57 protein-coding genes and 1 pseudogene (2 of these 58 only partly in view) are annotated in these 55,060 nt (G+C 72.5%); 36 read left to right on the top strand and 22 right to left on the bottom strand.

What is annotated here, in order from left to right:
- From mshB to DT019_RS23810, 7 genes are all read left to right on the top strand, one after another.
- Window positions 1-363 carry the 3' portion of an N-acetyl-1-D-myo-inositol-2-amino-2-deoxy-alpha-D-glucopyranoside deacetylase gene (gene mshB, locus DT019_RS23845; RefSeq protein WP_114038928.1) on the top strand. 528 nt of this gene lie to the left of the window's left edge, so the window shows 363 of its 891 coding nt (coding positions 529-891); its start codon lies beyond the left edge, outside the window; the stop codon is at window positions 361-363.
- Between the two features lie 10 nt (window positions 364-373).
- Window positions 374-763: a DUF6113 family protein gene (locus DT019_RS23840; protein WP_114038927.1), complete on the top strand. Its 390-nt coding sequence runs from the start codon at window positions 374-376 to the stop codon at window positions 761-763.
- Window positions 764-931: 168 nt separating this feature from the next.
- A complete protein-coding gene (locus tag DT019_RS23830) occupies window positions 932-2,995 on the top strand; it encodes a hypothetical protein (protein WP_189389871.1) in 2,064 nt (687 codons plus the stop codon).
- A 141-nt stretch (window positions 2,996-3,136) separates the two neighbouring features.
- Window positions 3,137-4,072, top strand: a complete 936-nt coding sequence (locus DT019_RS23825; protein WP_114038924.1) for an ABC transporter ATP-binding protein — start codon at window positions 3,137-3,139, stop codon at window positions 4,070-4,072.
- A complete protein-coding gene (locus tag DT019_RS23820) occupies window positions 4,069-4,809 on the top strand; it encodes an ABC transporter permease (protein WP_114038923.1) in 741 nt (246 codons plus the stop codon). The genes DT019_RS23825 and DT019_RS23820 overlap by 4 nt, the downstream gene beginning before the upstream one ends.
- 5 nt (window positions 4,810-4,814) lie before the next feature.
- On the top strand, window positions 4,815-6,011 hold the full coding sequence (locus DT019_RS23815) for a sensor histidine kinase (protein ID WP_411292724.1): 1,197 nt from the start codon (window positions 4,815-4,817) through the stop codon (window positions 6,009-6,011).
- A gap of 63 nt (window positions 6,012-6,074) precedes the next feature.
- Window positions 6,075-6,713 (top strand): response regulator transcription factor, encoded by a 639-nt coding sequence (locus DT019_RS23810; protein ID WP_114038922.1) that lies wholly within the window; start codon window positions 6,075-6,077, stop codon window positions 6,711-6,713.
- A 64-nt stretch (window positions 6,714-6,777) separates the two neighbouring features.
- Here the strand turns inward: DT019_RS23810 and DT019_RS23805 are convergent, their stop codons facing one another.
- The 4 genes from DT019_RS23805 to DT019_RS23790 form a co-directional block, all read right to left on the bottom strand.
- Window positions 6,778-7,269, bottom strand: a complete 492-nt coding sequence (locus tag DT019_RS23805) for a DUF11 domain-containing protein (RefSeq protein ID WP_114038921.1) — start codon at window positions 7,267-7,269, stop codon at window positions 6,778-6,780.
- Window positions 7,270-7,422: 153 nt separating this feature from the next.
- A complete protein-coding gene (locus tag DT019_RS23800; RefSeq protein ID WP_114038920.1) occupies window positions 7,423-8,073 on the bottom strand; it encodes a C39 family peptidase in 651 nt (216 codons plus the stop codon).
- Between the two features lie 33 nt (window positions 8,074-8,106).
- Window positions 8,107-8,937 carry a transglutaminase-like domain-containing protein gene (locus DT019_RS23795; RefSeq protein WP_114038919.1) on the bottom strand — a complete coding sequence of 277 codons (831 nt, stop codon included), beginning with the start codon at window positions 8,935-8,937 and terminating at the stop codon, window positions 8,107-8,109.
- Window positions 8,938-8,954: 17 nt separating this feature from the next.
- Complete coding sequence (locus DT019_RS23790) at window positions 8,955-9,950, bottom strand: GNAT family N-acetyltransferase (RefSeq protein ID WP_114038918.1); 996 nt, start codon at window positions 9,948-9,950, stop codon at window positions 8,955-8,957.
- 141 nt (window positions 9,951-10,091) lie between these two features.
- On the opposite strand from DT019_RS23790, the gene fdxA reads away from it, so the two are divergent.
- Together fdxA and dapC are read left to right on the top strand one after the other, a co-directional pair.
- Window positions 10,092-10,412, top strand: coding sequence for a ferredoxin (gene fdxA / locus DT019_RS23785; RefSeq protein ID WP_018845645.1), 321 nt, complete (start codon window positions 10,092-10,094; stop codon window positions 10,410-10,412).
- A gap of 106 nt (window positions 10,413-10,518) precedes the next feature.
- Window positions 10,519-11,616 (top strand): succinyldiaminopimelate transaminase, encoded by a 1,098-nt coding sequence (dapC, locus tag DT019_RS23780; protein WP_114038917.1) that lies wholly within the window; start codon window positions 10,519-10,521, stop codon window positions 11,614-11,616.
- A gap of 90 nt (window positions 11,617-11,706) precedes the next feature.
- Here dapC and DT019_RS23775 read toward each other — a convergent pair whose 3' ends face one another.
- Together DT019_RS23775 and DT019_RS23770 are read right to left on the bottom strand one after the other, a co-directional pair.
- Entirely contained in the window at window positions 11,707-12,159 is a 453-nt protein-coding gene (locus DT019_RS23775) for an ATP-binding protein (RefSeq protein ID WP_114038916.1), read from the bottom strand.
- Between the two features lie 302 nt (window positions 12,160-12,461).
- Complete coding sequence (locus DT019_RS23770) at window positions 12,462-13,430, bottom strand: hypothetical protein (RefSeq protein WP_114038915.1); 969 nt, start codon at window positions 13,428-13,430, stop codon at window positions 12,462-12,464.
- Between the two features lie 49 nt (window positions 13,431-13,479).
- On the opposite strand from DT019_RS23770, the gene dapE reads away from it, so the two are divergent.
- Together dapE and DT019_RS23760 are read left to right on the top strand one after the other, a co-directional pair.
- Window positions 13,480-14,559, top strand: coding sequence for a succinyl-diaminopimelate desuccinylase (gene dapE, locus DT019_RS23765; protein ID WP_114038914.1), 1,080 nt, complete (start codon window positions 13,480-13,482; stop codon window positions 14,557-14,559).
- Between the two features lie 137 nt (window positions 14,560-14,696).
- Window positions 14,697-15,458: a TIGR00730 family Rossman fold protein gene (locus tag DT019_RS23760; RefSeq protein ID WP_114038913.1), complete on the top strand. Its 762-nt coding sequence runs from the start codon at window positions 14,697-14,699 to the stop codon at window positions 15,456-15,458.
- Window positions 15,459-15,462: 4 nt separating this feature from the next.
- Here the strand turns inward: DT019_RS23760 and folP are convergent, their stop codons facing one another.
- A complete protein-coding gene (gene folP / locus DT019_RS23755; RefSeq protein WP_114038912.1) occupies window positions 15,463-16,347 on the bottom strand; it encodes a dihydropteroate synthase in 885 nt (294 codons plus the stop codon).
- 112 nt (window positions 16,348-16,459) lie between these two features.
- On the opposite strand from folP, the gene DT019_RS23750 reads away from it, so the two are divergent.
- A complete protein-coding gene (locus DT019_RS23750) occupies window positions 16,460-16,879 on the top strand; it encodes a hypothetical protein (RefSeq protein ID WP_223279728.1) in 420 nt (139 codons plus the stop codon).
- Complete coding sequence (locus tag DT019_RS23745; RefSeq protein ID WP_114038911.1) at window positions 16,876-17,451, top strand: DNA-3-methyladenine glycosylase I; 576 nt, start codon at window positions 16,876-16,878, stop codon at window positions 17,449-17,451. The genes DT019_RS23750 and DT019_RS23745 overlap by 4 nt, the downstream gene beginning before the upstream one ends.
- Window positions 17,452-17,481: 30 nt before the next feature.
- On the opposite strand, the gene DT019_RS23740 is transcribed toward DT019_RS23745, so the two are convergent.
- Window positions 17,482-18,282, bottom strand: a complete 801-nt coding sequence (locus tag DT019_RS23740) for an enoyl-CoA hydratase/isomerase family protein (RefSeq protein WP_114038910.1) — start codon at window positions 18,280-18,282, stop codon at window positions 17,482-17,484.
- A gap of 319 nt (window positions 18,283-18,601) precedes the next feature.
- Here DT019_RS23740 and DT019_RS23735 point away from each other — a divergent pair, with 319 nt between their 5' ends.
- Entirely contained in the window at window positions 18,602-18,769 is a 168-nt protein-coding gene (locus DT019_RS23735; RefSeq protein ID WP_003966491.1) for a DUF3117 domain-containing protein, read from the top strand.
- A gap of 157 nt (window positions 18,770-18,926) precedes the next feature.
- Here the strand turns inward: DT019_RS23735 and DT019_RS23730 are convergent, their stop codons facing one another.
- Window positions 18,927-19,592, bottom strand: a complete 666-nt coding sequence (locus tag DT019_RS23730; RefSeq protein WP_114038909.1) for an O-methyltransferase — start codon at window positions 19,590-19,592, stop codon at window positions 18,927-18,929.
- 163 nt (window positions 19,593-19,755) lie between these two features.
- Between DT019_RS23730 and sigE the strand changes: the two genes are divergently transcribed.
- The 5 genes from sigE to DT019_RS23705 all read left to right on the top strand — a co-directional run bounded on the left by sigE (window position 19,756) and on the right by DT019_RS23705 (window position 24,963).
- A complete protein-coding gene (gene sigE / locus DT019_RS23725) occupies window positions 19,756-20,532 on the top strand; it encodes an RNA polymerase sigma factor SigE (RefSeq protein WP_189389867.1) in 777 nt (258 codons plus the stop codon).
- Complete coding sequence (locus DT019_RS23720) at window positions 20,529-21,533, top strand: anti-sigma factor family protein (protein WP_114038907.1); 1,005 nt, start codon at window positions 20,529-20,531, stop codon at window positions 21,531-21,533. Before sigE ends, DT019_RS23720 begins: the two co-directional genes overlap by 4 nt.
- Window positions 21,534-21,623: 90 nt before the next feature.
- Window positions 21,624-23,513, top strand: coding sequence for a S1C family serine protease (locus tag DT019_RS23715; RefSeq protein ID WP_114038906.1), 1,890 nt, complete (start codon window positions 21,624-21,626; stop codon window positions 23,511-23,513).
- Window positions 23,514-23,694: 181 nt separating this feature from the next.
- A complete protein-coding gene (locus DT019_RS23710) occupies window positions 23,695-24,144 on the top strand; it encodes a sec-independent translocase (protein WP_114038905.1) in 450 nt (149 codons plus the stop codon).
- A gap of 132 nt (window positions 24,145-24,276) precedes the next feature.
- Window positions 24,277-24,963, top strand: coding sequence for a hypothetical protein (locus tag DT019_RS23705; RefSeq protein WP_114038904.1), 687 nt, complete (start codon window positions 24,277-24,279; stop codon window positions 24,961-24,963).
- Between the two features lie 143 nt (window positions 24,964-25,106).
- Here DT019_RS23705 and DT019_RS23700 read toward each other — a convergent pair whose 3' ends face one another.
- Genes DT019_RS23700 through DT019_RS23690 form a run of 3 tightly spaced genes read right to left on the bottom strand, consistent with a single transcriptional unit; the run spans window position 25,107 to window position 28,124 of the window.
- Window positions 25,107-26,240, bottom strand: coding sequence for an Mrp/NBP35 family ATP-binding protein (locus DT019_RS23700; protein ID WP_114038903.1), 1,134 nt, complete (start codon window positions 26,238-26,240; stop codon window positions 25,107-25,109).
- Window positions 26,241-26,284: 44 nt separating this feature from the next.
- Entirely contained in the window at window positions 26,285-26,860 is a 576-nt protein-coding gene (locus DT019_RS23695; protein WP_114038902.1) for a DUF1003 domain-containing protein, read from the bottom strand.
- Window positions 26,847-28,124, bottom strand: coding sequence for a magnesium transporter MgtE N-terminal domain-containing protein (locus DT019_RS23690; protein ID WP_114038901.1), 1,278 nt, complete (start codon window positions 28,122-28,124; stop codon window positions 26,847-26,849). The genes DT019_RS23695 and DT019_RS23690 overlap by 14 nt, the downstream gene beginning before the upstream one ends.
- Window positions 28,125-28,315: 191 nt before the next feature.
- Here DT019_RS23690 and DT019_RS23685 point away from each other — a divergent pair, with 191 nt between their 5' ends.
- Window positions 28,316-29,071, top strand: a complete 756-nt coding sequence (locus DT019_RS23685; protein WP_388976683.1) for a hypothetical protein — start codon at window positions 28,316-28,318, stop codon at window positions 29,069-29,071.
- A 19-nt stretch (window positions 29,072-29,090) separates the two neighbouring features.
- Here DT019_RS23685 and DT019_RS23680 read toward each other — a convergent pair whose 3' ends face one another.
- Entirely contained in the window at window positions 29,091-29,600 is a 510-nt protein-coding gene (locus DT019_RS23680; protein WP_114038900.1) for a hypothetical protein, read from the bottom strand.
- Window positions 29,601-29,668: 68 nt separating this feature from the next.
- On the opposite strand from DT019_RS23680, the gene DT019_RS23675 reads away from it, so the two are divergent.
- On the top strand, window positions 29,669-30,571 hold the full coding sequence (locus tag DT019_RS23675) for a DMT family transporter (protein WP_114038899.1): 903 nt from the start codon (window positions 29,669-29,671) through the stop codon (window positions 30,569-30,571).
- A 3-nt stretch (window positions 30,572-30,574) separates the two neighbouring features.
- Here DT019_RS23675 and DT019_RS23670 read toward each other — a convergent pair whose 3' ends face one another.
- Complete coding sequence (locus tag DT019_RS23670; protein WP_114038898.1) at window positions 30,575-31,699, bottom strand: magnesium and cobalt transport protein CorA; 1,125 nt, start codon at window positions 31,697-31,699, stop codon at window positions 30,575-30,577.
- A gap of 466 nt (window positions 31,700-32,165) precedes the next feature.
- Here DT019_RS23670 and DT019_RS23665 point away from each other — a divergent pair, with 466 nt between their 5' ends.
- On the top strand, window positions 32,166-32,750 hold the full coding sequence (locus DT019_RS23665) for a suppressor of fused domain protein (protein ID WP_114038897.1): 585 nt from the start codon (window positions 32,166-32,168) through the stop codon (window positions 32,748-32,750).
- A 72-nt stretch (window positions 32,751-32,822) separates the two neighbouring features.
- Here the strand turns inward: DT019_RS23665 and DT019_RS23660 are convergent.
- A pseudogene (locus DT019_RS23660) lies at window positions 32,823-34,065 on the bottom strand (MFS transporter).
- Window positions 34,066-34,296: 231 nt separating this feature from the next.
- Between DT019_RS23660 and DT019_RS23655 the strand changes: the two are divergent.
- The 3 genes from DT019_RS23655 to DT019_RS23645 all read left to right on the top strand — a co-directional run bounded on the left by DT019_RS23655 (window position 34,297) and on the right by DT019_RS23645 (window position 36,664).
- Window positions 34,297-34,935: a DUF6758 family protein gene (locus DT019_RS23655; RefSeq protein WP_114038896.1), complete on the top strand. Its 639-nt coding sequence runs from the start codon at window positions 34,297-34,299 to the stop codon at window positions 34,933-34,935.
- A 94-nt stretch (window positions 34,936-35,029) separates the two neighbouring features.
- The gene (locus DT019_RS23650) at window positions 35,030-35,896 is read left to right on the top strand and encodes a PHP domain-containing protein (protein ID WP_114038895.1); all 867 of its coding nucleotides are present in this window, start codon (window positions 35,030-35,032) and stop codon (window positions 35,894-35,896) included.
- 162 nt (window positions 35,897-36,058) lie between these two features.
- Entirely contained in the window at window positions 36,059-36,664 is a 606-nt protein-coding gene (locus DT019_RS23645) for a MarC family protein (RefSeq protein WP_114038894.1), read from the top strand.
- A 107-nt stretch (window positions 36,665-36,771) separates the two neighbouring features.
- On the opposite strand, the gene DT019_RS39720 is transcribed toward DT019_RS23645, so the two are convergent.
- Window positions 36,772-36,924: a hypothetical protein gene (locus DT019_RS39720; RefSeq protein WP_189389865.1), complete on the bottom strand. Its 153-nt coding sequence runs from the start codon at window positions 36,922-36,924 to the stop codon at window positions 36,772-36,774.
- Window positions 36,925-37,200: 276 nt separating this feature from the next.
- Here DT019_RS39720 and DT019_RS23640 point away from each other — a divergent pair, with 276 nt between their 5' ends.
- Window positions 37,201-38,130 (top strand): NYN domain-containing protein, encoded by a 930-nt coding sequence (locus DT019_RS23640; RefSeq protein ID WP_223279727.1) that lies wholly within the window; start codon window positions 37,201-37,203, stop codon window positions 38,128-38,130.
- 320 nt (window positions 38,131-38,450) lie between these two features.
- On the opposite strand, the gene DT019_RS23635 is transcribed toward DT019_RS23640, so the two are convergent.
- Window positions 38,451-39,314 (bottom strand): alpha/beta fold hydrolase, encoded by an 864-nt coding sequence (locus DT019_RS23635; RefSeq protein ID WP_114038893.1) that lies wholly within the window; start codon window positions 39,312-39,314, stop codon window positions 38,451-38,453.
- Between the two features lie 97 nt (window positions 39,315-39,411).
- Window positions 39,412-41,817 carry a DEAD/DEAH box helicase gene (locus DT019_RS23630; protein ID WP_114038989.1) on the bottom strand — a complete coding sequence of 802 codons (2,406 nt, stop codon included), beginning with the start codon at window positions 41,815-41,817 and terminating at the stop codon, window positions 39,412-39,414.
- Between the two features lie 382 nt (window positions 41,818-42,199).
- Here DT019_RS23630 and DT019_RS23625 point away from each other — a divergent pair, with 382 nt between their 5' ends.
- Window positions 42,200-42,961 (top strand): ferritin-like fold-containing protein, encoded by a 762-nt coding sequence (locus DT019_RS23625; RefSeq protein ID WP_114038988.1) that lies wholly within the window; start codon window positions 42,200-42,202, stop codon window positions 42,959-42,961.
- Between the two features lie 21 nt (window positions 42,962-42,982).
- Here the strand turns inward: DT019_RS23625 and DT019_RS23620 are convergent, their stop codons facing one another.
- On the bottom strand, window positions 42,983-43,246 hold the full coding sequence (locus DT019_RS23620) for a hypothetical protein (protein WP_114038892.1): 264 nt from the start codon (window positions 43,244-43,246) through the stop codon (window positions 42,983-42,985).
- A gap of 271 nt (window positions 43,247-43,517) precedes the next feature.
- On the opposite strand from DT019_RS23620, the gene DT019_RS23615 reads away from it, so the two are divergent.
- Entirely contained in the window at window positions 43,518-44,678 is a 1,161-nt protein-coding gene (locus DT019_RS23615; protein ID WP_114038891.1) for an acyltransferase family protein, read from the top strand.
- Window positions 44,679-44,756: 78 nt separating this feature from the next.
- On the opposite strand, the gene DT019_RS23610 is transcribed toward DT019_RS23615, so the two are convergent.
- From DT019_RS23610 to DT019_RS23600, 3 genes are all read right to left on the bottom strand, one after another.
- Complete coding sequence (locus DT019_RS23610) at window positions 44,757-44,984, bottom strand: DUF3107 domain-containing protein (protein ID WP_114038890.1); 228 nt, start codon at window positions 44,982-44,984, stop codon at window positions 44,757-44,759.
- Between the two features lie 151 nt (window positions 44,985-45,135).
- The gene (locus tag DT019_RS23605; protein WP_114038889.1) at window positions 45,136-45,777 is read right to left on the bottom strand and encodes a TetR/AcrR family transcriptional regulator; all 642 of its coding nucleotides are present in this window, start codon (window positions 45,775-45,777) and stop codon (window positions 45,136-45,138) included.
- Between the two features lie 145 nt (window positions 45,778-45,922).
- Window positions 45,923-46,144 (bottom strand): hypothetical protein, encoded by a 222-nt coding sequence (locus DT019_RS23600; protein ID WP_114038888.1) that lies wholly within the window; start codon window positions 46,142-46,144, stop codon window positions 45,923-45,925.
- Window positions 46,145-46,279: 135 nt separating this feature from the next.
- Here DT019_RS23600 and DT019_RS23595 point away from each other — a divergent pair, with 135 nt between their 5' ends.
- From DT019_RS23595 to DT019_RS23565, 8 genes are all read left to right on the top strand, one after another.
- Window positions 46,280-47,266: an alpha/beta fold hydrolase gene (locus tag DT019_RS23595; protein WP_114038887.1), complete on the top strand. Its 987-nt coding sequence runs from the start codon at window positions 46,280-46,282 to the stop codon at window positions 47,264-47,266.
- A gap of 8 nt (window positions 47,267-47,274) precedes the next feature.
- Window positions 47,275-48,510 carry a DUF3152 domain-containing protein gene (locus tag DT019_RS23590; RefSeq protein ID WP_223279726.1) on the top strand — a complete coding sequence of 412 codons (1,236 nt, stop codon included), beginning with the start codon at window positions 47,275-47,277 and terminating at the stop codon, window positions 48,508-48,510.
- 88 nt (window positions 48,511-48,598) lie between these two features.
- Window positions 48,599-48,694: an Ms4533A family Cys-rich leader peptide gene (locus DT019_RS40915; RefSeq protein WP_317617795.1), complete on the top strand. Its 96-nt coding sequence runs from the start codon at window positions 48,599-48,601 to the stop codon at window positions 48,692-48,694.
- 166 nt (window positions 48,695-48,860) lie between these two features.
- Window positions 48,861-50,591: an ABC transporter substrate-binding protein gene (locus tag DT019_RS23585; RefSeq protein ID WP_114038886.1), complete on the top strand. Its 1,731-nt coding sequence runs from the start codon at window positions 48,861-48,863 to the stop codon at window positions 50,589-50,591.
- 2 nt (window positions 50,592-50,593) lie between these two features.
- Window positions 50,594-51,577, top strand: a complete 984-nt coding sequence (locus DT019_RS23580) for an ABC transporter permease (RefSeq protein WP_114038885.1) — start codon at window positions 50,594-50,596, stop codon at window positions 51,575-51,577.
- A gap of 5 nt (window positions 51,578-51,582) precedes the next feature.
- A complete protein-coding gene (locus tag DT019_RS23575) occupies window positions 51,583-52,572 on the top strand; it encodes an ABC transporter permease (protein ID WP_114038986.1) in 990 nt (329 codons plus the stop codon).
- A complete protein-coding gene (locus DT019_RS23570; RefSeq protein ID WP_114038884.1) occupies window positions 52,569-54,413 on the top strand; it encodes a dipeptide ABC transporter ATP-binding protein in 1,845 nt (614 codons plus the stop codon). The genes DT019_RS23575 and DT019_RS23570 overlap by 4 nt, the downstream gene beginning before the upstream one ends.
- A gap of 191 nt (window positions 54,414-54,604) precedes the next feature.
- On the top strand, window positions 54,605-55,060 hold the beginning of the coding sequence (locus DT019_RS23565; RefSeq protein WP_114038883.1) for a DUF3492 domain-containing protein. 1,278 nt of this gene lie beyond the right edge of the window; only the first 456 of its 1,734 coding nucleotides appear in the window; the start codon lies at window positions 54,605-54,607; its stop codon lies off the right edge, out of view.

The following is a 55,060-nucleotide window of genomic DNA, read 5'->3' as shown; positions in this document are numbered from 1 at the left end:
CACGCCATCGCGAAGACGTACTGGAACCGCGTGCCCCGCCCGGTCGTCGAGCGCGCCTTCGCCGAGCTGCGGGCCGCGAAGGCGGACTTCCCCGGCATCGCGGCCATCGACGACGTACCGGGCGTCGTGGACGAGCGGGACATCACGGCCGAGATCGACGGCCGTTCCTACGCGGCCGCCAAGAGCGCCGCGATGCGCGCCCACGAGACCCAGATCGCCGTCAAGGGCCCCTACTTCGCCCTCTCCAACGACCTGGGCCAGCCGATCTTCACCACCGAGTACTACCAGTTGGCGGCGGGCGTCCCGGGAGCCGCGCCCGGGCAGCGCGAGCACGACCTGTTTGAAGGTGTGGCAAGTGAGTAGTCGTACGTCCATGGATGACGCACCCGCGGGCGGGACCGCCGCCCGCATCGGGCTGTACCTGCTGCTCGTCGTGGTCGGCGCGCTCGTCGGCGTGGCCGGGGCGCTGGTGCAGGCGGCCTGGTTCCCGGGCGGCCTCGTGCTGTCCCTCGCGGGCGCGACCGGGCTCTTCTCCGTCGGTGCGCAACTGGCGGGCGGCCGGGGCGGGGTGGGGGCGCCCGCGGCCGGCTGGCTGGTCGCGGTCATCCTGCTGACCACCACGCGCCCCGAGGGCGACTTCGTGTTCGGCGCCGGAGTCGGGTCCTACGTCTTCCTGCTCGGCGGCATGGTCGCCGCTGTGATCTGCGCCACGATCGGCGGATTCGCTCCACCCGGCGGTCCGTCCGCCCGACTTGGCAAGTGACGTGCTCGGGCGCGACGACGCAGTAGTGGGGGACGGGGTGCGCCTTCTCCGGCCCGCCCCGTACGGAACGACGGCGGCCAGTATGGTGGTGCGCGCCGCCGAGCCGCCCGACCAGAGGGACCACAAGAACGAGACCGGGTGGCGGAGCCAATCGGGAGAGAACCAGCCTTGAGTCGTGAAACTGACAGTTCGTCCTCCGGCCGCCAGGGACGGGGTGCCGCCGGGTACCCCTCGGGTACCCCGCCGTACGGAACCCCGTCGTCGGCGGGCCAGGACGCTCCTGAAGCCGCCGCCGGACCGGACGAGCCGAAGACCGAGACCACGCTGACGACGCGGATCCGGATCAACATCCCCGGCTCGCGCCCCATCCCGCCGGTCGTGATGCGGACGCCGATGAGCGACACCGCCAAGGCGGCGGACGCGGAGGACGTGAGCGAGCGCACCGGTTCGGTGCCCCGGCCCGAGGCGCCCGAGGCGGAGCCCGAGGAGCCGGCCGCCGACGAGCGGCCCACCAGCGACTGGTTCGCCCCGCGCAAGTCCCCGGCGGCGCCAGCCCCTTCGGCGAGCCCGCCGGCCGGTACCCCCCGGCCCGACCTGCCGTACTTCTCCGACGGCCCGGGCGCCGGATCGCCGGGCGTTAACGGCTCCGGCCGCACGGACGCCCCGAACGGCCCGGACGGGGCCCCGGGTCCGCCCTCGGGCCCGACCACCGGCCCCGTCACCGGGAATGCCGCGCTGCCCATGCGGCCGGTCGGCCGGAGCACGGGCATGGGCCAGGGTGCCGCGCTCGGGCAGAGCGCCCGCGCCGCGGAGACCCCGGACTTCGGCGTGCCCCACGATCAACTCTCCGGCCAGGGGCCCGAGTCGGGCCGCGGCCCGGGCGAGGGGCCGAACGGCGGCTTCGGCGACGCTCCGCGTCCCGGACCGGACCCGGTCCAGGGCGGCGGCCACCCCTTCGCCCCCGGCGGACCGGGCCCGGCCCCCGTCCTGTCCGACGACACGGCGATCCTGACCCCGCAGGCCCCCGCGCCGAGCCCGCTCACCCACTCCGTGGGCAACCCGCTGGCCAACCCGGCCGTCAACCCGGCGGCCCCGGCCGGCCACGTCTCCGGCGACACCCTCACCAGCGGCATCCCGGTCGTTCCGCCGGAGCACCGGGGCGGAACGTTCCCGGGCGGCCCCGGCGGCCCCGGCGGCCCGGTCCGCACGCCGCCGGGCGCCGACCCCGACGAGACCGAGGCCCCGGCCGCGCCCCAGCGCACGAGCGCGCCCGCGAAGCCCGCCAAGAAGGGCCGCTCCAAGGTGGCCCTGCTCGGCGGCGGCCTCATCGTCCTGGTCGGCGTCGCCTACGGTGCCGGTCTCGTCCTGAACCACTCCGAGGTCCCCAAGGGCACCACCGTCCTCGGCGTCGACATCGGCGGCGGCACCAAGGAGGCGGCCGTCTCCAAGCTCGACCAGACGCTCGGCAAGCGCGCCAACCAGCCGCTGCACCTCACGGTCGACGGCAAGCAGGAGCAGCTGAAGCCCGAGATCGCGGGCCTCTCCCTGGACAGCCAGGCCACCGTGCGCGCGGCGGCGGGCAGCGACTACAACCCGGTGTCCGTCATCGGCTCGCTCTTCGGCGGCAAGCGGGTCGCCGAACCGGTGATCCCGGTCGACGAGGAGAAGCTCGGCGTCGCGCTGACCGATCTCGCCGGGGCGTCGGGCTCGGCGACCGAGGGCACCATCAAGTTCGTACCGGGCAAGGCGGTCGCCGAGCCCGGCAAGGCGGGCAAGTCGCTCGACGTGAACCGCTCGATGATCTCGGTCAAGGACGCGTACCGCACCATGGTGCAGACCGGCAAGGCGGACCCGGTGTCGCTGCCGGTGTCGGTCCGCCAGCCCACCGTCGGCCAGGCCGAGATCGACCGGGCGATGAAGGAGTTCGCGCAGCCCGCGATGTCCGGGATCGTCACGATCAAGGCGGGCGGAAAGTCGCTCCCCTTCGGCCCCTCGAAGTCGCTCCCCAAGATCCTCTCGATGAAGCCGATCGACGGGAAGCTGGTCGAGGTCTACGACAAGAAGGCGATCACCGAGCTGATCGGCAGCACCTTCAAGGGCGTCATGATCACCAAGGGCGACGGGCAGAAGCACGAGGTGTCGGCCGACGACGTGGCCCACGCCATGCAGACCGCGCTGCGCGGCAAGACCCCCGCCGAGCGCACGGTCACGATCGACCTGAACCCCAGCTGACCCGGTCGACCCGGTCCGCCACCGCCCCCGCGCCCCTCGTGGCCGGGGGCGGTGTCATGCCCCCACCCATGACATCCGTCATGCGGGAGTCACGACGCGCGCCACTGCCGGGGTGCCGGGGCCCTGGGCGAGTCTTGACCCATGACGCAGACAGCCCCTCCCGCCGAACGGACCGCACAGTCCGTGGTGAGCTTCGAGAACGTGAACAAGAGCTACGGCGACGTCCGTGCCGTGGCCGACCTGTCGCTGCGGCTCTACCCCGGCGAGACGGTCGCCCTGCTCGGCCCCAACGGCGCGGGCAAGTCCTCCACGCTCGACCTGCTGCTCGGGCTGCGCAACGCCGACTCCGGCACGGTCAGCCTCTTCGGCATGACGCCCTCGCAGGCCATCAACGCGGGCAAGGTCGGCGCGATGCTCCAGAGCGGCGGCCTGATGGAGGACGTCACCGTGCGCGAGCTCGTCGAGCTCGGCTGCGCCCTGCACCCCCAGCCGTACCCGGTGGCCGAGGTCATGGACCGCGCGGGCATCACGCAGATCGCCGACCGCAGGGTCAACAAGCTCTCCGGCGGCCAGGAGCAGCGCGTCCGCTTCGCACTCGCCACCGCGGGGGCCAACGACCTGATCGTCCTCGACGAGCCGACCACCGGCATGGACGTCACCGCCCGCCAGGCGTTCTGGGCGACCATGCGCGAGCAGGCGGCCCAGGGACGCACGGTCCTGTTCGCCACGCACTACCTGGAGGAGGCGGACGCGATCGCCGACCGGGTGCTCGTCCTGCACAAGGGCAAGCTCCTCGCCGACGGCACCGCGGCCGAGATCAAGGCCAAGGCGGGCGCCCGCCGGGTCAGCTTCGACCTGGAGGGAACGATCGACGAGGCCGCCCTGCGCGAGCTGCCGTTCCTGTCCACCATCGACATCTCGGGCCGCACCGTCCGCATCCAGTCGCACGACGCCGACGCCACGATGCACGCGGTGTACGGGCTCGGCCTCTACCCGCGCAACCTCGAAGTCGCGGGCCTCGGCCTGGAGCAGGCCTTCGTCGCCATCACCTCGGCCGAGGAGGCCAACGCAGCATGAACACCTTGATCAAGCTCGAAATCACCCGCACCCTGCGGAACAAGAAGTTCATGTTCTTCTCGGTGATCTACCCCTCGGCGCTCTATCTGCTCTTCGCGGCCTCGCAGAGCAGCACCGACAAGGTCAAGGGCACCGACCTCACCTTCCCCGCCCTGTACATGGTCTCGATGGCGTCCTTCGGCGCGATCACCGCCGTCCTCATGGGCAACAGCGAGAAGATCGCCAAGGAGCGCGAGAAGGGCTGGGTGCGCCAGCTGCGCCTGACCACCCTGCCGGGCCGCGGCTACGTCCTGGCGAAGATCGCCAGCGCGGCGGTGGTGACCCTGCCGTGCATCGTGGTGGTGTTCCTCGTCGCGGCCGTCACCAAGGGCGTGCGGTTCGAGGCCTGGCAGTGGGGGGCGCTGACCGTCGCCATCTGGGCGGGTTCGCTCTGCTTCGCCGCCCTCGGCGTCGCGATCGGCTACATCGCCAGCGGTGACGCGGTCCGCCCGATCACGATGATCATCTACTTCGGCATGTCGATCCTGGGCGGCCTGTGGATGCCCAGCACCGTCTTCCCGCAGTGGCTGCAGAACATCGCGGAATGGCTGCCCACGCACGCGTACGCTGCCCTGGGACAGGCCATCGAGCTGGGTGACGCCCCGCACGGCAAAGACCTCGCCATCCTCGTCCTCTACTTCCTGCTCTTCGCGGGCGGCGCGGCATGGCTGTACCGGAAGGACACCCTGAAGGCGTGAGTCCCGTGAACCAGGGGCACCCGGCGGCGCGGATCGGGATGAGTCCCGAGACGCGCCGCCAGATGCTGCAGAAGCTGATGTGGGTCGGTATCTGGCTGGCCTTCATGGGAGCCCCCGTCGCCGACCTGCTCGACGGCCACCACGCCACCGCGGCCACGGTGTTCGGCTGGCTCGGCCTGGTGGGCTTCGTGAGCGTCTATCTGGCCCTGGTCCTGCGGCACACCGCCCGCCCCCTGGCCACCACCACGGTCTACGGCCTGCTGGGCTTCCAGGCGGCGCTCGCGGTCTCGCTCTCGCTGGCCCTCGGCTCGCCGTGGCTGGTGCTCTTCGTGTACGTGTCCGTCTCGTGCGGGGCGACGCTGCCGATGGCGCTGGCCAGTTGGGCGATCCTGGCCTCGACCGCCACCATGACCCTGATCGGGGTCCGCGTCACCCACGTCGGCGACGTCGTGCCGGGCCTGGTCATCCCCGCGCTCCTGGGCGGCTTCGCCATGACGGGCGTACGCCATCTGATCCGTACGTCGGTGGAACTGCGCGAGGCCCGCGCCACCGTGGCCCAACTGGCCGCGAACGAGGAGCGGTTGAGGATGGCCCGCGATCTGCACGACCTGCTCGGCCACTCCCTGTCCCTCATCACCCTGAAGAGCGAGCTGGCCGGGCGGATGCTGCCGGACCACCCCGACCGGGCGGCGCAGCAGGTGGCCGACATCGAGCAGGTGAGCCGACAGGCCCTGGTCGACGTGCGGGCCGCCGTGAGCGGCTACCGCAGGGCCACGCTGCCCGCCGAACTCGCGGGCGCCCGCACCGCGTTGAGTGCCGCGGGCATCCAGGCGGACGTGCCCTCCGACGTGCCCGAGGGGCTGCCCGCCGCGGCGGAGGAGGTGCTCGCCTGGGTCCTGCGCGAGGCCGCCACCAACGTCGTACGGCACAGCGGCGCCCGGCACTGCACGGTCACCGTCGGCGAACGCCAGACCCTGGACGGCCGCTTCCTCGAACTCAGGGTCCAGGACGACGGCAAGCCCCGCCCCGGCGCCCCGGCGCCGGTCGCGGGCAACGGCCTGACCGGGCTCGCCGAGCGCCTGGCGAAGGTGTCCGGGGCCCTGGAGACCGACGCCGGGCGCAAGGGCTTCACGCTGACCGCCCGCATCCCGCTGCCACCCGAGGGCGCGCCCGGCCGGGACGACGCCGTCCTCGGCCCCTGACCAGCGAGAACGCCGTCGTGCGACGGTTTCAGGACAGGGCGTGGCGCTGCATACTCTTGACGCATGAGTGAACTTGCGGGGGAGTCCCCACAACGGCGGCTGAGGATTCTCCTCGCCGAGGACCAGTCCATGGTCCGCGAGGCCCTCGCCGCCCTGCTCGGCCTGGAGCCGGACATGGAGGTGGTGGCGCAGGCGGCCCGGGGGGACGAGGTGCTCGCGGCGGCCCGGGCCCACACGGTGGACGTGGCGCTGCTCGACATCGAGATGCCGGGCATGACCGGCATCGAGGCGGCGGCGCGGCTGCACCGCGAGCTGCCGGACGTGAAGATCGTGATCCTGACGACCTTCGGGCGGCCCGGATATCTGCGCAGCGCCATGGAGTCGGGCGCCGACGCGTTCCTCGTCAAGGACGCCCCGGCGGCCCAACTGGCCACGGCGGTGCGGAAGGTGCTCGCGGGCGAGCGGGTCATCGACCCGACGCTGGCCGCCGCCGCCCTCGCCGAGGGGGCGAACCCGCTGACCGAGCGCGAGCGCGATGTGCTCCGGGCGGCGCAGGACGGCGCGACCAACGCCGAACTGGCGACGGCCCTCTGCCTCTCCCAGGGCACGGTCCGCAACTACCTCTCCATGGCGATCCAGAAGCTGGCCGCCCGCAACCGGGCCGAGGCGGTCCGCATCGCCCGCGAGAAGGGCTGGCTGTAGTCGCGCAGCCCCGCGATCCACGACCGGGCCGGGGGGACCCGCGCCGTACCGCGGGGGCGGGTGCTCAGCAGCTCACCAGGAGCAGGGTCAGGGCCGAGCAGACGTGGACCGCGGAGTTGTTGCCCGGGTCCGGGTCGCTGGGGGTCAGGTCGACCAGGGCGGCCGTGACCGGGAGGTTGCCGCTCATCGTCAGGAGCCCGGCGTGCAGCGTCAGGCGCTTCGTGACGGTGGCGCCGGACGGGATCGCGCCCAGCGCGCAGACCGCGGTCCGGTTCGTCCGGTCGAGGGTGCAGCCGGACGCGGTGGGCGCGGTGAAGCCGGCGGGATAGCTGAACCACACCCGCGCGGCGCCGACGGCCGCCGGACCGGCGTTGGTGACGCTCGCGGTGAACGTGGCCGCGTTGACACCGAGCCCCTTGGGGGAGGCGTCCAGGGTCACGGAGAGGTCGGCCTGCGCGGGGTCGGCGCCGGCCGGGGCGGCCAGGCCGAGGGTGGCGAGGAGGGGGAGGAGCAGGGCGGGGGCGAGACGGGCGGCAATCGGTCTCAGGCGGGACAAGGCGACTCCTGACGAGGGCGGGCCGACATGGTGGCGCCCTCAACAGGCTCTCTCGTACGGCCTGTTGAGGGCGCGTCAACAGATTGTGACCGCTGCTCGCCGTTCCGGCAGGGTTTTCCGGGCCGGGGCGGGGATTGGCCGGATGTGACCGCTTCAGTGACCGGGACGGCCGGTTCCCGGGCCCAGGGCGACGCCCCGCCCCGCGTAGAACCGCTCCAGGTCCGCCCAGCCGATGTGCGCGAACTCCTGGGAGCGGTCCTGGAAGCCGGACGGGTTGTGGAAGACCAGCGCCTCCTCGGTCGCCCCCACCGCCAGGACCAGATGACCGCCCCGGCGCTCCGGAGCGGGGGCGAGTTCGCGGATCGAGGGGTGGACGGACAGCATCAACAGGTGCCCGGACGCGATCAGCCGGGGCAGTTCGGCGACGGGGAGGTGCGGTCTGGCCGCGGCCCGCAGGCCCCAGCGCTCGTGGGCGTACGCGGCGAACGGGGCGTAGATCAGGCCGTCCAGCCCGTCACCGCGGCGGACGTACGCCCCGGCCGCCTCGCACTCCGCGGCGAGCTCCATCGGCGTGGGGGCCGAGCCCTGCCAGTACTCCAGTGCCATCCGCAGGCAGGCCACCCCGCACAGCCGCCACGACCACCAGGCGTACTCCTCGGGGGTCTCGGCCCCGTATGTGCGCCACAGCGGGTCCTCGGCCGCGTCCACGGAGCCGCCGACGATCGCCTCCACCAGCTCGGGGGAGGCCCATTGGGCGTGGTACGGGACGGGGTGGACGGCCGGCGGCCGGTGGCTCTCGCTCATGGACGGCAACCTTAGGCGGGCCGGGGCGCCGGCTCAGTTCAGCATCGCCCGGGCCGCCCGCGCCCTGCGCCGGATCGATTCCGCGGTGGCCGGGTCCACCGCCTCCACCACGTCCGCGTACCGGTCGAGTTCGGCGGCGCCGACCAGGAAATCGCCGCGCTGGACCAGGAGTTGGGCCCGCTCGAAGCGCAGCCGGGCCGGGTGCGAGGGGAGCAGCAGGGACAGCTCCACGGCCCACAGGGCGACGTCGCTGCGCTCGGGGCGGGCCGCGGCCCAGGCGCGGATGTTGTTCAGGACGCGTACCACGATGTCGAGCGGGGCGGCCGGGCTCAGCATCGACTCCTCCAGCGGCGCGCCGGTCGCCCCGGCCACCAGGAGCTCCGCGTCGGCGCCGGTCAGCAGCCGGCCTCCGTCGAAGGGGTCGGCGAGCACCCGGTCGCGGCGGGGGCCGAAGCCCACCACGAAGTGGCCGGGCAGGGCCACTCCGTACACCGGCGCCCCGGCCCGGCGCGCCACCTCGATCCAGACGACCGACAGCAGGATGGGCAGGCCCCGCCGGCGCCGCAGCACCTCGGGCAGCAGGGACGACTCCAGGCGCTGGTAGTCGGCCGGGCTGCCCCGGAACCCGCAGGCGGCGCCGAGCAGTTCGGCCGTCGCCAGGGCCCAGGAGCGCGATCCGGTGAGGCCGAAGGGGAGCAGCCCGGCCAGGCGGTCCAGCTCGATGTGGGCGGCGTCGATGCCCCGCCGCCCGAGCGCGGGGTCGGCCACCGCGCCCAGCAGCAGGCAGAGCGTCACCACGTCGGGGCGCTCCGAGCGGGCCTCCTCGGCGAACTCCTGCCGCCAGTCGGTGACGTCCGGATCCATGTCAGCCTCGTACCCGGTCAGTGGGATCGGAAGTGGTGGTAGCTGTGGTGCGTCGTGAAGCCCTGGCCCTCGTAGAGCGCGCGGGCTCCCTCGTTGTCCGCCTCCACCTGGAGCCAGGCCGCCGAGGCGCCCTCGTCCAGGGCGCGGCGGGCCAGCGCGGTCATCACGGCCGTCGCGAGGCCCTGGCGGCGCCGGGCCGGGTCCACCTCGACCGCCATGAAGCCCGCCCAGCGGCCGTCGACCACGCAGCGGCCGATCGCGGCGGGCACCGGCCCGTCGCCGGGCACCGAGGCGAACCACACCGAGGGGCCGCTGCCCAGGACCCTCAGCACGTGCTCGCCCGGGGTCACCGAGCGCTGGTAGCGGCTCAGCCACGCCGTGTCGACCGCGCGGTCCAGGCGGACCCGGGACACGTCGGCGTCGAGGTCGGCGATCGGCGCGAGCCCCGCGACCCGCACCTCGGCGCTCACCTCGCGCTCCCAGCCCGCCCGGTCGAGATCGGCGCAGAGCCGTTCCTGGGTGCCCGCCGCGCCCGTCGCGGTCTGGATGTAGGCGGGCAGGCCGCGGGCCGCGTACCAGGCGCGCACCCGGCCGAGGGCGTCCGGCAGGGGGAGTCCCGGGTCGCCCAGCGGCAGGACCGAGTTCGCCCGGCGGGTGAAGCCGTTCGCCGCGCGCAGCGTCCATCCGCCGAGCCGCTCGCTCTCCACCGGCTGCCAGGCGCGCGCGAGGACGGGCGCGAGTTCCTCGAAGGAGGCGGCCGGGCCGCGGCGCCGGGCCGGGGCGGCCGGGACGACCTTGCCGGCCACCAGCGTGGACTCGTCGATGCGGACCGTCTCACCGCTCTTTCGTGTGATCGACAACACACCGTCGTCCCAGGATGTGAGGACGCCGACCGTGTCCGAGAACAGGGAGCCTGGGGTTCCACTGGAGCTCAGGCGCCGGACTGATACGCGTTTGCCCGTATCCGCAGCCGTAATTCGGACCTCAAGCCGTCCGCCGGTGGTGAATTCCACAGGTCTCTCCGCCCCTCCTGTTCGGATCGTGCCCCGAACCGGAGATACTAGGTGCGGGCATCGACGACGCCGCGCTCCCGCGCGCCACGTGGACGGAGCCGCAGATCGGCCCGCCGCGCCCTATCGAGGAGGAACGACAGCGTGACCTACGTCATCGCGCAGCCTTGTGTCGACGTCAAGGACAAGGCGTGTATCGAAGAGTGCCCGGTCGACTGCATCTACGAGGGCTCCCGGTCCTTGTACATCCACCCGGATGAATGCGTCGACTGTGGCGCCTGCGAGCCGGTGTGCCCGGTCGAGGCGATCTTCTACGAGGACGACACCCCGGACGAGTGGAAGGACTACTACAAGGCGAACGTCGAGTTCTTCGACGAGCTCGGTTCGCCCGGTGGCGCGTCCAAGCTCGGTCTGATCGAGCGGGACCACCCCTTCATCGCAGCGCTGCCGCCGCAGAACGGCTGATCGCGCTTCCCCGGTCCCCGTACGGCTCAGCTGCCGTACGGGGCCGCGGTGTTTCCCGGCCCGGCGGTCCCGCAGCACCGTACGTACGAGAAAGTGAGCCCCCTTCGTGAGCGCAGTCTCTTCGCGCCTTCCCGTCTTCCCCTGGGACAAGCTGGAGCCGTACAAGGCGACGGCCGCGGCCCACCCGGACGGCATCGTGGACCTCTCCGTCGGTACGCCCGTCGACCCGGTCCCCGGGCTCGTCCAGGAGGCCCTGAAGGGGGCGGCCGACTCGCCGGGCTATCCCACGGTGTGGGGCACGCCCGCGCTGCGGGACGCGATCAAGGGGTGGCTGGAGAAGCGGCTCGGGGCGCGCTCGGTCGAGCACACGAACATCCTGCCCGTGATGGGCTCCAAGGAGCTGGTGGCCTGGCTGCCGACGCAGCTCGGCCTGGGCGCCGGGGACCAGGTGGCCTACCCGCGGCTGGCCTACCCGACCTACGAGGTCGGCGCGCGGCTGTGCGGCGCCCGGCCGGTGGTCTACGACGACCCGACCGAGCTCGACCCCACGGACCTGAAGCTGCTCTGGCTCAACTCGCCGTCCAACCCGACCGGCCGGGTCCTCGCCAAGGACGAGCTCGTACGGATCGTGGCGTGGGCCCGCGAGCACGGCGTGCTGGTCTTCTCCGACGAGTGCTACCTGGAGCTGGGCTGGGAGGCCGAGCCGGTCTCGGTGCTGCACCCGGACGTGTGCGGCGGCAGCTTCGAGGGCCTCGTCGCCGTCCACTCGCTGTCCAAGCGGTCGAACCTGGCCGGTTACCGGGCCGCGTTCATCGCCGGTGACGCGGACGTGCTCGGCGAGCTGCTCCAGATCCGCAAGCACGGCGGCATGATGACGGCCGCGCCGGTCCAGGCGGCCGTGGTGGCGGCCCTGGGCGACGACGCGCACGTCCAGGAGCAGCGGGCCCGGTACGCGGCGCGGCGGTCCGCGCTGCGTGAGGCCCTGGAGAAGCGCGGCTTCCGCATCGAGCACAGCGAGGCCAGCCTCTACCTGTGGGCGACCCGCGACGAGGGCTGCTGGGAGACGGTGGCGAGCCTGGCCGAGCTGGGCATCCTGGTGGCGCCCGGGGACTTCTACGGCGAGGCGGGCGAGCGGTTCGTGCGGGTCGCGTTCACGGCGACCGACGAGCGCGTCGAGGCGGCCGTCAAGCGGCTCGGGCAGTAGCCCGCGCGGGTTCGGCAGGCGTCCGCGCACACGGAAGGGGCCCGGGGAAGCGGTACTCCCCGGGCCCCTTCGCATCACCTGCGCCCTCGGTCAGCCACCGATCGGCAGGCCCTTCAGCGGGAGCTGGTCGGTGCTCGGCAGACCCTGGGTGGGCAGGCCGCCGGTCGGGAGGCCGCCCTTGGTGGCGGTCTGGGCGGTCGAACCGAGGATGTCGCCCGCGCTGCCCGCCGCGTCACCGGCCGTCTTCTGCGCGGCCGGGGTGGCCACCTTGCCCGCCTGTCCGACCGTCTTGCCCGCCGCCGGTACGGCCTTCTTGACGGTGGCCGCCCCGGTGTCGCCCGCCAGGCCGGTGGCCTTCTGGGTCACCCCGTCGACGGCGTTGCTGACCGAGCTGGGGTCCATCTGGGTGAGGCCGCCGAGGTTCGGCGCGGCCTGGGGGAGTTCCACGGCGCTTGCGGAGCCGGCCGCACCGACCACGGGCGCTGCACCTGCCGCGATGAGCAGCGCGGCGCGGGCGATCCGACGGGTCAGGGGGAGGGACATGATGCTCCTTCAGACGGGTTGGAAATGTGTCGCTGTCCGGCGTTCGGACGCTGTGACAACCGCCGTGAGGGGAGGAGAGGTTGCGGTGGGCCGGTGTAAAGAGTTTGCAATGCGTCGCATTATCTACTCTGGATAAAAACGGGCAAATGATGGTGCGCCAAAATGCCTGACGGGCCATCAGATCCCTTTGTCCCCAAGGGGATTGACGATTCTTCGGATCGGCGTCCGGATGCGGGTGCGAAAGGGGTGCGCGGGGGAAGGCGGGGTACCCCGGTCGAGTGCCCGGCCGAACGGGCGGCCGGTTACGGCGCGAGGGTGATTCGTACCTCTTGCGTACCGTCGCTCGCGGATCCGGCGCCCGGACCACGGCCGGTGGAGGCGGGGACGGCGGCCGACGCGGGCGCCTTGGACCAGCCCTTGGCCGAGTCGTCCGCGCTCCAGACGCGGCCCGCGTACGAGACCTGCGCGATGTGCAGCGTGGAGGCCCGGGCCACCGCCCAGTGCGCCAGCGCCCAGCCGCGCTGCTCCCGGTCGGTGCCCGCCGCGGCCGTGCCCTCGGTGACGCGCACCGGCACGGCGATCTCGTGGCCCGCGCCGGGCGGCTGCTCGGCGGGCACCACGCCCTCGCCGAAGGCCTTCGTCAGTCCCGCGCGCACCTGCGCGGGATCGCCCGGCTGGGCGTTCTTGGCCACGGTGCAGGTCAGCGACGCGGACTCGCGACCGGTCAGCGAGGCCGTCAGCACCGCCGCGTCCGGCTCGTGCTTGGCGTACGCCTGCGGGAAGCCGCTGCGCTGCACCTTCTGCGCGGCCACGGTCAGCGGGAGCCGCGAGTAGCCAGGGACCTCGGCCAGGTGCTTGTAGAACTTCCCCGCCGAGTAGACCGGGTCCATGATCTGCTCGGCGGTGCCCCAGCCCTGCGAGGGCCGCTGCTGGAACAGGCCGAGCGAGTCCCGGTCGCCGTGGTTCAGATTGCGCAGGCCCGACTCCTGGAGCGCGGTGGCCAGCGCGATCGTCACGGCCCGCTCCGGCATGCCGTGCGCGATGCCGACGGCGCTGATCGTCGCCGCGTTCTCCGCCTGCTCGGGGCTCATCCGGAAGGTGGCGTCGCCCGACCCCGCCACGCATCTGGGCGCACCGGGACCGCCGCTCACGTACTGCACCACCAGATATCCGGCGAGCGCGAGCAGCACGGCGAGGGCCGCCCCGATCCGGAGGAGGCGGCCGCGTCGGGAGGGGCGCGGGAGGTCGATGGGCTCGGACACGGTGCCCACCGTACTGGAGCGCGAAGGGACCCTCAGCGGGGGAGTTAGGGTCGGGGCCATGGCCGATAGCACCCTGGACCTCACCGCGGACGCGCCCTCGCTGACCGCCCAGCTCGTCGACTTCGCCTCCGTGAGCGGCGAGGAGGGGCCGCTGGCGGACGCCATCGAGCGCGAGCTGCGCAAGCTCGCCCACCTCACCGTCGACCGGCACGGCAACAACGTGGTGGCGCGCACGCAGCTGGGCCGGGCCGAGCGGATCATCCTGGCCGGGCACATCGACACCGTGCCCATCGCCGACAACGTGCCCTCCCGGCTCGACGGCGACGGCGTGCTGTGGGGCTGCGGGACGAGCGACATGAAGTCGGGGGTGGCGGTGCAGCTGCGGATCGCGCAGACCGTGACCGCGCCCAACCGGGACCTGACCTTCGTGTTCTACGACAACGAGGAGGTCGCGGCCGACCTCAACGGCCTGGGCAAGGTCGCCGAGGCCCACCCCGAATGGCTCGCGGGCGACTTCGCGGTGCTGCTCGAACCCTCCGACACCGAGGTCGAGGGCGGCTGCCAGGGCACCCTGCGGGTGCTGCTGAGGACCAGCGGCGAGCGCGCCCACTCCGCGCGCAGCTGGATGGGCTCCAACGCCATCCACACGGCCGCGCCCATCCTCGCGAAGCTGGCCTCCTACGAGCCCCGCCGCCCGGTGATCGACGGCCTGGAGTACCACGAGGGCCTCAACGCCGTACGCGTCGAGGGGGGCGTGGCCGGCAACGTGATCCCGGACGCGTGCACGGTCGTCGTCAACTACCGGTACGCGCCCGACCGCACCGCCGAGGAGGCCGTCGCCCACGTCCGCGAGGTCTTCGCGGACTGCGACATCGCCGAGTTCGTCGTCGACGACCACTCGGGGGCCGCGCTCCCCGGGCTCTCGCACCCGGCCGCCGCGGCCTTCATGGCGGCGGTCGGCGGCACCGCGCGGCCCAAGTTCGGCTGGACCGACGTCTCGCGCTTCGGCGACCTCGGCATCCCCGCCGTCAACTACGGCCCCGGCGACGCATTGCTGGCCCACAAGCGGGACGAACACGTCGTCGTCGAGCGGATCACGCGGTGCGAGACGCGGCTGCGGGCCTGGCTGACCGACTGAGCCCGGCCTTTTCCGGCCGACCGCCCTTCATTCAAGGCTTCGGTAGCGGGGTGGCCTGCCTGAATTCCGCCATTCGTAACGTTCGCCGACCTACCCTGGCTGAGCACGCGCAACATCGTCAGCGGAGGGAGCACGGTATGGCCAACCCCGAGGGAACCCCGTTTCCGGCGGAGCAGCGGCTGGAACAGCGGCTCGGACCGGTGCTGCGCCGCCGCGATCAGGTCCAGCCCGGCACCACCGACCAGCGCCTCCTCGACACCGAGGGCGACTCGCAGTGGGTGCACACCGACCCGTGGCGGGTCATGCGCATCCAGTCGGAGTTCGTCGAGGGCTTCGGCGCGCTCGCCGAACTCCCCAGCGCCATCAGCGTGTTCGGCTCGGCCCGCACCCCGGCGGGCTCGCCCGAGTACGAGGCGGGCGTCCGGATCGGCCGGGCCCTGGTCGACGCGGGCTTCGCGGTCATCACCGGCGGCGGCCCGGGCGCCATGGAGGCCGCGAACCGGGGCGCGCGGGAGGGCAACGGCATCTCCGTCGGCCTCGGCATCGAGCTCCCCTTCGAGCAGGGGCTCAACCCGCACGTCGACATCGGGATCAACTTCCGGTACTTCTTCGTGCGCAAGACCATGTTCGTCAAGTACGCCCAGGGCTTCGTCGTGCTGCCGGGCGGACTGGGCACCCTGGACGAGCTGTTCGAGGCCCTGACGCTGGTCCAGACCCGCAAGGTGACCCGCTTCCCGATCGTGCTGTTCGGCAGCGAGTACTGGGGCGGCCTGGTGGACTGGCTGCGCGACACGGTGATCGCCCAGGGCAAGGCCTCCGAGGGCGACCTCCTGCTCTTCCACGTCACCGACGACGTGGACGAGGCGATCGCGCTGGTCACCAAGGAGGCCGGGCGGTAGGCGCCTAGGCGAGTCCCCGGCGGGCCACCGCCGGGGGACGGTGGCCCGCGATGGACGCCACCATGTCGAGGACCTGACGGGTCTCGGCCACCTCGTGGACGCGGTAGACCCGGGCACCCAGCCACGCGGAGACCGCCGTCGTCGCCAGCGTGCCGATCACGCGCTCCTTCACCGGCCGGTCGAGGGTCTCGCCCACGAAGTCCTTGTTGGACAGCGAGACCAGGACCGGCCACCCGGTGCCGGTCATCTCCTCCAGGCGTCGCGTCGCCTCCAGGCTGTGCCGCGTGTTCTTCCCGAAGTCGTGCCCGGGGTCGATCATGATCCCGTCGGGCCGCACGCCCAGCTCCACGGCCCGCTCGGCGAGCCCCACGGTGACCCGCAGGATGTCCGCCATCACGTCGTCGTACGCGGTCCGGTGCGGCCGGGTGCGCGGCTCGACACCGCCCGCGTGGGTGCACACCAGACCGGCGCCGTACCGCGCCGCCACCTCGGCGAGCTTCGGATCGAAGCCGCCCCACGCGTCGTTGAGGACGTCCGCGCCGGCCTCGCAGACCGCCGCGCCCACGTCGTGCCGCCAGGTGTCCACGCTGATGATCACGTCGGGGAACCGCTTGCGCACCTCGGCCACGAAGCCGACCGTGCGCCGGGCCTCCTCCTCGGCCGTGACCTCCTCGCCGGGGCCCGCCTTGACCCCGCCGATGTCGATGATGGCCGCGCCCTCGGCGACCGCCTGCTCCACGCGGGCGAGCGCGGGCTCGTCGTGGAACGTGGCCCCCTGGTCGTAGAAGGAGTCGGGGGTCCGGTTCACGATGGCCATGACCACCGGCTCGTGCGCGGTGAATTCGCGTCGGCCAAGCCGCAGCGTGCCGCGGTCCGTTCCGCTGTGCATCCCCTGTGTCCTTTGCTGTGCGTCGGCCGTTGTCCGCCTGCGACCCTAACTGTCAGTGCCGCATGGCACGATCGGTCCCGAACAGTTTCCGGCGTCGGGAAGAGGCTCGCTCGTGTTCTGGTTCTTGCTGATCGCGATGGTCGTCGTGGTCGCCGCCGTGACCCTCGCCGTGGTGGGCGGAGGTGGCGACGACGGCGCGGTGCTGCCGGACACCGAGCCGGAGCACCTGGTGGACCCGCTGCCCGAGCACCGCCCCGTGGCCCGGGCCGACGTGGAGGCGCTGCGCATCCCGGTGGTGCTGCGGGGCTACCGGATGGCGGACGTCGACGACGTGCTGAGCAGGCTCGGCGCGGAGCTCGCCGAGCGGGACGCGCGGATCGCCGAGCTCCAGGCGGCGGCCACCGCGGCGAGCCGCGACCGCGCGCCGTCCCCGGCGTCCGCGGAGCGGATCACACCCGGCCCCGAAGCCCAGCGGGGGCTCGGCACACCCGACCCCGCGGCCGGGCCGACCGACGAGGAGCCCCGGCGATGAGCGGCGCGATCCCCGGCCCTGACGGCCGGCTCCGCTGCCCCTGGGGCCTGTCCGCCGAGGAGTACGTGGCGTACCACGACACCGAGTGGGGCCGCCCGGTGCACGGCGACGACGCGCTGTACGAACGGCTCTGCCTGGAGGCCTTCCAGTCGGGGCTCTCCTGGATCACGATCCTGCGCCGCCGCGAGGGCTTCCGGCGGGCCTTCGCGGGCTTCAGGATCGCGGCGGTGGCGGAGTTCACCGAGGCCGACAAGGAGCGGCTGCTCGGCGACGTGGGCATCATCCGCAACCGGCTCAAGATCGAGGCGACGGTCGCCAACGCCCAGGCGCTCGCCACCTGGTCGCCCGGCGAGCTCGACTCCCTCATCTGGTCGTACGCCCCGGCGGCCCGCCCGGCGCCCCGCACCCTCTCCGACGTCCCGGCCGTCACCGACGAGTCGACGGCCCTGTCCAAGGCCCTGAAGAAGCGCGGCCTGCGCTTCGTCGGCCCGACGACGGCGTACGCCCTGATGCAGGCGTGCGGTCTGGTCGACGACCACCTCGTGGACTGCGTGGCGCGGGGCGGCGCCTGAGAGCGGGGCTCCCGGGGCCGCCCCGCCCGCTCAGCGGCCGACGTACTTCGGCTTCTCCTTGGCGAGGAAGGCGGCCACCGCGATGGCGTGGTCCTCGGACGCGCCCGCCCTGGTCTGGAGCTCGTCCTCCTTCTCCAGCGCCTCGGCGAGGGTGTGCCCCGCGCCGTAGGCCAGCGACTCCTTGAGCGCGCCGTACGCCACGGTCGGGCCCGCGGCGAGGGTGCGGGCCACCGCGAGGGCCTCGGCGGCCAGCTCGGCGGCCGGTACGACCTTGTTGACGAGGCCGATCTCGTACGCCTCCTGGGCGGAGATCGAACGCGGGAACAGCAGCAGGTCGGCGGCGCGGGACTGGCCGATCAGCCGAGGCAGCGTCCACGAGACGCCCGAGTCGGCGGTCAGGGCCACCCCGGCGAACGACGTGTTGAACGCCGCCGTTTCCGCGACCACCCGGTAGTCCGCGGCCAGCGCGAACCCGAGCCCGGCGCCCGCGGCCACCCCGTTGACGCCCGCCACCACGGGCTTGGGCATCTCGGTGAGCGCCTTCAGGATCGGGTTGTAGTGCTCCCGTACGGTGCTCATCGTCCGGCCGGAGCCCGTCTCGCGGTCCGCCGCCAGCGACTCCACGTGCTCCTTGAGGTCCTGCCCGACGCAGAACGCGCGGCCCGTCGCGGTGAGCAGCACGGCCCGTACCGCCGGGTCCTCGGCCGCGGAGCGCACCGCCTCGCGGAGCGCGACCTTGGCCTGCGTGTTCATGGCGTTCATGGCCTCGGGCCGGTTGATCGTGATGGTCGCGAGCCCGTCGTTCACCTCGTACAGCACGGTGTCCGCCATGTGGGATCCCCTCCGTCGCGGATGCTTCTCGATCGTCGTGTCCGCTCAGCATGGCGGAGATCACCGGCGGTGGGCATGTGACCTGCGTCAAACAATCCGGCCGTCGGGGGGAACCCGCGGCGGCGAAGTATCGCAGGCGGATCGCCGAATTGAGTGGTTTTGATCGAGCGCGTTGCCCAAGCGATGCGGACCGATGTTGGTCATCGGGTCCTGCGATGCGGGATAATGACCTGGAAGCAATGTGTTCGATGCCGTGACGCGTGCCCAATCCCGGGGGCCGTCGGCTGACGATGAGCTGGTTTCAGGAAGGGGAACGAGCATGGCGGCCATGAAGCCGCGGACGGGCGACGGCCCGCTCGAGGTGACCAAGGAGGGGCGGGGCATTGTCATGCGCGTTCCGCTCGAAGGCGGCGGTCGGCTTGTCGTCGAGCTGACTCCGGACGAGGCCGATGCCCTGGGCGATGCCCTCAAGAAGGTCGTCGGCTGACTCAGCGGGTCCGACCCAGACTCTTCGCCGCCCCGGTTCGGTATGCACCTGTGTGCATGCCGTGCCGGGGCGGTGTCGTGTGCGCGGGCTCTCCCGCGGCCGCGACCCCCTGAGGGCGGCCGGACGGCTCACGCGACGATCTTGAGGACGATGGCCCTCAGCCGCGGCGTACCGCGCAGAGCAGGCCGTCGCCCACCGGCAGCAGGGACTCCACGAGCTCGGTGCTCTCGCGCACCGCGCGCAGCAGTTCGCGCAGCCGCAGCACCTCGGCGGGCTGGACCCCCGAGTCGACCGTCCGGCCGTCCGCGAAGACACCCTCGAAGCAGACGATTCCGCCGGGTCGCAGCAGGCGCAACGATTCAGCGAGCACGTCGAGGGACTCCATGCGGTCGCCGTCGCAGAAGACCAGGTCGTACCCGCCGTCCGCGAGCCGGGGCAGGACGTCCAGGGCGGGGCCGGGGATGAACCGCGCCCGGTTGGCCGCGAAACCCGCGGCGCGGAACGCCTGCTTGGCGAACTGCTGGCGGTCGGGCTCCGGGTCGACGGTAGTCAACACGCCGTCCGGGCGCAGCCCTTGCAGCAGGTAGATGCCGGAGACGCCGGTTCCGGTGCCGATCTCCGCGACCGCCTTCGCGTCCGCCGTGGCAGCGAGCAGCCGCAGTGCGGCGCCTGTCCCCGGGGACACCGAACGCAGGCCTGCCTCCCGGGCCCGGTCGCGGGCCCAGCGCAGCGCGTCGTCCTCGGCGACAAAGGCGTCGGCGAACGCCCAGCTCGTCTGCCGGTTGGCGGTAATGGCCCTCTCCTGTCCCCTTGGTTGGCGCAACGGTGACTGTATCCGCTGGAGTCGGGAACCCGCAGATGGGACCGCGCGTTAAGGAGGGCAGGGGACAGCGGGGGAGCACATGGGCGAGTTCGGGGAAGAGGGCCGGAAGCCGGGCCCAAATGCACGTAAAGATTCTTATCCGGAGCTAACGGGCGAGGTGGCTATGGTAGGGGCTCCACTGGACACCACCAGAGCCGACAGGGGAGGTGCGGCTGCGCCTGTGGATCGGGGAGGAGTGCTGCGGCGCTTTCTCAGGTCGGCGGGTGAGCCGAAATCCGTGACCAACATTGCTGACCGTTCCCGCGCTACCAGCTCCGCTACCACCGCGACCTTCGCCGACGCGGATTCCCAGGCGTGGACTCCCCCTTCGTGGGAGGAGATCGTCAGCACGCACAGCGGCCGGGTCTACCGCCTCGCCTACCGCCTGACGGGAAACCAGCACGACGCCGAGGACCTCACCCAGGAGGTCTTCGTCCGCGTCTTCCGCTCTCTGTCGACGTACACGCCGGGCACCTTCGAGGGCTGGTTGCACCGCATCACCACCAACCTCTTCCTGGACATGGTCCGCCGCCGCCAGCGCATCCGCTTCGACGCGCTCGGTGACGACGCGGCGGAGCGGCTGCCCAGCCGCGAGCCCAACCCCCAACAGGTCTTCAACGACGCCCACTTCGACGCCGATGTGCAGCAGGCGCTCGACACGCTGGCGCCCGAGTTCCGCGCCGCCGTGGTCCTCTGCGACATCGAGGGCCTCTCCTACGAGGAGATCGCGGCCACCCTCGGAGTGAAGCTCGGCACCGTCCGCAGCCGGATCCACCGCGGCCGTTCGCATCTGCGCAAGGCCCTCCAGCACCGTTCGCCCGAGGCCCGCGCCGAGCAGCAGCGCGCCCTCGCGGGGGTGGCGCCGGGAGCTCTCGGGGTGGCCGGAGAGGGGATGGCGTGAGTGGTTCGAGTCCCACCCCGGCGGAACAGCACCTCGGGGACCGGCTCGCCGCCCTGGTCGACGGCGAGCTGAACCACGACGCCCGCGAGCGTGTCCTGTCCCATCTGGCGACCTGCGCCAAGTGCAAGGCGGAGGCCGACGCCCAGCGCAACCTGAAGAACGTCTTCGCCCAGGCGGCCCCGCCGCCGCCCTCGGAGGGCTTTCTGGCCCGGCTCCAGGGGCTGCCCGCCGGCACCGGGGGTGACGACGACGGCTCCGGGGGACCGTTCGGCGGGGGGCGCCAGGCCGACGGGTTCTTCGAAGGATTCGGGGTGCTGACCCCCAGTGCGGGCGGCCCCCGGGACCCGCGCGTTCCCCGCTCGGGCGGCTTCGGCTACCTCCCGGTCGGTTCCCACGCCGCGGCGCTGCCCGACGGGCTGAGCGGCGGCTTCCGCATCCACGAGGTGGACAGATCCGAGCAGGACCGGCCGGGCCCGGGATGGCGGGGCCGCAGATTCGCCTTCGCCGCCGCGAGCGCCGTGTCCCTGGCCGCGATCGCGCTGGGCGGCACCCTGCCGCTGAGCTCGACGTCCGGCGCCCGGGCCGCGAGCGGGGGCAGCAACGTGGTGCCGCTGCGCTCCAGCAGTGCGGCGCCGAGCGGCGGTTCGGCCGAGGACCGGCGGCGCGGTGGCGCCGCGGCCGGGTTCCTCTCGGCCATGGCCGCCCAGCCCACGGCCCCGGTCACGCCCGGCCCGCGCGGCCTCAACGGGATGCCCGCGCAGAACGGGCCCGTCCAGCCGCAGAACCGGCCCGTCCAGCCGCTGGGTGGCGCCTTCCCGGCCGCCCGGCTGAACGGCTCGTCCCTGCCCCCGTTGATACGGCCGGCCGTGGCGACGCTCCCGCTGACCACGACGGACCTCACGGCCGCGGTGCTCGCCGTCGCCCCCTCCGCGATCCCGAAGGCGCCGGCGCGGTCGGCGGCTCCGGTGGCGTCCGGGCTCCCGCTGACCGCCCGACGCTGACCGTGCCCTGCCGTCGCCTCCGGCGACCTGGTTGAATCCGGGGGAGGGGTGCTCATGGGAGCACGCAGGGCAGCCAGTTGCGGGGAGAGCATGAACGAGCAGAAGCCCACCGGGCCGAAGCCCAAGTGGTGGAGCCGTCCGCAGGCAGTCCGCCCCAGCGACACCGGCCCCGCGCCGACGGCCCCGCCCGCCGAACTCCCGGACGACGCCTACGACTTGGCCCCGCCGACCCCATCCGCCGAGCAGGCAAAGCCGAGCGCGGCGGCCGACGCGCACCCCGCGCCGCCCGTTCCGCCGCAGCCGGGCGCGGGCGCCGACGCGCCCCACGTGCCTGTGGAGGCGGCCCTTCCGGACCAGGACGCCGGGCCGGTAGCCGACGCGCACCCCGCGCCGCCCGTTCCGCCGCAGCCGAGCGCGGCGGCCGACGCGCACCCCGCGCCCGTGGAGGCGGCCCCTTCCAACCAGGACGCGGGTCCTGTCACCGAGGTGGAGGACATACGCCCGGAGCCCGGCGCCGCCCCGGTCGCCGAGGCCGCCGCGCCCCGGCCGGGGCCCCTGCACGCCCCCGATCCCTACGGCACGCCTCCCTACGGTGGGCCGGGGCCCTGGGCGCCCGCGCCTCCGGTGCAGCGTCCGGTGCCGACGCCGCCGGGCGGCACCGCGCTGCCCCAGCAGCCCGCCTACGCGGCCCCGCAGATCCCCGCACCTCAGGGGCCCGCCGCGCAGGCCCCCGACGCTCAGGGGCCCGCGCCGCAGTCCTCGTACGGCGCGCCTCCCGCTCCCGCGGGGCCGCCCGCCTCCCAGTGGTTGCAGTACGACCCCTGGAGCGCGCCCGGTGAGCCGCTCAGCAGGCCCGGGCAGCCGGAGCCGAGGAAGCGGCGGCGCGGGGCGCTGCTGGTCGGCGCGGTGCTGCTCGCCCTGGTCGCCGGGGGCATCGGCGGTGGCGTGGGCGCGTACGTCGAGCGCAACGGCGGCATCACCGACGTACGGCTGCCGCAGGCCGGCAAGGAGCCGCTGGGCCGGGCGCCGGACAGCGTCGCCGGGATCGCCGCGAGCGCGTTGCCGAGCGTGGTCACCATCCATGTCACCGGGGCCACCGAGTCCGGCACCGGCACCGGCTTCGTCCTCGACAACGCCGGCCACATCCTGACCAACAACCATGTCGTCCAGCCCGCCGGGGGCTCGGGAAAGATCTCGGTGACCTTCAGCGGGGGCGAGAGCGCGCCCGCCCAGGTGGTCGGCCGGGACAGCGGGTACGACCTCGCCGTCGTCAAGGTCGACGGGGTCTCGGGCATGAAGCCGCTGCCGCTCGGCAACTCGGACAACGTCCTGGTCGGCGACCCGGTGGTGGCCATCGGGGCGCCCTTCGACCTCTCCAACACGGTGACCTCGGGCATCATCAGCGCCAAGGAACGCCCGATCACGGCCGGGGGCGAGAGCGGTGACGGCAGCGACGTCAGCTATGTCGACGCGCTCCAGACCGACGCCCCCATCAACCCGGGCAACTCCGGCGGCCCGCTCGTCGACTCCAAGGCCCGCGTCATCGGGATCAACAGCGCCATCAGGTCGGCCGGGAGCGGCAGCGCGGAGGGCGGCGGTGGCCAGGCCGGCTCGATCGGGCTGGGCTTCGCCATACCGGTCAACCAGGCCAAGCGGGTCGCCGAGGAGCTGATCAACACGGGCAAGGCCACGCACCCGGTGATCGGTGTCACGCTCGACATGAAGTTCACCGGCGACGGCGCCCGCGTCGGCGACAAGGCGAGCGACGGCAAGCCGTCCGTCACGCCCGACGGCCCCGGCGCCAAGGCGGGCGTCAAACCGCAGGACGTGATCACCAAGGTGGACGGCCAGCGGGTGCACAGCGGCGAGGAGTTGATAGTGAAGATCCGCGCCCACCGCCCTGGCGACCGGCTCAGGCTGACCGTGCAGCGGGACGGCAAGCAGCAGGACCTCACGCTGACGCTCGGCTCCGCGTCCTGACCGCCCGGTCCGGGGCCGCGCGGGACCGGTGGTCCCAGCGGCCCCGGACCGATGCCCAAAGGTCACCCCGCGGGTACCGCCGCGACAGTTCGGCCGGGTACCGTGGAGCGGTCCATGACTGGACGCGGAGCTGGGAAACAAGCGCCGAGATCGCGAGCACTGAGAACACGAGGAGCAGCGGGTGTTCAACGACATCGGGCCCATGGAGCTGGTCACACTCGTGGTCCTCGCTGTGCTCATCTTCGGCCCGGACAAGCTGCCCAAGCTGATCCAGGACGTCTCGAACATGATCCGCAAGGTGCGGAGCTTCTCCGAGAGCGCCAAGCAGGACATCCGGGCGGAGCTCGGGCCCGAGTTCAAGGACTTCGAGTTCGAGGACCTCAACCCCAAGACGTTCGTCCGCAAGCAGCTCATGGACAACGACGACCTGGGGCTCAAGGAGATCCGCAACAGCTTCGACCTCCGCAAGGACATGGAAGAGGTCGCGGACGCCGTGCACGGCCGCGAATCGGCCGCCACCACCGCCGCCAACGGCTCGGCGAACGGCTCGGGGGCCACCCCCGACCTGCTCAAGAAGCGCGAGCAGCTGGCGCCGGGCGAGCGCCCCCCGTTCGACGCCGACGCCACCTGATACACGCCAATCCCACATGCGCTTTTCCGGCGAGCCGCGCCGAGGTGGCTATCCTCCATCTGTCCGGCAGCCAGGACGCCCGAGGGGGGCGGGCCGCTCCGGACGCTACTGATCTAGGAGGCGGCCGGGCAGATGGAGACGACAAGCCGGGTAGCGGGGCAGTCCCCTCAAGGGGCGCCCGAGGGCACCCAGTCCACACCGGAGGGAGTGCCGGCGGCCCGGCGTACGGTCGACGGCTTTCTGCGCGCGCCCTTCCCCTGGTACGGCCTCGACGAGGCGTTCACCGGGCCGCGCTGGCTGATGCAGGTGGCGCAGGCCGCCGACGGCACCGTCCAGCACGGCTCGATCGGCCACGGCGACGAGCCGTCGATACGGCCCGAGGCGGCGGCGAAATCCGGGGCCGACCGGGACCGGTTCGCGGTGGTCGTGAGCATCCCGGCGAACCCGGTGCGCCGCAGCGGCGACGGCACGGGTGTCCTGGAGGCCACCTCGGTCTCCTCGGCGGCCTGGCTCGCGGGCTCGGGGCTGCTGGCCTTCACCTGGCCCGCGCAGATGGACCACGTGCGGCGCGGCGAGTGGCTGGACCAGCAGACCGAGACGGCCTGGGAGCTCGCCGACGACCTGGACGGCTCCGACTGGTCGACCCTCTCGCTCCCCGTCGACGGCGTGCCGACCGACTTCCACTACCGCGAGTCCGAGTTCGGCTGGATCCTGGCCGGCTCCGCGCAGGGCGGCGTGCACCTGGGAGCGTACGGGCGCGGCCTGAGCGCGTACGGGCTCGGCTTCTCGGTGGTCAAGGACATCGCCTCGTACGCGTGAGGACGGACGGGCGGCCGTACGCGGTGCCCGGCCCCGGCCGACCGCGGTATGCGCCGCCCATGACGGCTGCGTAAGCCGATGCACTCACATGCGTAAGGGGCGCCCGCAGTAGCGAGGCGCCCCTTACGCGTGCCGTGGGCGGGCTAGAACTTGTTGCGCGGGGTGATCCCGAGCGACATGCCCGACAGGCCGCGGGCGCGGCCGCCCAGCTTGCCCGCGATGGCGCGCAGGGCCGCGCCGGCGGGGGAGTCCGGGTTGGACAGGACGACCGGGCGGCCGTCGTCGCCGCCCTCGCGCAGGCGGACGTCGATCGGGATGGAGCCCAGCACCGGCACGGTGGCGCCGGTCGTCTTCGTCAGGCCGTCGGCGACCTTCTGGCCGCCGCCCGTGCCGAACACGTCGACCATCTCGTCGCAGTGCGGGCAGGGCAGCCCGGCCATGTTCTCGACCACGCCGACGATCTTCTGGTGGGTCTGCACGGCGATGGACCCGGCGCGCTCGGCGACCTCGGCCGCGGCCTGCTGCGGGGTGGTCACGACGAGGATCTCGGCGTTGGGGACCAGCTGCGCCACGGAGATCGCGATGTCACCGGTGCCCGGCGGAAGGTCGAGCAGCAGCACGTCCAGGTCGCCCCAGTACACGTCGGCGAGGAACTGCTGGAGGGCGCGGTGGAGCATCGGGCCGCGCCACACGACGGGCGCGTTGCCCGGCGTGAACATGCCGATGGAGATGACCTTCACGCCATTCGCGGACGGTGGCATGATCATGTTCTCGACCTGGGTGGGCCTGCCGTCGGCGCCCAGCATGCGGGGCACGGAGTGGCCGTAGATGTCGGCGTCCACGACACCGACCTTCAGCCCGTCCGCCGCCATCGCGGCGGCCAGGTTCACCGTCACCGAGGACTTGCCCACGCCGCCCTTGCCGGAGGCGACCGCGTAGACGCGGGTCAGCGAGCCGGGCTTGGCGAAAGGCACCTCGCGCTCGGCGGTGCCGCCGCGCAGCGAGGCCGCGAGCTCCTTGCGCTGCTCGTCGCTCATCACGTCGAGCGTCACGTCGACGCGGCTGACGCCCTCGACCCGCTCGACCGCGTCCGTCACGTTCTTGGTGATGGTCTCGCGCATCGGGCAGCCGGAGACGGTCAGGTACACCGTGACGGCAACCGCCCCGTCCGTGCCGATCTCGACCGATTTGACCATGCCGAGTTCAGTGATCGGTCGGTGGATCTCGGGGTCGTTCACCGTCGCCAGTGCCTCAAGCACCGCGTCTTCCGTAGCCATACGGTCGATGGTACGGCGCCTACCGCACCGTACGGAAAGCCCTGTCAGCGGTCGCCTTCGTCACGTCCGTAGGAGCGCTCCGGCGGGAATAGGTTCCGGCGCTCCTCCATCTCCTTGACCAGGTCCTGGAGTTCGGAGCGGATCCAGTCGCGGGTGGCCACCTCGCCGAGGCCCATCCTGAGCGCCGCGATTTCACGGGTGAGGTACTCGGTGTCGGCGATGGACCGCTCGTTCTGCTTGCGGTCCTGCTCGTGGGTGACCCGGTCGCGGTCGTCCTGCCGGTTCTGCGCGAGCAGGATCAGCGGGGCCGCGTACGAGGCCTGGAGCGACAGGGCGAGCGTGAGGAAGATGAACGGGTAGTTGTCGAAGCGCAGATTGCTCGGCGCGAAGATGTTCCAGGCGACCCACAGGATGATGATCAGGGTCATCCAGACGATGAACCGCCCGGTGCCGAGGAAGCGGGCGATCCGCTCGCTGAACCGGCCGAACGCCTCGGGGTCCCACTCCGGGAGCAGCTTCACGCGCGGCGCGCGCGGCTGGTCGAGCCGGGTGCGGCCGCGCGGCAGCGCGCTCGCGCCGCTCGCGCGGGTGCGCTCCTCCGCCCGGTCAGTGCCGCCCATCCGGTACCCCCTCCGGCCCGTGGAACTCCGTCTCGCGCCAGTCGTCCGGCAGCAGGTGGTCGAGCACGTCGTCGACGGTCACGGCGCCGAGCAGCGAGCCGCTCTCGTCCACCACGGGCGCGGCGACCATGTTGTACGCGGCGAGGAAGCTGGTCACCGACGGCAGCGAGGCGTTCGGCGGCAGCGGCTTCAGATCGCTGTCCACCACCGAGCTGACCAGCGCGAACGGCGGCTCCCTCAGCAGCCGCTGGAAGTGCACCGTGCCCAGGTACTTGCCGGTCGGCGTCTCGTCCGGCGGCCGGCACACGTACACCTGGGCGGCGAGCGCGGGGGAGAGGTCCTGCTGGCGCACCCGGGCCAGGGCGTCGGCGACCGTGGCGTCCGGGCGCAGCACGATCGGCTCGGTCGTCATCAGGCCGCCCGCGGTGCGCTCCTCGTAGGACAGGAGGCGGCGCACGTCGGCCGCGTCGTCCGGCTGCATCAGCGTGAGCAGGCGCTCCTTGTCCTCCTCGGGCAGCTCGGAGAGCAGGTCGGCGGCGTCGTCCGGGTCCATCGCCTCCAGGACGTCGGCGGCCCGCTCGTCCTTCAGCTTGCCGAGGATCTCCACCTGGTCGTCGTCGGGCAGCTCTTCCAGGACGTCGGCCAGCCGGTCGTCGTCCAGCGCCGCGGCCACCTCGGCACGCCGTTTGGGTGACAGGTGGTGCATGACGTTGGCGAGGTCGGCGGGGCGCAGCTGCTCGAAGGTGGCGACCAGGTTCTCGGCGCCCTGGCCGTGCTCCTCCAGGGAGAACCCGGTGACGGCCGACCACTCGACGGTCAGCGTCTCGCCCTTGCGGCGCAGCGCGCCCGACTTGCCGCGGCGGACGAAGACCTTGTCGATCTCCCAGTCGCGGCGGGCCGGCAGCTGCTGGATGGCGACGTCCAGGACGGTCACCTGCTCGCCGTTCTCGACGAGGGTGACCCGGCGGTCGAGCAGCTCGCCGAGCACGAGGCGCTCGGTGGGGCGCTGCTCGAAGCGGCGCAGGTTGACGACGCCGGTCGTGATGACCTGGCCCGACTCCACCCCGGTGACCCGGGTCATGGGCAGGAAGATCAGCCTGCGGCCGGCCACCTCGACGACGATGCCGAGCAGCCGGGGAGGCCTGCGGCCGACCCGCAGCATCGCCACCAGGTCCCGCACCCGGCCGACCTGGTCGCCGTTGGGGTCGAAGACGGCGACGCCGGAGAGGTGTGAGACGAAGACCCGGGGGGCGCCTGCCGCCATACGAGCGCCTCCTTCTGATCGGGTTGCTCCGCACCGCCGACATCGCTGCGGGACAAGGGTTTCAGGCTAGCCGCCGGCGAGGGGGTACGCCCTTGCGGGTCGTCCGTCCGGCGCTCTGCCGAGCAGCCTAGACACTGCGGGTAGGGTGCGGACTGCCGACCCCCTACATCTGTGTGAGAGGCAGCGCGCCGGTGATCTCATCCCTCCTGCCCGTGCGGGTACGGGCCCGTCGGGCCGCTCTGCCCGTCGCGCTGTGCGCGGGGCTCGCCGCGGCGCTCACCGCCTGCGGTTCGGACCCGGACGAGGGGACCAACGGCGTCGGCAAGCTGTCCGCGACCGAGATCGAGAACAAGGCGCGCACGGCGGCCGACGGCGCCGACGCGGTGCGCCTGTCGGGGACGCTGGTCAGCAAGGGCGGCTCGTACAAGATCGACATGAGGCTGAAGGGCAGCGGCGGTACGGGCACGGTCACCTCGCAGAAGAGCACCTTCGGGCTGCTGCGGGTGGGGGACGACCTGTTCCTCAAGGCCGACGCGGGGTTCTGGTCGCACAGCGGCTCCGGCGGCTCGGGCGGCGCGGCCTCGGCGGCGGGCAAGCTCGACGACAAGTACGTCAAGGTGCCCTCGGGGGATCCGGCCTACCAGCAACTGCGCGGGTTCACCGAGAAGGCGGTCCTGCTCAAGGGGATGCTCGGGCTTCAGGGCGCGCTGTCCAAGGGCGACCGGGCCGAGGTCGGCAAGGTCCGTACGGTACGGATCGCGGCGGGCAAGGACGGCGAGGGCGGCACCCTCGACGTCGCCCTCCAGGGGACGCCCTACCCCTTGCGCTTCGAGCGGGCCGGCGGGGCGGGCGTCCTCGAACTGGCCGACTGGAACAAGGACTTCCCGCTCGCGCCCCCGGCCAAGGGCGACACCGTGGACTACGGCCAGCAGCTCCCCAAGACCTGACCCGGGGCGCCGCCGCGGTTCAGCGCCGCTTGCGCCGGAACAGCAGGCTGGGCAGGGCCGCGGGCACCGGGTGCCGGGTCGTGGCCGGGGTCGCCACCGGGGGCGTGGCCAGGGAGCCTTCGGGGGCCGCGCCGAGCGGGCCGGTCGGGGTCAGGCGCAGCAGCCGGCACTCGCGCGCCCAGCGGGCCGGCATCGCCTCGCCGTCCGGGGCGTTGAGGCGCTTGCCCTTCAGCTCGGCGATCGCGGTGTCCCACGCCTCGCCGCCCGCCGGGATCTCGGAGATCGCGGCGGTCCACGCCACCAGACGGCCGCCCTTGTCCTTGGAGCGGACCGTCACCTGCGCGGTGCCACCGTCCGCGAGCCCGTCGAGCGGCTGCTCGCCCGGGCCGCCGCCCACGACATGGGCCGCGCCGTCGAGCCACACGTGCCACAGGGCCCGCTCGGCCACCCCGGTGCCGCGCACCCAGATGAGCCCGGACTTCTTGGTGGCCTCCTCGACAAGGGCCTGGTCGAGCAACGTCTGCGTCATGCCACCACCCTAGAGGCCCCGAACAATAGTCAGTTCCGTAATTCGCGCATGCCCCTTACGCTGCGGCCGTGACCACTGCCACCACGCCCGCGCCCACCGTGGCCGCCGTCCCCCGCGCCGATGTCGCGCTGCTCGTCGTCGCCCTCGCCAGCGTCTCGCTGTCCGCGCCGCTGATCGCCGCCACCGCCGCGCCCGCGCTGGCCATCGCCTTCTGGCGCAACGCCCTCGCGGTCGGCGCGCTGACCCCGGTGGCCTGGTTCAGGCACCGGGCCCGGCTGCGCGCGCTCACCCGGCGCGAGGTGGGGCTCACCCTCGGCGCGGGCGGTCTGCTCGCGCTGCACTTCGGGCTGTGGCTGCCGAGCCTGAGCATGACGTCGGTCGCCTCGTCGACGGCGCTGTGCACCACCACCCCGATATGGACGACGATCGCGCTGCGCCTGCGCGGCCACCGTCCGCCGGGCCTGGTGTGGGCGGGCACCCTGGCCGCCTGCACCGGCGTCGTCCTGCTCACCGGCGTCGACCTCACCCTGTCGCCGCGCGCGCTTGCGGGCGACGCGCTCGCGCTCGGCGGGGGCATCGCGGCCGCCGGGTACGTGCTGCTCGGCGCCGAGGTCCGCAAGAGCGTCGCCACCGTCCCGTACACCTACCTCTGCTACGCGACGGCCGCCGCCGGGCTCCTGGTGGCGGCGCTCGTCAGCGGGGCCGAACTCACCGCGTACGACGGGGTGACCTGGCTGAAGCTGGCGGTGCTCACGCTCGCCGCCCAGCTGCTCGGCCACTCGCTGTTCAACCGGGTGGTGGCGAGCCTCGGCCCGTCCGTCACCGCCACGGCGATCCTGCTCGAAACGCCCGGCGCCGCCCTCATCGCCGCGCTCTGGCTCGGCCAGCAGCCCCCGGTCCTCGCCTACCCGGCGCTGGTCGTGATCCTGGCCGGGCTCGCCCTCGTCGTGCGGGCGAACCGGGCCGGCTGAACCTCAGAGCCAGCCGTTGCGCTTCAGGATGCGGTGGATGCCGAGGCAGACCACGGCCACCATGCCCATCGAGATCGGGTAGCCGTACTTCCAGTGCAGCTCGGGCATGTTGTCGAAGTTCATGCCGTACACACCGCACACCATCGTCGGTACGGCGATGATCGCCGCCCAGGACGTGATCTTGCGCATGTCTTCGTTCTGGGCGACGGAGGCCTGGGCGAGGTTGGCCTGGAGGATGGAGTTGAGCAGCTCGTCGAAGCCGACGACCTGCTCCTGCACCCGGGCGAGGTGGTCGGCGACGTCGCGGAAGTACGTCTGGATGTCGGGGTCCACCAGCCGCATCGGTCGCTCGCTGAGCAGCTGCATGGGACGCAGGAGCGGCGAGACCGCGCGCTTGAACTCCAGCACCTCGCGCTTGAGTTGGTAGATCCGGCCCGCGTCCACACCGCGCGGGCTGCCCTTGGCCGGCGCCGAGAACACCTCGATCTCGACCTCGTCGATGTCGTCCTGCACCGCGTCCACGACCGCGAGGTAGCCGTCGACGACCTGGTCGGCGATGGCGTGCAGGACGGCGGAGGGCCCCTTGGCCAGGAGCTCCGGGTCGTCCTGGAGGCGCTTGCGCAGCGCGCGCAGCGAGCCCTGGCCGCCGTGCCGGACGGTGATGACGAAGTCCCGCCCGGTGAAGCACATCACCTCGCCGGTCTCCACGACCTCGCTGGTCGCGGTGAGCTCGGCGTGCTCGACGTAGTGGATGGTCTTGAAGACGGTGAACAGGGTGTCGTCGTAGCGCTCCAGCTTCGGCCGCTGGTGGGCGTGGACGGCGTCCTCCACGGCGAGCGGGTGCAGCCCGAACTCGGCCGCGATACCGGCGAATTCGGCCTCGGTCGGCTCGTGCAGGCCGATCCACACGAAGCCCCCGTCCTCGCGCGCCCGCCGCATGGCCTCACGGGGCGTCAGGCAGCCGGTGCCCTCGCCGGACCCTGCGCGCCGCCCGTCGCGGTAGACCGCGCAGTCGACGACGGCGCTGCTGGCCGAGGGATCGCGGGTGGTGTCGTAGCCGTTGTAGGGGGCGCTGGTCTTGCGCAGCGCGGGACGGACCACGGCACGCAGGTCACGGATCATCGACATGGCAGGACTCCTTCACGGAGGGGCCGTCGGGGCGTGACGCTCTGGAACTGCCCGGAGAGGGACGTGCTGTGACGAAAGGGGCCAAGGGGGCGAATCGGCCCCGAACGGCATCGACCACACACGTTCGCACAGCGGGCGGCACCACAGGGGCACGCGGAGACGGCGTTCGCTACTGAAACGGACAGACGAGGTGATGTGCTCTTCCGTTGGGCGAGACGCCATGAGACGCGGGTGTTTCCTGACCCGGGGGCCGGGTAAGGAGGGTCTCAGATCACCGGGAACAACGCAGGCGCGCGGAAGAGCGGTTGGTACTGCCAGGCCGACTTCGATCCATCGCAGCCCCACCTCCTCCAGCCGGTCCCCCGTGGGGAACTACCTGCTGTCCCGAACAGCGGCCAAGACTATCAGCCCACTCTTGCGTCAAGCCCCGGCTTTGCCGCTTGCATACGCCTTCTATGCTCGCCCCATGGTTGATGTTCTTGCTCTCGTCGAGGCCCGTCTGCACACCGCCCTGGGCGAGCCGGACGCGCGCGCCGCGGTCACCTTCCTCGGTACCGACCGCATCGAGGTGCTGCGGTTCTCCGAGGGCGACATCGTCCGCTACGCGACCCTCGGGATGTCCGCCCAGCCCATGGCCGACCCCACCTCCGCGCTCGCCGACCCGGTGAAGGGGCCGCGGGCCGAGCTGGTCCTTTCCGTGCGCGCCGGGCTCGCCGACACCGACAAGGTGCTGCGCCCGCTCGCCGTGCTGGCCGCCTCCCCGCAGGTGGAGGGTCTGGTGGTGGCCCCCGGGGCCTCGCTCGACACCGGCGAACCGCTGTGGCCCGGCGCCCCGTTCACCTCGGTCCTGGTCGCCGAGCCGGGCGGCCTGGTCGAGGACCTGGAGCTCGACGCCCCGATGGACCCGGTGCGTTTTTTGCCGCTGCTTCCGATGACCACCAACGAGGCCGCCTGGAAGCGGGTCCGCGGCGCCGAGGCGCTGCACGAGCGCTGGCTGTCGAGCGGCACCGACCTGCGCGACCCGCTGCGCAGGTCCGTGGCGCTCGACTAGAACGACCCGGGCGCCCCCGGTGCCGGCTGGAGCCGAACCGGGTGCGCGTTCAAGGGAGTTGAGGGGCAGGGCCTAGTCGGCGAAGGCCGACACCCCGTCCTCGGTGGCGTGCGCGGGCTGGAGCTCCACCGCCTCGTGGACGAGCGAGGCGCGGCGGACCCACACGATCGCCGCGCCGAGCACGGCGGCCACGGCCGCGACCACGAACGGGACATGGATGTCGCTCCACTCCTCGATCTTCGGCGCGAAGTAGGGGGCCGCGGCCGCCGCGAACCAGCGCACGAAGTTGTAGCCCGCGCTCGCCACCGGCCGGGGCGCGTCCGATACGCCGAGGGCCAGCTCGGTGTACACGGTGTTGTTGAGGCCGATGAACGCGCCGGACGCGATGGTCGCGGCGACCGCCGTGGTGTGGCCGCCGTAGCCCAGCACGAGCAGGTCGGCGGCGAGCAGCACCAGCGATCCGCCGAGCACCTTCAGCGAGCCGAACCGCTCCTGGAGCCGGGGCGCGACGAGCACCGAGAACACGGCGAGCAGCACGCCCCAGGCGAAGAAGACGCCGCCCGACCTGTACGGCGACATGTTCAGCACGAACGGGGTGAAGGCCAGCACCGTGAAGAAGGCGTAGTTGTAGAAGAAGGCGGACGCCGCCGCCGAGGCGAGGCCGCCGTGACCCAGCGCCCTGATCGGGTCGAGCAGCGAGGTCCGGCGGGCGGGCCTGGGCTGCTCCTTGAGGAACGCCGTGATCGCGACGAAGCCGATCGCCATGAGGGCGGCGGTGCCGAAGAAGGGGTAGCGCCACTTCATGTCGCCGAGGACCGCGCCGAGCAGCGGGCCGCACGCCATGCCGAGGCCGAGCGCGGACTCGTACAGCAGGATCGCCGCGGCGCTGCCGCCGGCCGCCGCGCCCACGATGACGGCGAGCGCGGTGGAGACGAACAGCGCGTTGCCGAGCCCCCAGCCCGCCCGGAAGCCGACGAGTTCGCCGACCGAGTTCGAGGTCCCGGCGAGCGCCGCGAAGACGACCACCAGGGCGAGGCCCGCGAGCAGTGTCTTCTTGCCGCCGATCCGGCTGGAGACGAAGCCGGTGACGAGCATCGCGACGGCGGTGATCAGGAAGTACGAGGTGAAGAGCAGGGACACCTGGCTGGGCGTGGCGTCCAGGCCCTTGGCGATGGACGGGCAGGATCGGGTCGACCAGCCCGATGCCCATGAAGGCGACGACGGACGCGCCCGCGGTCGCCCAGACCGCCTTGGGCTGGCGCAGCAGGCCGCCGGCTCCTGCGCCGTCGTCGAGAGGGTCCTTTCCTTGCCGCATGGCTGCTCCCGTTTCCCGGTGGATGACTGTGGCACCAGATCGTTGCGTGATACACACAATAACTTAGCCAAGCTAATGACTGCAAGATGAAACTACTTTTCCGGACAGGGTGCCGCCGGCCCGTCGGGCCCGTGCGGCAGGGCGTCGCGGCCGTCGACGACAGGCCGGGGCGCACTCCGGACGGGTGATCGTCCTTGACGGGGCGACGACCGGGGAGGACCGTGGGGCTCTATGAGGGGCGAACCCAGTTGCCCGAAGTGCGGAGGCCGGGTCAGGGCGCCCGGTCTCTTTGCCGACACCTGGCAGTGCGACGTGCACGGCCCCGTGTATCCGCTGCAGCCGGTGGTTCCGCCCAGTGTCGAAGCGCTGGAGGTCGTCGTACGCCGGGCCCAGGTGCCGGTGTGGATGCCCTGGCCGCTGCCGGTCGGCTGGCTGTTCACGGGCGTGGGGTACGCGGGTGACGACCGCAGCGGCGGCCGCGCCACCGCGGTGGCCTGCTCCGGCCCCGGCCCGCTCGGCGGCATCGGGGAGCTGATCCTGGTCGCGGAGGAGCTGGGCGTGGGGCTCGGCGCGCGGTACGCGGGCATCGACGGCCCCGACCCCGGCCCGTTCATGAGCGTCGACAAACCTCCGCACACCAAGGTCCTCGCGGCCGGCCGGCCCACCCCGCTGTGGCACGTCACCCGGACCCCGGACGACCGCGCGGTCTTCGCGGGCGAGGCGCGCGGACTGTGGCTGTGGGCGATCGTGTGGCCGGAGCAGTCCGGACTGCTCATGTACGACGAGCTCGTCCTGACCGATCTGCGCGACGCGGGTGCCGAGGTGGAACTGGTGCCCTGCGGCGCCCTCACTCCGCGCATCCTGTCCTGACCGCGCCCCTGATCGGGGACGGACGGGGAAGAGCGTCCTGGCGGTTATCCTTGACTGTCCCCTGATCCGCCCCTTATGCCCTGGAGTACGCGTCGTGCGCATCGATCTGCACACCCACTCCACGGCCTCGGACGGTACGGACACCCCGGCCGAGCTGGTCCGCAACGCGGCGGCCGCCGGGCTCGACGTCGTCGCGCTGACCGACCACGACAGCACCCGCGGGTACGCCGAGGCCGTCGCCGCGCTGCCCGCCGGGCTCACCCTGGTCACCGGCGCCGAACTCTCCTGCCGCATCGACGGCATCGGCCTGCACATGCTGGCCTACCTCTTCGACCCCGAGGAGCCCGAGCTCCTGCGCGAGCGCGAGCTGGTGCGGGACGACCGGGTGCCGCGCGCCCGGGGCATGGTCGCCAAGCTCCAGGAACTCGGCGTGCCCGTCACCTGGGAGCAGGTCGCGCGCATCGCGGGCGACGGCTCCGTCGGTCGCCCCCATGTCGCCGAGGCGCTCGTCGAACTTGGCGTCGTCGACTCCGTCTCCGACGCCTTCGTGCCCGACTGGCTCGCCGACGGCGGCCGCGCCTACGTCGGCAAGCACGAGCTCGACCCGTTCGACGCGATCCGGCTCGTCAAGGCAGCAGGCGGCGTCACCGTCTTCGCCCACCCGCTCGCCCACAAGCGCGGCCAGGTCGTGCCCGAGTCCGCGATAGCCGAACTGGCCGCCGCCGGACTCGACGGCATCGAGGTCGACCACACCGACCACGACGCTCCCACCCGCGCGCGGCTGCGCGCGCTCGCGGCCGACCTGGGGCTGCTGACCACGGGCTCCAGCGACTACCACGGCAGCCGCAAGCCCGTACGGCTCGGGCAGTGCACGACTGACCCCGAGATCTACGGCGAGATCACCCGCCGCGCCACGGGGGCCTTCCCCGTGCCGGGTGCGGGCGGAAACGGTCGCTCGTAGGGAGAGCCCGCCTCTCCCGACCACCCGGGGCCCCGTCCCCGCATCCCCGCTCCCCGAACGCCGCACGGGCCTGTCCGCGCGGCGTTGGGGGCCGGTCCCGGCCGGCCCGCGCAGCAGCGGCCCGGCCCACCTCCGTACGTCCCTCCCCTCGCAAGGCTCACCGTGTTCGACGCTGCCGTCTTCGGCTCCCTCTTCCTCACCCTGTTCGTCATCATGGATCCCCCCGGGATCACGCCGATCTTCCTCGCGCTGACCGCCGGGCGCGCCGCCAAGGTCCAGCGCAGGATGGCCTGGCAGGCCGCCGCCGTCGCGCTCGGAGTGATCACGCTCTTCGGCCTCGTCGGCCACCAGATCCTCAGCTATCTGCACATCGACGTCCCCGCGCTGATGATCGCGGGAGGTCTGCTGCTGCTCCTGATCGCGCTCGACCTGCTCACCGGCAAGACCGACGAGCCGAAGCAGACCAAGGACGTCAACGTCGCGCTCGTGCCGCTCGGCATGCCGCTGCTCGCCGGGCCCGGCGCGATCGTCCAGGTGATCCTGGCCGTCCAGAACCACGACTCGGTGTCCGGGCAGGTCTCGGTCTGGGCGGCGATCATCGCCATCCACGTCGTGCTGTACGTGACCATGCGGTACTCGCTGCTGATCATCCGCGTCATCAAGGACGGCGGCGTCGTCCTGGTCACCCGGCTCGCGGGCATGATGCTCTCGGCCCTCGCGGTGCAGCAGATCATCAACGGCATCACTCAGGTGATCCACGCCAACTGAGACCCCCGCACACGCCGAAGCGCCCCCGTACCCATCGGTACGGGGGCGCTTCACATACGGCACCCGCGGCCGTTCGACCGGCTCGCGGGAGCACTCCTTCTAACGCGTTACGAGGCCGCGGAGTCGGCCGGGCGGATGTAGATGCGCTGACCCATGGCGGCGGCCTGCTGCACAATCCGGTTGACGGAGGCGGCGTCCACGACGGTGCTGTCAACGGCCGTACCGTCGACGTCGTCCAGGCGCATGATTTCGAAGCGCATGGCTTCTCCCTTCGTCTGATCCTCCTGCTAGGAGAACTGCTGGTGCGGGGGGCTGGGTAACAGCCTGCTCCCACGAGGCGTCAGGGCGGTTGCCCGCCCGTTACGTGTGGATTGCGTGGCTCCTGTGCAACGCGTTCCGTAGGGATCAACGGGTTGCCTCCAGCAAACATTCCCTACGCTAAGGAAATTTTTCGAGTTGCTAAGGATTGGCCCTCGGTGGCGACCGGATGTGCCCGGTTGTGCCCCGTGCGTCACGACGCGGACAATGGACAGCGTATGGACGACTCCCAGGAACCTCAGTCGGCGCAGACGCCCCACGACTTCGCCGCCCAGCTGGATCGCAAGCTGGACCACACCAACGAGCTGCTCCAGCGCATGCTCGCCGAAGTCGCGAAGACGCCCTCCACCCACGCGATCTTCGTCGACGCGGGCTACGTCTACGCCGCCGCCGGTCTCCTCGTCACCGGCACCGAGGACCGCCGCTCCTTCGATCTCGACGCCGAGGGACTCATCGAGGCCTTCATCGACAAGGCGCGGACGATCTTCGCGGACAGCCGGCTGCTCCGCGTCTACTGGTACGACGGCGCCCGCCGCCGCATCCACACCCCCGAACAGCAGTCGATCGCCGAGCTCCCCGACGTCAAGGTCCGGCTCGGCAACCTCAACGCCAACAACCAGCAGAAGGGTGTCGACTCCCTGATCCGCTCCGACCTGGAGTCACTGGCCCGCCACCGCGCGATCAGCGACGCGGCGCTGATCGGCGGCGACGAGGACCTCGTCTCGGCGGTCGAGGCCGCGCAGGGGTACGGCGCGCGGGTCCACCTCTGGGGCATCGAGGCCGCCGAGGGCCGCAACCAGGCGGAGCCGCTGCTCTGGGAGGTCGACAGCCAGCGCACCTTCGACCTCGACTTCTGCAAGCCGTACGTCACGCGGCGGCCGGTCACGATGTACGAGCACGAGGGGCCGGCGCCGAGCCGCGAGGACGTGCGGTTCGTCGGGGCGCGGATCGCCGCGACGTGGCTCTCCGAGCGGGGGCGGGCGGCGCTCGCCGATCTGCTGCCCGGCCATCCCTATCTGCCCGGTCCTGTCGACCAGGACCTCCTCATCGAGGCGGAGCGGCTGCTTCAGTACTCCTTGCGTGGGCATGCGGATCTGCGGCGCTCCCTGCGCGACGGGTTCTGGCAGCACTTGCAGTCCCAGTACTGAGGTTCTGCATTCCCGGGGTTTCCCCGTGCCCCTGCTTTGTCGCTCAGCTGCGGGCGGTGGCGGGCTTGCCCGTGCCCCTTTGGGGTGGTCTGGTTGTCGCTTGGCTGCGGGCAGTTGCGGGCTGTTCGCGCAGTTCCCCGCGCCCCTTGGGGGGTTGGGGCGGAGGGCGCGTTCGAGGGGGCTGGCGCTATGGGTGCGGGGCTTCGGAGCCCGTTGGGGGCGCGGGGAACTGCGCGATCGGCCACCCACGGTCCGCAGATGTGAAGCCGGGTCGCGGGAGCGGAGCCGCACGGTCCGCAGGAAGCGCCGCGTGGGGGTGGTCAGGGGGTGTCGAGGGGCGACCAGAACTTGGTCAGGGCTTCGGCGAGTTCCGCCGGGTGGGACACATTGGGCGAATGATCCGCCCCCAGGATCACCGTGTGCCGCGCATCGACCCTGCGCGCCAGATGCGCCAGCTCGCCCACCGTCCACACCGTCTCACCCGACCCGTACGCCACGTGAAGCGGCAACGGCAGCGCCGCGAGCCCCTCGGTGCGATCCGGCTCGACCCTCAACTGCCGCCCGGTGGCCACGAGTTGGGCGGGCTGCGTGCTGAACCAGCGCCGCTGGAGGAACGCCACGATCTCGGGTGGATCAGGCACGTACGTCGGGTCCCGGCCGTCCAGCCACTGCGTGACCGCCCACACCCACGACGGCGGCAGCACCGGCAGCGCCGCCCGGAGCATCCGGATCTTCGTGCGCTGCTCGGGCCCGACCCGGCCGGGGCCGGAGGCGAGCAGCGTCAGGGAGCGGAACGCCGAGGGGTCGAGCCGCGCCGCGGACCGGGCCACGAAGCCGCCGAAGGAGTGCCCGACGAGATGGACGGGGCCGTCGCCGAGCGCGGCGACCTGCGCGAGCACGTCGCCCCCGAGGGTGCGCGGGGTGTATCCGGAGACGCGCCGCGGTCCCGGGCTCTCGAACTGCCCGCGCCCGTCCACCGCCACGGCCCGGTACCCGGCGTCGGCGAGCGGGTCGAGGAGGGCGAGGAAGTCCTCCTTGCTGCCGGTGTACCCCGGCACGAGCAGCACCGTGCCGCGCGCCCGTCCCTCGGGCCGCGAGTCGAGGACGGCGAACTCCTGGCGCGGGGTGTGCAGTCGGTACGCACGGGTGCGCGGCGGGAGGTCGAGGGAGCGCGGCTTACTCATGAGGGGAGCGTATCCGCCCCGCCCGCGAGGACCCGGGGCGAGAACGCGAACGGCCCGGCACCCCCACGGGGGACCGGGCCGTTTCAGGCAATGCGGATCACGCCTCGGGCGCGACCGCGGCCTTCTTCGCACGGGTGCGGCGGGGCTTGGCCGGGGCCTCGACCTCGACGGCCTCGACCGTGTCGACTACGGCCTCCGCGGCCTTCTTGCGGGTGCGGCGCGGCTTGACCGGGGCCTCGGCCTCGGTTTCGACCGTCTCGATTACCGGCTCCGCGGCCTTCTTGGCGCGGGTGCGGCGCGGCGCGGCGGGGGCTTCGGCCACCTCGGGGGTGGCTTCGGCGACCTTCTTGGCGCGGGTGCGGCGGGGCTTGGCCGGGGCCTCGACCTCGACGGCCTCGACCGTGTCGACAACGGCCTCCGCGGCCTTCTTGCGGGTGCGGCGCGGCTTGACCGGGGCCTCGGCCTCGGTGTCGACGGCCTCAGCCGTGTCGACTACGGCCTCCGCGGCCTTCTTGCGGGTGCGGCGCGGCGCGGCGGGGGCTTCGGCCACCTCGGGGGTGGCTTCGGCGACCTTCTTCGCCCGGGTCCGGCGGGGCTTGGCCGGGGCCTCGACCTCGACGGTCTCGACCGTGTCGGCAACGGCCTCGGCGGCCTTCTTGCGGGTGCGGCGCGGCTTCGCCGGGGCCTCGGCCTCGGCGACCGGGGCGGCCGGAGCCGCGGCGACGTCACTGATCGCGGCGGCGGTCCTGGCCTGAGCGGCCTTGGCCAGCTCCAGCGCGGCCGACTCCGGCGTCACGAAACCGACCTCGGCCGAGTCGCTCACCTTGCGCACCCGACGGCGGCGCGGCTTCGCCTCGACCGCCTCCACGACGGGCGCGGCGACCGGCGCGGAACGCCGACGGGGTGCGGCCTTCGCCACGGGCTCGGCGACCGGAGCCGCCTCGGCCACGGGCGCGGCCTCGACCACCGGCGCGGCAGCGGCCTGCGGCACCACCGGCGGCGCACCCACGCGGGTACGACGGCGGCGGCGCGGCGTGCGCGGCTCGGTCACGGTCTCGACGGCTTCGGCGGCCGGGGCCGCGGCCGGTGCGGCCGTGGTCGTCTCGGCGGCGTCCAGCTGCGAGCCGCCCCGGGTGCGGCGACGCTGACGCGGCGTACGCGTACGGGCCGGGCGCTCCTCGGTGACGACGGGAGCGGCGGCGGACCTGCGCCCGCGCCCACCGGTCTCGCCCAGGTCCTCGACCTCTTCGGCCGCCAGACCGGCGCGGGTGCGCTCGCCCCGGGGCAGCACGCCCTTGGTGCCCGCCGGGATGTTGAGCTCCTCGAACAGGTGCGGCGAGGTGGAGTACGTCTCGACCGGGTCCGGGAACTTCAGGTCGAGCGCCTTGTTGATCAGCTGCCAGCGCGGGATGTCGTCCCAGTCGACCAGCGTGATCGCGATGCCCTTGTTGCCCGCGCGGCCGGTGCGGCCGATGCGGTGGAGGTAGGTCTTCTCCTCCTCCGGCGACTGGTAGTTGATGACGTGCGTCACGCCCTCGACGTCGATGCCGCGCGCGGCGACGTCGGTGCAGACCAGCACGTCGACCTTGCCGTTGCGGAAGGCGCGCAGCGCCTGCTCGCGGGCGCCCTGGCCGAGGTCGCCGTGGACCGCGCCGGAGGCGAAGCCGCGCTTGGCGAGCTGCTCGGCGATGTCCGCGGCGGTCCGCTTCGTACGGCAGAAGATCATCGCGAGCCCGCGGCCCTCGGCCTGCAGGATGCGCGCGACCATCTCCGGCTTGTCCATGGAGTGGGCGCGGTAGACGAACTGCTGGGTGTTCGCGACCGTCGTGCCCTCGTCGTCCGGCGAGGTGGCGCGGATGTGCGTCGGCTGCGACATGTAGCGGCGGGCGAGGCCGATGACGGCGCCCGGCATGGTCGCGGAGAACAGCATGGTCTGGCGCTTCGGCGGCAGCAGCTGGATGATCTTCTCGACGTCCGGCAGGAAGCCGAGGTCGAGCATCTCGTCCGCCTCGTCGAGGACGAGCGCCTTGACATGGGAGAGGTCGAGCTTCTTCTGCCCGGCGAGGTCGAGCAGGCGGCCCGGGGTGCCGACGATCACGTCGACGCCCTTCTTGAGCGCCTCGACCTGGGGCTCGTACGCCCGGCCGCCGTAGATGGCGAGCACGCGGACGTTGCGGACCTTGCCCGCGGTGAGCAGGTCGTTGGTCACCTGCTGGCACAGCTCGCGCGTCGGAACGACGACGAGGGCCTGCGGGGTGTTGGTGAGCCGGTCGGCCGCCGCCCGGCCCGCCTCGACGTCGGCGGGGACGGTGACGCGCTCCAGGATCGGCAGACCGAAGCCGAGCGTCTTGCCGGTGCCGGTCTTGGCCTGCCCGATGATGTCGGTGCCGGAGAGCGCGACGGGGAGCGTCAGCTCCTGGATGGGGAAGGGGGACACGATGCCGACGGCTTCAAGGGCTTCGGCGGTCTCGGGAAGGATCCCGAGCTCTCGGAACGTAGTCAGGGTGCTGCCTCTTCTGTGAGACGCGGTACGGAGGCGAACGCGGCGGGTCTTACCGTGCCCATTTCGTCCGGCGGGATCAGAGTTCGATCGTGTTGCCGGGTGGCGCGGGACCACTGCCGTCGCTCAAGCGCTCGTGCCGCTGAGGGATCCCTCTTCAGTGGCACGTACTGATACGTGCCCCGCGGAGGGCTGTCGGGTCGGAGCCGACCGGAGCAACCGACCGGGCATCCTCATTCGTGCGGCCCGTCGAAATACTCGGCAGGCGCATTACCACTGTACCCCGGATTCGCGCATGTGTGTCGGGAGAATTTGCGGGTCCGGTGCGACGGGTGTGAGCCACGAGGCCCTTACGGCCCGTCCCGGGCGGGCTATTGTGCGGTTCATGGAGACGTCTGACAACGCCACTGCAACCGAAGAATCCACCCCGGAGCCCGAGCGCACCGGGATCGCGGCCCAGGACTGGGCGGCGGCCTCCGCGGTTCCCCAGTACCGCGCCGCGGTGGTGGACCTCCTCGGCGCCCTCGCCTACGGCGAGCTCGCGGCCTTCGAGCGGCTCGCCGACGACGCGAAGCTGGCGCCCTCCCTGGCGGACAAGGCGGAGCTGGCGAAGATGGCGTCCGCGGAGTTCCACCACTTCGAGCGACTGCGGGACCGGCTCGCGCAGATCGACGCGGAGCCCACGGCCGCGATGGAGCCCTTCGCCAAGGCCCTGGACGACTTCCATCACCAGACCGCCCCGTCGGACTGGCTGGAGGGCCTGGTCAAGGCGTACGTCGGCGACTCGATCGCGAGCGACTTCTACCGCGAGGTCGCCAACCACCTGGATTCCGACACCCGTTCCCTGGTCCTGTCCGTCCTGGACGACACCGGTCACGGAAACTTCGCGGTGGAGAAGGTGCGGGCCGCGATCGAGGCGGACCCGCGGGTGGGCGGCCGGCTCGCGCTGTGGGCGCGGCGTCTGATGGGCGAGGCGCTGTCGCAGGCCCAGCGCGTGGTGGCGGAGCGCGACGCGCTGTCGACGATGCTGGTCGGCGGGGTGGACGGGGTGGCCGCGGGCTTCGACCTCGCGGCGGTGGGCGAGATGTTCACGCGCATCACCAAGGCCCACACCAAGCGCATGGCGGCGCTGGGTCTCGCGGCCTAGCGGGACCGCGTGGATCGCCGCCTACGCCGCTGACCGGCGCAGGCGGCGCGTCGGTCGCAGGAGCAGCGAGAGCAGCACCGACGCGACGAAGGTGGCGCCGAGCACCGTGGTGACGCCGTGGCCGGGACCGATCGCCGAGTGGGTCAGGAAGGCGCCGAAGAGCCCGGCGAGCGGGCCGGCGGCCAGGACCGTGCGGCGGTCGGGGAGCCGGTGGGACAGACGGGCCGCGGCGGCCCACGCGAGGGCGAATCCCAGCAGGACGGAGCCAAGGGCTTCCAGCAGCATGTACGTCGCCTCCCAGGGGTGCGGCCAGGGCGGAACCGGTCACAGCCGTCCTACCCGACCCCTGCGGAACGCAACCCTCCCCTCACTGGGAGGAAGCAACGCAGGCGTGTCCTCGAACGGACATGCTTTTCCTGTGCGTACCGTCACACCTGGTGTCAACCGATGCCGTGCGAGCAGAAGCCGCACGTACGTTCCGCACAGGTGACTCCGAGCTGGCGCTGGGGGTTTTCCGCTTCGCCCAGCCGCCGCCCCGCGGCACGGAGGTCTCCCCATGTCCCAGCGTCGGCCGGTGCCCAGACTCGCGGCCCTTGACGGGCTCCGGCTCGTCGCGGCGCTGCTCGTGGTCTGCTACCACTACCTCGCGCTGAGCAGACCCTGGGGACACGATCCGTCGACGATCTTCCCGGGGCTGCACCACGTCGCCGAGTTCGGCTGGCTCGGGGTCGAGGTGTTCTTCCTGGTCAGCGGGTTCGTGATCGGCATGAGCGTATGGGGTCCCTCGCTGGGCGACTTCGCGGTCTCGCGGATCTCCCGGCTGTTTCCGGCCTACTGGGTCGCCGTGCCGCTCACCGCTCTGGTGGTGAAGAAATGGCCGGAAGTCAGCTCGATACGGGGCTGGGACGACGTCATCGTCAACCTGACGATGGTGCAGGCGGGCAACAACACCAAGAACGTCGACGACGTGTACTGGACGCTCTTCGTGGAGCTCAAGTTCTACGTCCTGATGGCCCTCGTGGTGCTGTGCGGGGTGACCTACCGCAATCTGCTGATCTTCTGCGGGGCCTGGACGGTGGCCGCGGCCCTTGCCCCCAGCCTCGGTTCGACGGTCCTCACCGCCTTCGCGATGCCGCAGTACGCGCCGTTCTTCATCGCGGGCATCGCCTTCCACCTGATGCGCCGCTTCGGCCCCAACGCGCTGCTGTGGGGCGTCGTCGGGTTCCAACTGCTGCTGGCCCAGCGCTACATCCACTACCGGATCGCCAGCAACCTCGGCCATGTGGCGGCCGAGCACCTGCCGAGCTGGCCGGTGCGGCTGATCATCCTCGCCGGGTTCGCGACGGTCGGCGCGATCGCGCTCGGGGCCTTCGACCGGGTGCAGTGGAGGTGGCTCTCCACGGCAGGCGCGATCACCTACCCGCTGTACCTGATCCACATGTTCATCGGCATGACCCTCATCCACCACTTCCGGGGCCGCCTCCCGGCCCCCGTGCTCGTGGGCTCGGTGGTCGCGCTCATGATGGCCACCGCCTGGCTCATCCACCGCTTCGTGGAACGCCCCGCGAGCAAGTGGATCCGCGACTCCATGAAGCGCGGCATCGCCGACGTGCGCCGGAACTCCCCGGGCCGCCGTCCGGCCCGGCCGCGGGCGGCGCCGCCCGCCGCGGTCGTCTCCGAGGAGAGCCGTCCGCTGCACCACGCGGGGGTCGGCTGAGCGGGCGCGCACAGCGAGAAGGGGTGCCACCAGTGAGCACTGGCGGCACCCCTTCCGGGATTTCCTCGGTTCCGTGTACTACAGCGCGCCGAAGCCCACGCGGCGGACCGCAGGCTCGCCGATCTCCACGTACGCGATCTTGTCGGCCGGTACCAGGACCTTGCGGCCCTTCTCGTCCGTGAGGCTGAGCAGCTGCGCCTTGCCGGCGAGGGCGGCGGCTACCGCGCTCTCGACCTCTTCGGCGGACTGCCCGCTCTCCAGAACGATCTCCCGGGGCGCGTGCTGCACGCCGATCTTGACCTCCACGGCTATGTCCCTCCGACCTCGTGCGGTGCGCGGTCAGCCGCGCCGTACGCTGCACACACTAGCCCGGGGTGACGACCTCGAAGCGCGGGTGGTGCACGCCAGGAGCGAACAGGAGCCGGGAATGGGGGTCCGGCGGACGCTCGGCGCGGGCTCAGTGGCCCTCGGTGCCGTGCAGCGGGAAGCCCGCGATGCCGCGCCAGGCGAGCGAGGTGAGCAGCGCCACCGCCTTGTCGCGGGGGATGGTCGACTCGCTGGAGAGCCAGTAGCGGGCCACCACCTGGGAGACGCCGCCGAGGCCCACGGCGAGCAGCATCGACTCGTCCTTGGACAGGCCGGTGTCCTCGGCGATGACGTCCGAGATGGCCTCGGCGCACTGGAGGCTGACCCGGTCCACGCGCTCGCGCACGGCGGGCTCGTTGGTCAGGTCCGACTCGAAGACCAGCCGGAACGCGCCGCCCTCGTCCTCGACGTACGCGAAGTAGGCGTCCATCGTCGCGGCGACGCGGAGCTTGTTGTCCGAGGTCGAGGCCAGAGCGGTGCGCACCGCGTGGAGCAGGGACTCGCAGTGCTGGTCGAGGAGGGCGAGATAGAGCTCCAGCTTGCCGGGGAAGTGCTGGTAGAGCACCGGCTTGGAGACGCCCGCGCGCTCGGCGATGTCGTCCATCGCGGCCGCGTGGTAGCCCTGCGCGACGAAAACCTCCTGGGCCGCGCCCAGAAGCTGATTGCGGCGGGCCCGGCGCGGCAGGCGCGTGCCTCGCGGGCGCGCCGCCTCGGTCTGCTCGATGGCTGTCACGCCGCCTCCCAAAGTTGTTCCGGTGCGCGATGTACGCGCGCCGCCATCGTACTTTTGGGTAACCCGGCTGTGCGCGGTGCGAACGCAGAATTTCACGGACCGGACGCGGTGGGTAGCCGGAGATACCCACGGTAAACCGAACAAATCATCGGTAGTCGTCCTCGTCCAGGGCGACCACGCGTGCCTGTTCGACGGCGTCCGCCTCGTTGGCGACCTCCGGGTCGACCCGGCTCAGCGGCTCGTCGCGGTCCTGCCGCACGTCCGTGTGCTGCTCGGCGGCGTCCGCCTCATTGGTCTCCCCGGACAGTTCCGCGCTCTCGTCGTCTACTTCCTGAAAGGTTTCCGGGTCGCTGGGATCGACGGACATGACTGCTCCCTTTTCGTCCACTTCGAGTGATTCGGGGGCTTCCTTACGAGCCTAGGAGTTCCCCGCGCAAGCCGCTATACGGCCTGTGACTGCGAACACATGAACCACGGTGTGATCGTCTCGTAACATTGCCGCATGTCTTCGACCGAGCTGCCGGAAACCCTCGCCGCCGCCTCCCTGGCGCCCCGGGTGGGAGCCGTCAGGGTCGCGGAGGGCGAGGAGCTGCGCTCCGTGAGCCTGCCCGGTCTCACCCTGACCATTCGCTCGCGCCCCGGGACGGGGCCCGGTGCGGAGCCCGCGCTCTACGTCCACGGGCTCGGCGGGTCCTCGCAGAACTGGTCGTCGCTGATGCCGCTGCTCGCCGACCGCCTGGAGGGCGAGGCCGTCGATCTGCCCGGCTTCGGGGACTCCCCGCCGCCGGACGACGGCAACTACTCCGTCACCGGGCACGCCCGCGCGGTGATCCGGCTGCTCGACGCGGCGGGCCGCGGGCCGGTCCACCTCATCGGCAATTCGCTGGGCGGCGCCGTCTCGACCCGCGTCGCGGCCGTACGTCCCGACCTGGTGCGCACCCTGACGCTCATCTCGCCCGCGCTCCCGGAGATCCGCGTCCAGCGCAGCGCCTGGCCCACCGCGCTGGTCGCGCTGCCGGGCGTGGCCTCCCTGTTCGCCCGCCTCAGCCGGGACTGGACCGCCGAGGACCGCACCCGCGGCGTGATGGCGCTCTGCTACGGCGACCCCGGCCGGGTGAGCCCCGAGGGCTTCGAGGCCGCGGTCCACGAGATGGAGCGGCGCCTTCAACTGCCGTACTTCTGGGACGCGATGGCCCGGTCGGCGCGCGGCATCGTGGACGCGTACACGCTGGGCGGCCAGCACGGGCTGTGGCGGCAGGCGGAGCGGGTGCTCGCGCCGACGCTGCTCGTGTACGGGCAGCGCGACCAGCTCGTCTCGTACCGGATGGCCCGGCGGGCGGCGGCCGCCTTCCGTGACTCGCGTCTGCTCACCCTCCCCGAGGCCGGGCACGTGGCGATGATGGAGTACCCCGAGACGGTCGCCAAGGCCGTGCGGGAACTGCTCGACGAGAGCGCCGACCGCGGCGCCGACCGAGGAAACAGGAGCTGATCCGGGGCGTGGGACGACACAGCCGACCCAAGGAACCCACCGGCGCGACGCCGATACCCGAAGCGCCCCAGGTCCCGCAGGCCGGGCAGGCCGTCGCCTCCGGCAGCGGCCGGCGCAGACGCCAGGCCCCGGGGGACGGCCCCGCCCAGCACCACGGCGCGGGCACCCCTGACTTCGGCACCCCGCAGGTGCGCGGCGGACATCCCCAGCACCCCGGGGACGGGCCGGCCGGGGAGAGTCCGGTCCGCTACGGCGACTGGCACGGCAAGCCCCGCGCCGTCCAGCAGAATCCTTACGGCGGCGCGGCCCGCATACCGGGTCCGCGCCGCGCGTACACCGAGGCCTTCGACGGGCCTCCCGCGCACGAGACCGCCCCGACGCCGCCGCGGGACGAGCCGGCGGCGCCCGAGCCCGGGACCACGGGCAAGGGGCCCAAGGGGTCCAAGGGGCGGACGTTCACCGGGATCGCGGCCGCCGCGGTGACCACCGTGCTCGCGGTCGTCGTCGCCGGACAGGTCACCTCCGACGGGAACAAGCACGACGTCGGGGGTCGGTCCGCGGGCGACAGCGAGCGTTCCCAGGACGGGAGTTCGGCCTCCCGGGGCGGCGGGCGGTCCACCCCGCAGGCCGCGCCGGCGGCCGCCCCGTACGAGCAGCGGATGGCCCAGCAGTTCCCGCTGGACCCCAAGCTCACCGCGTCCGGCACGTTCGACGCCGTGCCCGGGTTCGACGCGGCGCCCGGCAAGGGGCGCAAGTACCGCTACCGGGTGGAGGTCGAGCAGGGGCTCAAGCTGGACGGCGGGCTGTTCGCCGAGGCCGTGCAGAAGACCCTCAACGACGACCGCAGCTGGGGCCACGGCGGCACGATGACCTTCGAGCGGATCTCCTCCGGCAAGCCGGACTTCGTGATCACGCTCGCGAGCCCGGGGACCACCGGCGCCTGGTGCGCCAAGTCCGGCCTCGACACCACCGAGGACAACGTCTCCTGCGACTCCGCCGCCACCGACCGCGTGATGATCAACGCCTATCGGTGGGCGCAGGGCTCGGAGACCTTCGGGGCGCAGGCGATGCTCGCCTACCGGCAGATGCTCATCAACCACGAGGTCGGCCACCGGCTCGGGCACAACCATGTGAGCTGCCGCACGCCCGGCACGCTCGCCCCGGTGATGCAGCAGCAGACCAAGTCCCTGGACATCGACGGGATCAAGTGCCTGCCCAACCCGTGGGTGTACCCCCAGGGTTGATGCCGCCGCGGTGCGACATGTCCAGGATGTGGGACGGCCGTCTCGTTCTCGATTGACAGTGAACAGCGGGTCGTCCATATTTCTCGGCATGTCGCACCGTCACGCCACCCCCGAACGCGCCGCCATCGAGCTGGCGCTCATCGGCGTGACCGGGCACAGCGTGGCCGACATTCTCTGTAGCTGACGCCGTCCCGAGCGCGTTCGACTCTTCCTTTTCCCTTTTTGCGCCCGGGCATCTCCGTGCTTCCGCACGGTCTCCGCATGCGGGCGCAGCCACCCCCTTTCCTTTTGGTGCTGTGGGCGCCCGCGTTTCCCGCCCTGCCCAGCAGTCACCGAGAGGTCTACTTCCGATGCGTCACACGTCCATTTCGTCGGGGAATGTCGCAAGAGCGGCCGCGATAGCCGTGGTTCTCGCCGTGGGCGCCGTCGCCTGCGGCCCCGAGGGCGGCGGCGCCGGGAACGCCGGAGCCGGCGCCTCCGGCACGCCCCACCAGGGCGGCGCGCTCAGCGTCCTCAACAACGAGGCGCAGACCGACTTCGACCCCGCGCGGCTCTACACCTCCGGCGGCGGAAACGTCCCCTCGCTCGTCTTCCGCACCCTGACCACCCGCAAGCGCGCCGGCGGCGCCGAGGGCACCAAGGTGGTCCCCGACCTCGCGACCGACACCGGCCGGCCCAACGCGGACGCCACCGTGTGGACGTACACGCTCAAGGACGGGCTGAAGTACGAGGACGGCAGCCCCATCACCACCGCCGACATCAAGTACGGCATCGAGCGCTCCTTCGCGGCCGAACTCTCCGGCGGGGCACCGTACTTGAGGGACTGGCTGGTCGGCGGCGCCCAGTACCAGGGCCCCTACAAGGACGGCGGCAAGGGGCTCGCCTCGATCGAGACGCCCGACGCCAGGACCATCGTGTTCCACCTGAACAAGCCCGAGGGCGAGTTCCCCTTCCTGGCCACCCAGACGCAGTTCGCGCCGGTCCCCAAGGCCAAGGACAACGGCACCAAGTACGAGGAGCACCCCGTCTCGTCCGGCCCGTACAAGGTCGTCAAGAACGAGAACAACGGCGAGCACCTGGTCCTGGAGCGCAACCCCAACTGGTCCGCGTCCACCGACCCCGAGCGCAAGGCCTACCCCGACACCATCGACGTGCGCTCCGGGCTCGACCAGGCCGTCATCAACCAGCGGCTCTCCGCCTCGCAGGGCCCGGACGCCGCCGCCGTCACCACCGACACCAACCTCGGCCCGGCCGAGCTCGCCAAGGTCGGCGCCGACAAGCAGCTCGCCGCGCGGGTCGGCACCGGGCACTTCGGCTACACCAACTACATCGCCTTCAACCCGAACGTGAAGCCGTTCGACAACCCCAAGGTCCGCCAGGCCATCGCGTACGCCGTCGACCGCACCTCGGCCGTCAACGCCGTCGGCGGCTCCTCGCTCGCCGAGCCCGCCACCACGTTCCTGCCGAACCAGAAGGCCTTCGGGTACACCCCGTACGACCTCTTCCCGGCGGGCCCGTCCGGCAACGCGGCCAAGGCCAAGGAGCTCCTGAAGGAGGCGGGCTACGGCGACGGGCTCACCGTCACCCTCACCCACTCCAACGCCAAGGGCGGCCCCAAGGGGCCCGAGGTCGCCACCGCCCTCCAGGACGCCCTGAAGAAGGCGGGCATCACCGTCAAGCTCCAGGGCCTCGAAGGCAACGACTACAACGACACCGTCGCCAGCGTGAAGAAGGAGCCCGGCTTCTTCCTGCGCGGCTGGGGCGCCGACTGGCCCTCCGGCGGCCCGTTCCTCGCGCCCATCTTCGACGGCCGGCAGATCGTCAAGGACGGCGCCAACTTCAACACCGGCTTCCTGAACGACGCCTCCGTCAACAGCGAGATCGACGAGATCAACAAGCTGACCGACCTCACCGCGGCCGCGCCGCGCTGGGGCGCGCTCGACAAGAAGATCGGCGAGCAGGCGGTGGTCGTGCCGCTGTTCCACCCCGTCTACAAGCGGCTGGTCGGCAAGGACGTCAAGAACGTCGTCATCAGCGACTGGACCGGCGTGCTCGACATCTCGCAGGTAGCGGTCAAGTAGTCATGTCCGAAGCCCTGTTGACCACCGGGGCGGGTGCCGTCACACCCGCCCCCGGCGGCCGCCTCTTCTGGCGGCGCCTGCGGGCCCAGCGCGCGGTCACCGCCGCGGCGGCCGTCTTCGCCCTGCTCGTCCTGGTCGCGCTCGCGGCCCCGCTGCTCACCGCGCTCGAAGGCCAGGACCCCAACGCCTACCACCCCACGCTCGTCGACTCCGCCAGCGGCGGCGTGCCCATCGGCGCGTTCGGCGGGATCAGCGGCGAGCACTGGCTCGGCGTCGAACCGCAGACCGGCCGCGACCTGTTCGCCCGGATCGTCTACGGCGCCCGCGTCTCGCTCGGGGTCGCCTTCGTCGCCACCCTCATCCAGGTCGCCCTCGGCGTCGCCCTCGGCCTGTTCGCCGCGCTCGGCGGACGCTGGGCCGACCAGATCGTCAGCCGCGTCACCGACGTGGCCGCCGCCCTGCCGATGCTGGTCATCACCCTCGGCCTGCTCGCCGTGGCCCCCGCCTCGATCCCGCGGCCGGTCCTGATCACCCTGATCATCGCGGGCCTCGGCTGGTTCGGCACCTCGAAGATCGTGCGGGCGGGCGCCCTCGCGCTCAAGACCGTGGACCACGTCTCGGCGGCTCGGCTCAGCGGCTGGGGCACCTGGGCGGTCGCCCGCCGCGAGCTGCTGCCCGCCCTGGCCGCACCCGTCATCACGTACGCGGTCCTGCTCGTCCCCTCCAACGTGGTCGCCGAGGCCGCGCTGTCCTTCCTCGGCGTCGGCATCAAGCCGCCCACACCGTCCTGGGGACAGATGCTCACGGACGCCAACACCTGGTACCAGGCGGCCCCGACCTACCTCCTCCTGCCCGCTGCCCTGCTCTTCGTCACCGTCCTCTCGCTGACGGTGATCGGCGAGGGAGTGCGCACGGCGCTGGACCCGAGGGCGGCGTCGAGGCTCCGGGTCGGTACCGGCAAGTCCCTTGAGGAGAAGGTAAGTTGACCGGCCTGACAGGCTTTCTGCTGCGGCGGGTCGCCGGAGCCGTCCTGGTGCTCCTCGCCCTCTCCGTCATCGTGTACGCCGTCTTCTACGTGGCCCCCGGCAACGTCGCCCAGATCGTCTGCGGCGAACGCTGCTCCCCGCAGCAGGTGGCCCTCGTCCACGACAAGCTCGGCCTCGGCGACCCGCTGTACCTCCAGTACGCGCACTTCCTCCAGGGCATCTTCGCCGGCCGCGACTTCTCCTCCGGTACGGGAGTGGTGCACTGCTCCGCGCCCTGCCTCGGCCAGTCCTACCGCACCGACGAGCAGGTCACCGACCTCATCCTCGGCAAGCTCCCGGTCACCGGATCGCTGGTCGTCGGGGCGTTCGCGCTGTGGCTCCTCATCGGGGTCGGCACGGGAGTGCTGTCCGCGTGGAAGCGCGGCGGGATGATCGAGCGGCTGCTGACCTGGCTGACCCTCGCGGGCACGTCGACCCCGGTCTTCGTCATCGGCCTGCTGCTGATCATCATCCTGTGCTCCACCCTCCAGTGGCTGCCGTTCCCGCAGTACGTCCCGTTCACGAACGACCCGCAGCAGTGGTTCTGGGGGCTGCTCCTGCCCTGGTTCTCGCTCGCACTGATCGAATCGGCCAAGTACGCGCGCCTGACCCGCAGTTCGATGCTGGAGACGCTCGCCGAGGACCATGTGCGCACGTTCCGGGCGTACGGGCTGACCGAGCGGGCCATCGTCGGACGGCACGCCCTGCGCGGCGCGGTCGCCCCGGTGATCGCGCTCAGCGCGCTCGACGCGGGCACCATGTTCGGCAGCGCGGTGCTCACCGAGACGCTCTTCGGCATCCCCGGCATCGGCCAGCAGCTCGTCCAGTCGGTGCGCACGGTCGACCTGCCGGTGGTGGTCGGCGTGGTCCTGACCACCGGATTCTTCGTGGTGCTTGCCAATGCGGTCGCGGACGTCCTGTACGCGATGGCGGATCGACGGGTGGTGCTGTCATGACCGAGCCTCTGGTCGAGGTGACCGACCTCGGCATCTCCTTCGGCGCGGTACGGGCCGTCGACGGCCTCTCCTTCACGCTCCGGCCCGGCGCGGCGCTGGGCGTCGTCGGCGAGTCCGGCTCCGGCAAGAGCGCGTCCGCGTACGCGCTGCTCGGCCTGCACCGGGGGACCGGGGCGCGGGTCACGGGCTCGATCCGGGTCGCGGGGGTGGACGTCGGGTCCGCCTCCGACGCCGAACTCCGCGCCCTGCGCGGCGGGTTGGCGGCGATGGTCTTCCAGGACCCGCTGTCCTCGCTCGACCCGTACTACAGCATCGGCGACCAGATCGCCGAGGTGTACCGGGTGCACAGGGGCGGGTCCCGCCGGGCCGCCCGGGCCCGCGCGGTCTCGGTCCTGGACCGGGTCGGCATCCCGGACGCGGCCCGCAAGTCCCGCTCCCGCCCGCACGAGTTCAGCGGCGGCATGCGGCAGCGGGCCCTCATCGCGATGGCGCTGGCCTGTGAGCCGCGCCTGCTGATCGCGGACGAGCCGACGACGGCCCTGGACGTGACCGTCCAGGCCCAGATCCTGGACCTGCTCCACGATCTGCGCCAGTCGACGGGCCTCGGGCTGCTCCTCGTCACCCATGACGTGGGGGTCGCGGCGGAGAGCGTGGACGAGGTGCTGGTGATGCGGGCGGGGAGGGCGGTGGAGCGGGGGGCCGTCGGCGCGGTCCTGGGGGCGCCCACCGACCCGTACACCCGCGCCCTCCTCTCCGCGGTCCCCCGCATCCCCCCTGGGGCTCCGCCCCAGACCCCGTTCGCGCCTGAACGGCGCTCGTCCTCAATCGCCGGACGGGCTGAGGGCGTTGACCCCGTTGAGCCGCATGCTGGTAGTGGTGCGGGCGAAGCTGCAAACGTTGCTGAGCCGCATGCTGACAGGGGCGCGGGGAACTGCGCGAGCGGCCACGCACGGTCCGCGGGCGAATCCGAAGTGGAGGGGGCCGCTGGGGCTTCGCCCCAGAAGGCTGAAGGGGCCGCCGACGCGGGGGACGTCGTGTTGCGGGCGGCGGGGTTGCGGAAGGCGTTCGGGCGGGGGCGCGCGGCCTTCACCGCCGTCGACACCGTCGACCTCACCGTGCACCGAGGCGAAACCCTCGGCATCGTCGGCGAGAGCGGAAGCGGCAAGACCACCCTGGGCCGCATGCTGGTGGGTCTGTTGGAGCCCAGTGCCGGGCACGTCAGCCGGACCGGCACCGTGCAGATGGTGTTCCAGGACCCCGTCTCCTCCCTCAACCCCCGCCGCTCGATCGGCGAATCCGTGGCCGACCCGCTGCGGGCCGCCGGCCGGCGCGACGAGGCGGCGATCCGGGCCCGGGTCGGGGAGCTGCTCGAACGGGTCGGGCTCGACCCGGACCGGTACGACAGCTATCCGCACGAGTTCAGCGGCGGTCAGCGCCAGCGCGTGGGGATCGCCCGCGCGCTGGCCGCCGAGCCGACACTGATCGTGTGCGATGAGCCCGTATCGGCTCTGGACGTGACGACGCAGGCCCAAGTCACCGCGCTGCTGGCGCAGTTGCAGCGCGAACTCGGCCTCGCGCTCGTCTTCGTCGCCCACGACCTCGCCGTGGTCCGGCAGGTCAGCGACCGGGTCGCCGTCATGCGGCAGGGCCGGATCGTGGAGGAGGGCGAGGTCGAGGCGGTGTACGGGGCGCCGAAGGACCCGTACACCCGGCAGCTGCTCGCGGCCGTGCCCGCACTGGATCCCGCGCTGGCCGCGGCCCGCCGTGCGGCCCGCCGGGAGCTGCGCGGGGGCGACACCCCCGAGCCCCGCCCGGACCGCGAGGAAGTGGCCGTGGCGTAGCCGTCCGTGACCGATCCGACCCGTAGCGCGACCGAACGCCACCGGGTCGGGAAAGTTACGTGCATTCACCCCTTCCGGTGGCGCGACGGACAACCGTCCGTCGCGCCACCGGCATCACCGCTTACGTTCTTCCCGCTGCGAGTCGCCGTTGCCAACGGTGACCGCCCACAAGGGAGATCGGGGGTGCGCACATGCGGATCGGACTGCTCACGGATGGCGGTTATCCGTACACGACCGGCGAGTCCAGGCTGTGGTGCGACCGGCTCGTGCGCGGGCTCGCGCGGCACGAGTTCGACATATTCGCGCTGAGCCGCAGCCGGGAACAGGAGGAGCGGGGACTGCTTCCGCTGCCGCCCCAGGTGCGGCGGGTGCGCACCGCCCCGCTCTGGGCGGCGCCCGAAGGGCGCGGCACCGGCCGCGGGCGCGCCGAGCGCGGCTACGGGCGGCGTGAACGCCGGGAGTTCGCCGCGCACTTCGGGCAGCTGGTCCGGGGGATCTGCACGGACGGCCAGGCGGACCCGGAGCCGGGCGACGGCTTCGCCGAGGGGCTCTACGGGCTCGCCGCCCTCGCCCGGGAACACGGCGGTCTCGCCGCCGAGCTGCGGTCCGAGACGGCCGTCCGCATGCTGGAGGCCGCCTGCCGCGCG

Source organism: Streptomyces sp. SDr-06 (assembly GCF_003324565.1).
Classification (GTDB): Bacteria; Actinomycetota; Actinomycetes; order Streptomycetales; family Streptomycetaceae; genus Streptomyces.
Note: the sequence above shows the minus strand (reverse complement) of the source record. Positions and strands in the feature narration are given on the sequence as shown.

Bases quoted from the DNA above. Each gene is read 5' to 3' on its own strand.
- DT019_RS23840 (WP_114038927.1), top strand. From the start codon at position 374: ATGGATGACGCACCCGCGGGCGGGACCGCCGCCCGCATCGGGCTGTAC.
- DT019_RS23825 (WP_114038924.1), top strand. From the start codon at position 3,137: ATGACGCAGACAGCCCCTCCCGCCGAACGGACCGCACAGTCCGTGGTG.
- DT019_RS23820 (WP_114038923.1), top strand. From the start codon at position 4,069: ATGAACACCTTGATCAAGCTCGAAATCACCCGCACCCTGCGGAACAAG.
- DT019_RS23810 (WP_114038922.1), top strand. From the start codon at position 6,075: ATGAGTGAACTTGCGGGGGAGTCCCCACAACGGCGGCTGAGGATTCTC.
- DT019_RS23800 (WP_114038920.1), bottom strand. From the start codon at position 8,073: ATGAGCGAGAGCCACCGGCCGCCGGCCGTCCACCCCGTCCCGTACCAC.
- DT019_RS23795 (WP_114038919.1), bottom strand. From the start codon at position 8,937: ATGGATCCGGACGTCACCGACTGGCGGCAGGAGTTCGCCGAGGAGGCC.
- DT019_RS23775 (WP_114038916.1), bottom strand. From the start codon at position 12,159: ATGTCCCTCCCCCTGACCCGTCGGATCGCCCGCGCCGCGCTGCTCATC.
- dapE (WP_114038914.1), top strand. From the start codon at position 13,480: ATGGCCGATAGCACCCTGGACCTCACCGCGGACGCGCCCTCGCTGACC.
- DT019_RS23760 (WP_114038913.1), top strand. From the start codon at position 14,697: ATGGCCAACCCCGAGGGAACCCCGTTTCCGGCGGAGCAGCGGCTGGAA.
- folP (WP_114038912.1), bottom strand. From the start codon at position 16,347: ATGCACAGCGGAACGGACCGCGGCACGCTGCGGCTTGGCCGACGCGAA.
- DT019_RS23745 (WP_114038911.1), top strand. From the start codon at position 16,876: ATGAGCGGCGCGATCCCCGGCCCTGACGGCCGGCTCCGCTGCCCCTGG.
- DT019_RS23740 (WP_114038910.1), bottom strand. From the start codon at position 18,282: ATGGCGGACACCGTGCTGTACGAGGTGAACGACGGGCTCGCGACCATC.
- DT019_RS23735 (WP_003966491.1), top strand. From the start codon at position 18,602: ATGGCGGCCATGAAGCCGCGGACGGGCGACGGCCCGCTCGAGGTGACC.
- sigE (WP_189389867.1), top strand. From the start codon at position 19,756: ATGGTAGGGGCTCCACTGGACACCACCAGAGCCGACAGGGGAGGTGCG.
- DT019_RS23715 (WP_114038906.1), top strand. From the start codon at position 21,624: ATGAACGAGCAGAAGCCCACCGGGCCGAAGCCCAAGTGGTGGAGCCGT.
- DT019_RS23705 (WP_114038904.1), top strand. From the start codon at position 24,277: ATGGAGACGACAAGCCGGGTAGCGGGGCAGTCCCCTCAAGGGGCGCCC.
- DT019_RS23700 (WP_114038903.1), bottom strand. From the start codon at position 26,240: ATGGCTACGGAAGACGCGGTGCTTGAGGCACTGGCGACGGTGAACGAC.
- DT019_RS23695 (WP_114038902.1), bottom strand. From the start codon at position 26,860: ATGGGCGGCACTGACCGGGCGGAGGAGCGCACCCGCGCGAGCGGCGCG.
- DT019_RS23690 (WP_114038901.1), bottom strand. From the start codon at position 28,124: ATGGCGGCAGGCGCCCCCCGGGTCTTCGTCTCACACCTCTCCGGCGTC.
- DT019_RS23680 (WP_114038900.1), bottom strand. From the start codon at position 29,600: ATGACGCAGACGTTGCTCGACCAGGCCCTTGTCGAGGAGGCCACCAAG.
- DT019_RS23670 (WP_114038898.1), bottom strand. From the start codon at position 31,699: ATGTCGATGATCCGTGACCTGCGTGCCGTGGTCCGTCCCGCGCTGCGC.
- DT019_RS23665 (WP_114038897.1), top strand. From the start codon at position 32,166: ATGGTTGATGTTCTTGCTCTCGTCGAGGCCCGTCTGCACACCGCCCTG.
- DT019_RS23655 (WP_114038896.1), top strand. From the start codon at position 34,297: ATGAGGGGCGAACCCAGTTGCCCGAAGTGCGGAGGCCGGGTCAGGGCG.
- DT019_RS39720 (WP_189389865.1), bottom strand. From the start codon at position 36,924: ATGCGCTTCGAAATCATGCGCCTGGACGACGTCGACGGTACGGCCGTT.
- DT019_RS23640 (WP_223279727.1), top strand. From the start codon at position 37,201: ATGGACGACTCCCAGGAACCTCAGTCGGCGCAGACGCCCCACGACTTC.
- DT019_RS23635 (WP_114038893.1), bottom strand. From the start codon at position 39,314: ATGAGTAAGCCGCGCTCCCTCGACCTCCCGCCGCGCACCCGTGCGTAC.
- DT019_RS23625 (WP_114038988.1), top strand. From the start codon at position 42,200: ATGGAGACGTCTGACAACGCCACTGCAACCGAAGAATCCACCCCGGAG.
- DT019_RS23620 (WP_114038892.1), bottom strand. From the start codon at position 43,246: ATGCTGCTGGAAGCCCTTGGCTCCGTCCTGCTGGGATTCGCCCTCGCG.
- DT019_RS23615 (WP_114038891.1), top strand. From the start codon at position 43,518: ATGTCCCAGCGTCGGCCGGTGCCCAGACTCGCGGCCCTTGACGGGCTC.
- DT019_RS23600 (WP_114038888.1), bottom strand. From the start codon at position 46,144: ATGTCCGTCGATCCCAGCGACCCGGAAACCTTTCAGGAAGTAGACGAC.
- DT019_RS23595 (WP_114038887.1), top strand. From the start codon at position 46,280: ATGTCTTCGACCGAGCTGCCGGAAACCCTCGCCGCCGCCTCCCTGGCG.
- DT019_RS40915 (WP_317617795.1), top strand. From the start codon at position 48,599: ATGTCGCACCGTCACGCCACCCCCGAACGCGCCGCCATCGAGCTGGCG.
- DT019_RS23585 (WP_114038886.1), top strand. From the start codon at position 48,861: ATGCGTCACACGTCCATTTCGTCGGGGAATGTCGCAAGAGCGGCCGCG.
- DT019_RS23580 (WP_114038885.1), top strand. From the start codon at position 50,594: ATGTCCGAAGCCCTGTTGACCACCGGGGCGGGTGCCGTCACACCCGCC.
- DT019_RS23570 (WP_114038884.1), top strand. From the start codon at position 52,569: ATGACCGAGCCTCTGGTCGAGGTGACCGACCTCGGCATCTCCTTCGGC.